This window comes from Aeribacillus sp. FSL K6-2848 (assembly GCF_038004325.1).
GTDB lineage: Bacteria > Bacillota > Bacilli > Bacillales > Aeribacillaceae > Aeribacillus > Aeribacillus composti.
In genome coordinates, this window is record NZ_JBBOQQ010000001.1 from 1,518,872 (window position 1) to 1,576,542 (window position 57,671).

A 57,671-nucleotide genomic window follows, 5' to 3' on the forward strand; every position below is an offset into this window, starting at 1 on the left:
CATCCTGAACGATTAGTCGGATTTGCCGCATTTTTCCCTTGGGAAGATTGTGAACTTGTCGAACTTGCACCGGCTTTGCAAACCGAAAAAGAAAATGTTGAGAAAGCTAAGCAGTTTTTTGAAGAAGTTGGAAAAGAGGTCGAAGTAGTGGAAGACGGCGTAGGATTAGTATTTCCTAGAATTTTATCATTAATTATTAATGAAGCTGCTTTTGCTTTAACAGAAGGTGTTGCAAGTGCAGAGGACATAGACAAAGCAATGATGAAAGGAACGAATTACCCGATGGGCCCCCTTCGCTGGGCGGATCATATCGGTATTGATGATGTTTATGCTGTTTTAGCCGGACTGTTTAAAGAAACAGGGGAGGACCGCTACCGGCCTGCTCCATTTATCAAAAAGATGGTGTATGCCAAATGGTTCGGAAAGAAAACGGGAAGAGGCTTTTATCAATATGATTAAAAATTCCGGTTGATGATGGTAACTTCGGGAAAAGTTCAAAATGAATCAAAATGCCTGAAAAAACGGTCAAAATGGGGGTAAGAAAATGAAAGAAGCTGTGATTGTTGATGCTGTCCGAACCCCGATCGGCAGGTTCAACGGGGCATTAAGAGAGGTCCGCCCGGACGATTTGGCAGCTCACGTCGTAAGAGAGCTGCTCAAGCGAAATCCGATTGATCCTTCCGATGTGGAGGATGTAATTTTTGGCTGCGCTAATCAAGCCGGAGAAGATAATCGCAATGTGGCAAGAATGGCCGTGCTTCTTGCGGGTTTGCCTGAAACGGTTCCAGGCGTGACCGTCAACCGTTTATGCGGATCGGGTCTGGAAGCAATTAATCAAGCAGCGCTGGCGATTCAAGGCGGATTGGGAGACGTCTATATTGCAGGCGGAACCGAAAGCATGACAAGAGCTCCATATGTCATGATGAAGCCGCAGCTTTCTGGAATGAGGGACACGCCAACATTTTATGATACAACTCTCGGCTGGCGGCTTGTCAATGATAAATTAGCGGAAATGTATCCGCCGATCAGTCTTGGCGAGACGGCTGAAAATGTAGCTGCGCGCTATCAAATTTCGAGGCAGGAGCAAGATGAATTTGCGTTGGAAAGCCATAAAAAAGCCGGAAAAGCGATACAAGAAGGGCGTTTTCAAGATGAAATTGTTCCGGTGACAATAACAGGGAAAAAAGGGGAAGAAACGATAGTAGATGCAGATGAGCATCCGAGGCCTGATACGACTTTGGAAAAGCTGAATAAATTAAAGCCTGCTTTTGTTCAAGACGGAACAGTGACCGCTGGAAATTCCTCTGGAATCAATGACGGCGCTTCCGCACTTTTAATCATGGAGAGATCGATAGCAGAAAGACTTGGCTTTAAGCCGCTGGCACGGATTGTCGGCTCCGCTGTCGCTGGGGTGAATCCATCTTATATGGGGATTGGCCCGATTCCAGCAACGAAAAAAGTGCTGCAAAGAACTGGTTTATCTATCAGCCAACTGGATTTAATCGAGATTAATGAAGCATTCGCATCCCAATCCATTGCCTGCATTAAGGAGCTGGGATTTGATATGGAAAAGGTGAATGTCAACGGTGGAGCAATTGCTTTAGGTCATCCTCTCGGCTGCAGCGGGGCGAGAATTGTTACCACTCTCGTTCATGAAATGAAAAGAAGAGACGTTAGATATGGACTCGCGACGATGTGCATAGGCGTCGGGCAAGGAATCGCCACGATTGTCGAAAAAATATAGAAAGGAATGAAAAATATGAAAAAACACTATCAGCTTTTTATTAATGGACAATATGTAGACAGCTCAAACGGAGAAGTATTCGAAACGCATAATCCTGCAACCGGCGAAGTCATAGCAACGGTAGCCAAAGCAACAAAGAAGGATGTTGACAAAGCGGTGGAGGCAGCCCGTGCTGCATTTGAGTCGGGCAAATGGCCGAGAATGACGGCAGCGAAAAGAGCTCGCCTGTTAAACCGTATAGCGGAAATGATGAGAGAGCGATTTGAAGAATTGGTTCGCGTTGAAGTATTAAACAGCGGAAAGACCGTTGCTGCTGCCAAGGGTCAAATTATGCAGGCGATTGAAGATTTTGAATTTTATGCCGCTGCATGCTTAACTCTCCAAGGTGATGTCAATCAAGTTCCAAACGGCTTTTTTAACTATACTCTTAAAGAGCCAGTCGGGGTATGCGGTCAAATTATTCCTTGGAATTATCCGCTCATGATGGCCGCTTGGAAAGTGGCGCCTGCATTGGCTGCCGGCTGCACTGTTGTCTTGAAGCCTGCTAGCTACACTCCAATTACAGCCTATATGCTTGCGGAAATATGCCATGAAGCAGGTGTTCCGGCAGGAGTCCTGAACGTTATTACAGGCAGCGGGTCTGAAATCGGACCATATATGACGGAGCATCCTGGAATCGACAAAGTTGCGTTTACAGGCGAAACGGAAACCGGAAAGGACATTATGAAGCGCGCTTCTGAAACGTTAAAACGGGTAACTTTGGAATTAGGAGGAAAATCGCCGAACATCGTCTTTGACGATTGTGATCTGGAAGGAGCCGTAAACGGTTCGCTTTATGGAATTTTTTACAACACAGGACAATCTTGTGAAGCAAGATCCCGCTTGTTTGTTCATGAAAACATTTATGATGAATTTATGGAAAAATTTCTCGAAAAAGCTTCCCGTATACGAGTAGGAAATCCGTTTGATGAAGGCGTGCATATGGGGGCCGTCATTTCCAAAAGTCATCAGCAAACAATTGATCATTACGTGAAATTAGCGGTGGAAGAGGGCGGAAAAATTTTATACGGCGGCAAAATACCGGAAGGCGGAGAGTATGAAAAAGGGTATTGGTATTTGCCGACGGTTATCGGGGATGTCACAAATGATATGAGAGTTGCACAAGAGGAAATTTTTGGGCCTGTCGTAGTTGTTATGAAATTCAGCGACGAGCAAGATGTGATCCGACAAGCAAATGATTCCATTTTTGGATTAGGTTCGGCTATATGGACGAACGATCATGGAAAGGCACACCGTGTTGCGGCACAAATAAAGACAGGAATTGTTATGGTGAATTCGCCAATTTCTGCATTTCCTGGAACACCTTTTGGAGGCTATAAGCAATCGGGATTTGGCCGGGAGCTGGCATTGGAAACATTGAATTTGTACACGGAAACGAAAAGCGTCGTTTCTTATATCGGCAGCAAACCATTAAATCTCTTTGGACTCTAATTATATGTATAAAAAAAGATCATTTAAAAAAATATAATTTCTATTGAATTATTAGAATATTTAGTATATTATGTTTATGAAACGATAAAATATTAAACGTATAAATAAAGGAGGAATTGCAATGTCAGATACAGTAGCAATAGAAAAGAAAAATTTAACGGTGGTCAAAAACAGCGGAGTGGCGGAAATCCATCTTCACATCAATAAAACGAATGCCTATGGGCTGGAGTTTTACCAAGAATTCAACGCAGCGATCGATGAGCTTCGCTTCGATCCAAACATAAAAGTGGTCGTGCTGATGAGTGATGTGCCGAAATTTTTCTCGGCAGGAGCGGATATCAATTTCTTAAAAGCAGCGGATCCGCGCTATAAAACACAGTTTTGCCTGTTCTGTAATGAAACGCTGGATAAAATCGCCCGTTCGCCGCAAGTATATATCGCCTGTTTGGAAGGGCATACAGTCGGCGGAGGATTGGAAATGGCGCTAGGCTGCGATCTGCGTTTTATGGGAGATGAAGCAGGAAAAATCGGCTTGCCGGAAGTATCGCTTGGGGTGCTGGCTGGAACGGGAGGAACGCAGCGGCTCGCGCGGTTGATCGGGTATTCGAGAGCGCTGGATATGAACATAACTGGGGAAACACTGACACCGCAGGAAGCGCTGGACATTGGTCTCGTCAACAAAGTGTTCCCGCAGGCGGAAACGAGAGAGCGGACGCTCGAGTATGCGAGAAAGATAGCTGAAAGCGCAAGCTATGCGGTTTCCAACATCAAGCTGTCGATCATGAACGGAAAGGAAATGCCATTGAACGTAGCCATCCGCTACGAAGGAGAGCTGCAAAACTTGTTGTTCCGCTCAGAGGATGCAAAAGAAGGATTAAGTGCATTTTTAGAAAAGAGAAAACCAAATTGGAAAGGGATATAAAAAAGAAGGACGAAGCATATCGGCCATAAACGGCCGGTATTTTTTCATCCAGAAAATAATGCGGAAATTTAAAGACAAGTCATATGCCTTCCTCAAGGAGGAGGCAGTTTTTTTTCTGATCGGCAGAGTCGATTTAAACAGCTTCAGACTTATAAAAAAATAGATTAAAAGGCTCCCTATCTTGAAGAAAAAACTTGTAAAAATGGAATTCCATCCAGCATAATAAAAATAAAAGCAAAATTCAGGAAAAAGACGGGTGTAAGAAAATGAAGCCAAGATCATTAATGTTTACACTATTCGGTGAGTACATTCAGCATTACAGCACAGAAGTTTGGATTGGCAGCTTAATTCAAATGATGTCCCATTTCGGCATTTCTGAATCTTCGATACGGGGAGCCACGTTAAGAATGGTTCAGCAAGGCTTTTTTAAAGTTCGCAAAATTGGCAATAAAAGCTATTATTCTCTTACAAATAAAGGGAAGAGAACGATGATGGACGGGTTTGCCCGCGTTTATTCAATGAGAAATTACAAATGGGATGGGAATTGGAGAATTTTGACCTATTCGGTCCCGGAAGAAAAAAGGGAGCTTCGCAATCAAATTCGAAAAGAGCTGAGCCTCATGGGATTCGGCTTGATTTCGCACGGTACGTGGGCAAGTCCAAACCCTATTGAAGATCGGGTGATGGAGTTTATAAAAGATTACCATCTCGAGCCGTATGTGATTTTATTTACTTCCAGTTCAGTAGTATCCCATGATAATCATGAGTTGATTCATAGAGGATGGAATTTTGACGAAATTGCCAAAGAGTATGAATCATTCATTGATCAATATCGGCAAAAGTATGATGATTTTAAGGAACGCATTTGGAATAATGAATTATCAGATCAAGAATGTTTTATTGAGAGAACGAAGCTTGTTCATGAATATCGCAGCTTTTTCTTTATCGACCCGGGGTTTCCGAACGACCTGCTGCCTGCTGACTGGAGCGGCTTAAAAGCTAGAGAGCTGTTTTTCAATGTACATCAGCTTTTGTCTGTACCTGCTATTCGATATTTTGAAACTTTATTTGAAAAAGCTCCCGATTGTGAATTGGAAGCGAATCGGGACAGAGCGATCAACCCTTTTATGGACATTGTTTAAAATAAAAGCAAGTAGGTGCATAATGGTGGTCAATATTGAACAAATCGGGAAAAATATATATCGCATTCCGGTTCCAATCCCTTTTCCGATGAAATACATCTATTGTTATATGGTGCGCGATGCAGACGGATGGAGCCTTGTTGATGCAGGATTTCATAATACCGAAGCGATTGAAGCTTGGAAGCAAGTATTGAAACAAATGAATGTTCGTTATGAACAGATTCATTCGATTTATTTCACTCATTTTCATCCTGATCACTTCGGGTTGGCAGGGTGGATGCAGGAAAGAACAGGGGCAAAAGCTTATATAAGCAAAGAAGATTTTGCCATGGCGCAGCGTGTTTGGGGAAAAAACAGCAGCCAGGCGGAGCAAATTGGTGAAATGTGCAGAAAAAACGGTACACCGGAAGATCTTGCGGATGAAATTGAAGAAAGTATGAGAAGTTTGGCAAAGCATGTAACGTTTCCGGAATTGACGATTCTAGAGGATGACGAGGTCATTCTAGGCGAAAGAAAATGGGAAGTTATACCGACACCTGGTCACAGCGATGGACACATTTGCTTTTATCAAAGAGAAGAAAGACTGCTGCTTGCAGCCGATCATATTTTGGATAAAATTACTCCGAACATTAGCATATGGCCCGGTTCAAGCAAAAATCCGCTTGGAAACTACATATCTTCGCTTGAAAAAATACAGCAATTGAAGGTAGACCTGGCGCTTCCTGCCCATGGGGCATTGATCGAACGAGTTGACGACAGAATATCAGAAATCATCCAGCATCATCAAAAGCGCTTGGATCAAATATTTCGACTTGCGAAGGATGGCCGTACCGCCTATGACATTGCCCAAGATTTATTCCAGCACAAAAGCTTGAATTCGCATCAATGGCGGTTTGCGATCGCAGAAACTTTGTCGCACTTGGAGTATTTAGTTTTCACAGGGCAAATTAAAAAAGAGAATCGTAACGATATTGTCTTTTATAAACAAAATAAATAATAATGGATAAGTGCATAGCAAAAAGCTATGCGCTTTTTTTGCGGTCGTAAAAACGGCAAGAACGAAAGAAAGGAGAAAAACCTTTTATTTTTTAAATTAACAAAAAAATTTGATTTTTCTATTTTTTCTTGACAAAAGAGGCGGTTGTAAAATAATATTATGTTAAACAGACGAAATAAATAAAAACGTAATATAAAAGAGGTGAAAAAATGGATCAGGCAGCCCTTTTAAAAGAAAAAATTCAAAACGGTTTTATTGTTGAAGGCGTCGGTGACATGAATGAGGAATATTTAAAGGCATTAAAACAGACGTTGATTATTGTCGGAGATACAGAATTGTTAAGTGTGCCGCCGCTCCTTACTGTTTATGATCAAGCGCCCACTTTAAATAACAAAATTACAGCACTCGCCATTATGCAGGATGAAATCGGTCATGCACATATTGCTTTCAGGCTACTGAAAGATTTGGGCGAAGATACAGACGAATTATTGTACAATCGAGCCCCAAATAAATGGAAAAACCCTTATGCCTTTGACTTTGAACTGTCAAATTGGATTGAGCTTGGAGTGTTTAATGCGTTCTTTGACCGCGCCGGCTACACACTGCTTGGGGATGCGTTTGAGCATACATCTTACGGGCCATGGAAACGCGCATTAGTGAAAGTTGATAAAGAAGAATTGTTCCATCTTAGAAATGGTGAAATCATTATGAGAACAGCCATGAATGATCCGAAATTGCAAGAGGAAGTTCAAAAAGCGGTTGATTGGATGTTTTTAATGGCGCTTGAATTTTTTGGTGTAGAAGACCGTTTAAAATCCAGATCCGCACAGCTTGAATACCGCTTAAAAGGAAGAACAAACGATGAGCTCCGTCAAAAATGGCTGTCGACAGCAGTTCCATTCTGTGAATCAATTGGAGTAAAAGTTCCAGCTCATTATGATGAAGAACAAGGAAAATATGTGCTCGATGTCCCATTCCCTTGTAAATTTGATCCAGTCAATAAAAAATGGCTGTTCGACCAGCCGGACACATGGGAAAACGTCATTAAACGATTTAAACAAAGAGGGCCGCAAAATGAAAGGTTTGTAGGAAGAATTCAAAAAGGGGCAAAAGAATTAGAACAGCTGAGAAAAGAGGTGGTATGATGCAAAAACAAGCTGTGGATACGAAAAAATATTGGGAGGCGCTGAAAGAGGTGATGGATCCTGAATTCCCAATAAGCGTTGTCGATATGGGGCTCATTTACGACATTCAAATGAATGACGGGGAAGTGCATGTGACGATGACATACACAGCCGTTTCCTGCGCCTGCATGGATTGGATTGAAAGCGATATAAAAAATCGGCTTCTTGCAGAAGAAGAAGTAAAGGAAGTACACATAAATGTCGTATGGGATCCTCCATGGACGGTCGACCGTCTTAGCCCAGAGGGAAGGGAAAAATTAAAGTATTGGGGTGTAAGTGCAAAATGATCGCAGAAAAAATAACCTATGATATTTTTGCCCGCATTAATCGGGGAGACAACTTAATGCATATAGGCACGGTAGAAGCAGAAAACAGCGAGCTGGCAAAAGTGTATGCAACGTTTACGTACGACGAAGAGGATTGGACCGAAATGGTTGTCGTGGAACGAAACAAGCTGAATTGGGTGAAAAAACCTGATTGGCTATTTTCAGAGAAAGGAGCTGAAGCATTGTGAGCGTAATGGAACAAGGAACGCATTCTTTGATTGAATTGCTGGAGACAATAGCGGATAACAAATATGTGCTTGGCGACCGTTTAGTGGAAGTTGGTGTAAGCGGTCCGAATTTGGAAGCGACCTTGTCTGCTATAGCTATGGCTCAAGGAGAACTGGGGCATGCAAGACTTTTGTACAATTGGTGTTTTGATTTAAAAGGGGTAAAAGGCAAGAAGCCTGACATTCAAGCACAAACAGGAAAAGCTTTTCAAACAGCTGTAAACGTTCAAAACTGGATTTCTCTCATTGCTTCGCTATATGCAATCAATGCCGCAATCGATATCGTCTTTCAAACGGTGTTAAAAACAAGTCATTCCAAGGTTGCTTCACGGATTCAAAAGCTTGTCCGCGAACAACACGATCATATCATCTATGCAGAAAATTGGGCAAAACAACTTCTTCTTGATCAAGGAGCTGTCCCCTACAGATTTCAAGAAGCATTAAGGGAGGCTGCAGAGGAAGCAAAGGCTTGGCTTGCAAAAGTTGAAAAAAGTGAAGAATTGAAAAAGGAAGGTTATTTCCCGGAAACTCCTTCGTTCACGGAAAAATTTGAAAAACGGCTGCAGCAATTAAATGCGGAACAGCTTGTTCAAGCAAAGTGAGTGATGCTCATGTCAGAATCAGGCGTTCTTTTAAAAATTCAAAACAAAGTGGCTATCATTCAATTAAATAACGCAAAACGTGCCAATGCATTAAGCAAATTTTTAGTAAAAGATCTTTCTTATGCGATAAACACGATAAAAGATCATTCGAATGTAAGCGCAGTTATTTTTACGGGAGGTGAAAGCAAAGCGTTTTGTGCAGGGGCGGATTTAAAAGAAAGGCAGTCCATGAGCGAACGAGAAGTGGAAGAATATGTCGCATTGCTCAGGAAAACATTTACAGATATCTCATCTTTGCCAATGCCGACGATTGCGGCTGTAAAAGGATTGGCTCTTGGAGGGGGATGTGAACTTGCTCTTGCCTGTGACATTCGTGTCATGGAAAAAGGGGCGCTCATCGGGTTGACGGAAGTTTCTTGGGGAATAATCCCGGGAGCCGGCGGCACTCAACGGCTGGCGCAATTAGTAGGAATCGGCAGGGCCAAGCAGCTTATTTTTACAGCTGAAAAAATAAATGGCGAAAAAGCGTATGAAATAGGACTTGTCGAGTATATTTGTGAAGCTGGCGAGGCTGAATTGAAAGCGCTTAACATAGCGGAAAAAATCTCGGAAAATTCAATTCATTCTGTCCGTTTAGCGAAGCAGGCTGTCGACAGTTTTGCTCGAGAACTAATGGAAAAGGGTCTGATAGCGGAATGGGATTGTTATCAAAAAACGATTTATCATCCGGATCGTTTAGAAGGATTGGCGGCTTTTCAAGAAAAACGCAAACCTGATTTTTCAAATAATAAATGAACAATGGAAGGAGAATAATGATGACAGTTGAAACAACTGCTAACAAAAATTTAACGGTGGTCAAAAACAACGGAGTGGCGGAAATCCATCTTCACATCAATAAAACGAATGCCTATGGGCTGGAGTTTTATCAAGAATTCAACGCAGCGATCGATGAGCTTCGCTTCGATCCAAACATAAAAGTGGTCGTGCTGATGAGCGATGTGCCGAAATTTTTCTCGGCAGGAGCGGATATCAATTTCTTACAAGCAGCGGATCCGCGCTATAAAACACAGTTTTGCCTGTTCTGTAATGAAACGCTGGATAAAATCGCCCGTTCGCCGCAAGTATATATCGCCTGTTTGGAAGGGCATACAGTCGGCGGAGGATTGGAAATGGCGCTAGGCTGCGATCTGCGTTTTATGGGAGATGAAGCAGGAAAAATCGGCTTGCCGGAAGTATCGCTTGGGGTGCTGGCTGGAACGGGAGGAACGCAGCGGCTCGCGCGGTTGATCGGGTATTCGAGAGCGCTGGATATGAACATAACTGGGGAAACGCTGACACCGCAGGAAGCGCTGGACATTGGTCTCGTCAACAAAGTGTTCCCGCAGGCGGAAACGAGAGAGCGGACGCTCGAGTATGCGAGAAAGATAGCTGAAAGCGCAAGCTATGCGGTTTCCAACATCAAGCTGTCGATCATGAACGGAAAGGAAATGCCATTGAACGTAGCCATCCGCTACGAAGGAGAGCTGCAAAACTTGTTGTTCCGCTCCGAGGATGCAAAAGAAGGATTAAGTGCATTTTTAGAAAAGAGAAAACCAAATTGGAAAGGGATATAAACGTTAGCTTTTCATATATATTGTGAAGCCTCCTGAATATATATCTTCTTCAGGCGGCTTCAATGCCGCTTCATCTATTCAAAAAATTGATATATAGGATGGTGAAAAAATGGATCTCCGCGGATTAGGTTTGCTTTACAATGCGGCAGTGCGGTTCATTGATGAAAGTGTAGAGAAAGGTTTGGGCGATAAAATAGCCATTTGTTATCGCGATGAGCGCATACACTATAATGAATTGCAGGAGAAAGTCAATCAGACAGGCAACATGCTCCGTGAGCTCGGTTATAAATTGGAAGACCGCCTTTTAATGGTTTGCCACGATACACCCGAATTTATTTATTCATTTTTTGGCGCCATAAAAATTGGTGCTGTCCCCATTCCGGTCAACACCATGATGAAGCCATCCGATTATGAATATTTTTTAAACAACAGCCGGGCAAAGGGCTTAATCATCCATGAAGATATTTGGGAAAAGATTGAAGTTTACAAAGAACGGTTTTGCTTTTTGAAGGATATCATTATCATTCCGGACAGTGAAAGCGAACAATCAGGCACACATTTAAATTTCCTCCAACTGATGAATAGGGCAAGCAAAAAGCTTGATGCAGCCATGACGAACAAGGACGATCAGGCCTTTTGGCTGTTCAGCTCCGGAAGCACCGGTAATCCAAAGGGCGTCATCCATTTGCAGCATGATATGGAATATGCTTTCAGCACATATGCGAAAAAAATATTGCATATAAGTGAAGAAGACCGATGCTTGTCCGCATCTAAACTGTTTTTCGCCTATGGCCTTGGCGGAGGAATGTACTTTCCTTTAGGAGCAGGAGCTTCAACTGTATTAGTGAAAGAACGCGCAACTCCGGAAGCAATGTTTCAGGCGATTGAAACGTACAAACCGACCATTTTCTTTGGGGTTCCGACTTTATATGGAGCGATGATTGATTATGTGTCGCGAACGGGAAAACAATTCGATTTGAGCTCGCTCAGAGTTTGTGTATCAGCTGGAGAAGCGCTTCCGAAAGCATTTTACCGCAAATGGAAAGAAATGTACAATGTCGATATTTTAGACGGAATTGGTTCAACAGAGGCTCTCCACATATTTTTATCCAATCGGATTGGAGATGTAAAGGCAGGAAGCTCTGGAAAAGTCGTTCCTGGTTATGAAGCAAAAATTGTCGACGAAATGGGCAGGGAATTGCCTCCAAATGAAATGGGAGATTTGTTGATTCGCGGAGACAGCATCGCACATGGATATTGGAACCTTCATGAGCAAAACAAGAAAAAATTTGTCGGAGAATGGCTTCATACAGGTGACAAATATTATAAAGACGAAGAAGGATATTTTTGGTATTGCGGGCGCTCCGACGATATGCTGAAGGTTGGCGGGATTTGGGTATCGCCTGTAGAAGTCGAAAATTGCCTTCTTCAACATGAAAATGTACTGGAAGCTGCAGTTGTCAGCGTGCAAAATGAAAATAATCTTGTCATTCCAAAAGCATATGTTGTTTTAAAAGATAGAACGCCCTCCAAAGAAATGGAAGATGAATTAAAAAACTTCGTGAAGCAGCAGCTGGCTCACTACAAATACCCGCGAATTATAGAATTTATTGACGAACTTCCGAAAACAGCAACAGGAAAAATTCAGCGTTTTAAACTTCGGGAATTATTAAAATCGAATTCAGCTCAATAGTTTAAGACATAGCATTGAAAGGAGTACGTACATTTGAAAAGAAACGAATTTCAGCTCAGGGTGAACTTTGGAGATACGGATGCAGCCGGCATTGTATACTATCCGAATTATTTTAAATGGTTTGATATTGCAGGGCATCAATTTTTTAGAAGTATCGGCCTTGCTCCGGCTAAACTCATCAAAGAATACAGCATCATTCTTCCGCTGCTTGATGTCCGCTGTACGTTTGAGCAGCCGTTATATTATGACGACATTATCACTATTAAAACAGAAGTAATGGAAGTGAACCGGAAAACAATAAAACTGAAGCATGAAGTATATCGTGAAGATACAAGAACCGGGCACGGATATGAGCTCAGGGGGTGGGTGAAAGAAGAAAACGGAAAAAAATTTGCAGTGCCCATACCTGAAGAGGTGAAAAAATTGCTTCAAGAAGACGGGTTTGGTGAACAGGCTCAGATCAATCCATGGCTCAGCGCATAAATGAACATTGAAAAAATGTAATGGAGGAGAGTAGCGTGGATCTTAACGTATCCATTCATGATGTGTTTGAAAAAGCATATAAGCGCTATCCTGATAAAGAATTCATTTACGATGGCTATAAACGTTTAACTTACAAAGATATCAAACAAATGTCCGATTCCATCGCCTCCGCTTTCCACCAGCTCGGTATAGGGAAAGGAGACCGCATCATTGCATGCCTGCCGAACTGGCATGAGTTTCTTGCCATATATTTTGCAATTGCAAAAATAGGCGCCATATTAGTTCCATGCAATACGCGATATCGTGTTGAAGAATTGTCTTATATAGTGGCCAATTCTGGTGCAAAAGCAATTTTTGTGGTAGAAGAGCATGGCCATTTCCATACGGTAAAATCTTTAATGGAAAGTAATGAAAGCGCTTTGGAAATGGTGTTTACGGTGCGGTTTCAAGAAGATGGTCACCATTCCTTTGAAGATTTGCTGAAAATAGGACAGTCGAAGCTGCCGCCGGAAGTGTCCATCGATCCGAAAGAAGATGTGTTTTCCATTTTATATACTTCAGGAACAACAGGACTTCCGAAAGGTGCCATGCTCACGCATTTAAATTTTGTCCATAATGCCGCATGTACAGTGGAGGCGCTTCAATGCGACGAAAATGACGTATTTTTAGTGGTCGTTCCTGTCTTTCACGTGTTTGGCATGGTTCCAAGCATACTGGCAGCTGTGACTGCCTGTGCCAAAATGGTGTTTATGGAGCAATTTAAAGCGGAAGCTGTATTAAAAATGATTGAACAAGAAAAGATTACGATACACCATGGAGTTCCGACAATGTTTATATTGGAATTAAATCACCCTCAATTCAAATCCTATGACTTATCTTCGTTAAGAACAGGTATTATTGCGGCAGCACCATGCCCTGTCGAAGTCGTGAAAAAAATTAGAAATGAGATGGGATGCAATATAACTATTTCCTATGGTCAAACGGAAACATCTCCAGTTGTGACAATTACAAGCTTTACAGACAGTGACATCATTCGTTCAGAAACGGTCGGCAGAACGATTCCAGGAGTTGAAATTAAAGTTGTTGATGTGAATCGCCAAACTTTACCGACTGGAGAAATTGGCGAACTTGCTGTGCGCGGGTTAAATGTCATGAAAGGCTACTTTAACATGCCTGAAAAAACGAAAGAAGCCATTGATCAAGATGGCTGGCTTTATACAGGTGACTTAGTGACGCTTGATGAACAAGGTTATGTCCGCATCGTTGGACGGAAGAAGGAAATGATCATCCGCGGCGGCTACAACATTTATCCTCGAGAAATTGAAGAAATTCTTTATAAGCATCCGAATGTAGTAGAAGTAGCCATTATCGGGCTGCCTGACACTGTTTTAGGAGAGATTTCATGTGCGGCGGTAAAATTAAAAGACGGAGCTTTGGAAACGGAAGAATCGATGAAAAATTATTTAAAAGGAAAAATTGCTGACTACAAAATACCGGATAAAGTTGTTTTTGTCGATGAGCTGCCGATGACGCCGAGCGGAAAAATTAAAAAAGTAGAACTTCAGCAAAAATTAAAAGAAGATTTGCAAACAGAATTGCGATAATTTCATGCAAGGAAGATCAAACGGTAGACATATGTTTGATCTTCCTTCATCATAAAGTTAATCAACCTTCTGGAAAATTTGACATCCGATTGATGACCTACGGCTTCTTCATAACATTTTTTAAAAGAGTAGGAGTGAAACTGTTGAGACAAAAAGCGTCAAGATCGGAATTAATTGAAGTGGCTCAAGGACGGAGGCCCGCAGATTTAATTATCAAAAATGGTACGGTGATCAACGTCTATTCAGGAGAATTGTTGAAGCAAAATGTCGCTGTTTATCAAGACTCCATTGCATATGTCGGCGAACGGGATGTCCTTTCCGATGAACATACAAAAATTATTGATGCAGAAGGGATGTATGTTTCACCAGGTTTTATTGAACCGCATGCACATCCGTGGGTCATCTACAATCCTGTTAGTATGACTAGGAAAGTTCTTCCCCTTGGAACAACGACAACGGTAAATGACAATTTGTTTTTTTATTTGCATATGGGAGCTGCTGGATTTAAAAAAATGGTCAAAGACTTGAAAGACCTTCCGGGCAATTTTCTTTGGCTTGTCCGGCTTGTCTCGCAAGCGGATTTCAAAGGAGAAAGGGAATGGTTTAATCAAAAGGATGTGCAAGAGCTTTTAGAATTAGAAGAAGTTGTCGGAACAGCGGAGGTCACAAGATGGCCGCTTTTATATCAGGCTGATTCCTTTTTGCTTGATACAATTGAAGTGGCAAAACAGAAAGGGAAAGTCGTGGACGGTCATACAGCAGGCTGTTCATATGAAAAATTGATTTCCATTGCTGCGAGCGGAGTCAGCGCTTGTCATGAAGCAATAACGGCAAAAGAGGCGCTGGACAGGCTGCGGTTGGGAATGTGGACGACTTTACGCAACAGCTCGCTTCGCCCTGATTTCCCTGAAGTTATAAAAATGATTACAGAAGGGAAAGTCAGTACACATCGAATTACGATGACAACCGACGGTCCGCACCCTGGGTTTATCGAAAAAGAAGGCTTTGTCGATGGATTGATCAGAAGAGCTGTAGAATTAGGAGTGCCGGTCATAAACGCGTTGCAAATGGCTACGATCAATGCAGCCGTTTATTTGCGCTTAGATGATTATATCGGCGGGATTGCTCCAGGAAAATTGGCAGACATTTTACTTCTTCCAGATTTGAAATATTTTCGGCCGGATGTCGTCATTTCAAGAGGTGAAGTCGTAGCCGAGCAAGGAAATTTACTTGTGTCAACACCGAAACTAAATTGGAATCAATATGTTGTCCGGGAGCCATTTGCGTTTTCGAAGCAACTTTTGGACGATTTAAACTTGTACCGTTACCCATATTCAAGTACTGAACAAACTGTTCCGGTCGCTTATTTTAAAAGCAATGTCATTACGCAGCGAAAAGATGTTAAGCTTCCAGAAGCAGGGGGATTCGCAGATATTTCCGGTGAAGAAGGCTTATTGTATGCGTCGTTAATTGACCGGAACGGAAAGTGGGTGTCGAAAGCGATATTAGAACGATTTGCCGTTCATCTAGATGGGATGGCGTCAACTTACAATACTACAACAGAATTGCTTGTGATCGGAAGAAATCCAAAAGCGATGGCCCAGGCGGCTAAAAGAGTGCATGAACTAGGAGGAGGAATCGTCATTGTTGATGGCGAGGACATTGTGGTTGAAATACCTCTTCCATTTACCGGCATGATGACGGACGATTCATCATTTGATCAAGCTGTTCGATATCATGATGAGCTGTTAGCAGCCGTGCAGCAAAGAGGATTCCCATTCCATGACATTTTATATACGCTATTGTTTTTAACTTGTGATTTCTTGCCCGGTCTTCGTCTTATTCCATTTGGTTTGTATGATGTTAAGAAAAATGAAATGCTGCTTAAAGCGGAACCAATAAAAGATCAAATCGCGAAGTAAAACTAGAAAAAGAGAGCTGAGCCGTTTCCTTCAGGGGGCAGTCCAAAAAGTCAGGGTTAACTGACTTTTTGGAGCCCCTTTTTTAGGAACTTATCGGACAGGCCATTTTTCCAATCTATCCTTCAGAAGTCTTATGAAGGACTTTTCTTATGCTCACTTTCTGAATTCGGATCTTCAAAAGTTTTTCAGCATATACAATTGCTTCTTGTTGGACCTCATTGCCTCTATGAAGGCCATTTACAAATTTTATTCGATTATTTTTGTCCTTCACAGCAGTATTTCTCCAAAATCCTTCATTTTAGGAACTCAACGGAGAGCCCCTTCTTACAATTAGTCAAGAGTTTTTCGTAACTATTTGTTTCAGTGGATTTATTTAGGAGGCAGTGGTACCCCTTCCTCCTAAATAAATTTACGCATGCCTAATAGATCTAACGATTTTTGTTTTTTTCACTAGATCAAATATGTTATATTTTTCCTGAACAATTGCGAAGTTGCTGATGCGATTTCGTAATTGTACGTTAAAATGTGTGTATTAAGATGGAAGAGACACTTCAATAACTTATTCACACAAGCGATGGACGCAACTTTATGACATTTGTTATAAGGTTGCGTTTTTAATTTGTCGTAATATTCTACAAAATGATTGTTTCCAATGCGTCGTTGGCGTTAACGATTCCTTTTTCTTATCCACGATCTCATGGATTCAACATATTAAACCTGATTCTTATAAGGTCCGTGAAGTAGGCCAGTTATTTCAATGCGAACCTATCGTTCTTTAGGCTGTCACGACCTTTTCTCCACTTCTACAAATCTTAATATGTTTTTTTCGGGTTTCACATTGTTGAAGCCTCATTTGAGAGCAACAAGGATAAATACATGCTGAATCTCCTACTATTTGTTTTTTTATATAGTAAACTCCTTTTCTGGTGCACTTTAATCAATCGGGAAGCAGGCTGGATGGACGAAAATGGACAAGAAACATTCTGGGAATGTCGGTACAGTTTGGAAAAGATGTACTTATCGTTTGTTCCAACATTTGAAAATCGGCAGGAAGAATCGTTTAAAAAATAGCAGATGCGGAAAACTCAGTTCATCATTATCTTACGGTTCGTTTCAAAAGAAAAAATTTCCTGGGAAAAGCTTGAAAACTATAATCCAATTTTTCGGTTGAAGGCGGTGCTTCTCATCGTCTGTCCATTGGTTGGCGAACAAATAAAAGTTTTGAACATCTGCCAGTTACAAACAGACAGAAAATAGTTTAGAAGAGATGTACTCACTGTTTTAAATAGCACAATCATATAAATCAAACTTTGAAAAAGGACAACTGTCTTTCACAGCGTAAAAAGCTGTGCCTTTTTGACGCAAAAAAATTTTTCCAGAAAGTATTGTCATTTTTTTCATAATAAAGTATGATTTATCTGTATTAAGAATTATAATACAGTTAATACAGATGTGGGGGCTGCGGGAAAATGCTTGATATAGATTTTCGAAGCCGAAAACCGATCTATGAACAGCTTGTCGATCAAATAAAAGAGATGATTGTAAGCGGAGTGCTGAAAGGGGGAGAACAACTTCCCTCCGTCAGAGTGCTTGCACAGCAATTGACGGTGAATCCAAATACAATTCAAAAAGCTTACCGTGAGCTGGAGAGGATCGGATATATTTACTCGATTCAGGGAAAAGGAAATTTTGTTTCGGAGAAGATTGAGGCATCTAATCAGGAAGAGCTGAAAATGGTTAAAGAAAATTTGCAAAAATTAGCACAACAAGCATTATTTTTAGGGATGCAATCTGATGAGCTCCTGCAGATCATGGAGGAAATTATCAAAGATCATCAAGGGGGAAAAAGAGATGATTGAAGTCAAAAAGGTATATAAAACATTTCAAAATGCGACTGTGTTATCTAACATCGATTTACAAATTGAAAAAGGATCCATCTTCGGGCTTCTAGGTTCAAACGGCGCTGGAAAAACGACGCTGTTGAAGCTGATCGCAGGTTTGTATAAACAAGATAGGGGAGACATTTTAATTGATAAAAAACCTGTATTTGAAAATGAAGACATTAAGCAAAGATTCATATTCCTTACAGATATTCCTTATTTTTTCCCTCATTATACGATCAAACAGATGGCGAATTTTTATGAAAACATATATCCATCCTTCAGCAGAGAACGATTTCAAACATTGCAGGATGTATTTGATCTAGATCTTAAGCAAAAAATTTATCGCCTGTCAAAAGGAGTTCAGCGTCAAGTGGCATTTTGGCTCGCTTTTTCCGCAATGCCTGAACTGCTCATTTTAGACGAGCCGTTTGACGGTTTAGATCCGGTCATGAGGAAAAAAATGAAAAATATAATCATCCAAGATGTGGCAGTGAGAGAAATGACTGTGATCGTCTCTTCCCACAACTTGCAGGAAGTAGAGGATATAAGCGACCATATCGGCATTTTGCATAAAGGTGAACTGCTAATAAAACGGAATTTGGATGACCTAAAGTCGAATATACACAAAGTGCAAATTGCCTTTCAAGGAAGCGTTCCTTCGGAAATGCTGCAGCAGCTTCAAATTGTCTATCAGGAACAAAGAGGCAGCGTGCATTTATTCATTGTAAAAGGAAATGCTGATGAATTTTCCAGCTATATAAAAAGCTTTAAGCCTCTTTTATTCGATTTGCTCCCGCTTACATTGGAGGAAATTTTTATTTATGAAATGGGGGAAAAAGGATATGCAATCGAAAACATCCTTATTTAAAAAAGAGCTGTTAATTCAAAATTTCCGTTCTGTCGGTTGGGTAGGACTTACGTTTTTGATCGGTCTAATTCTATCAGTACCGATGGAAATTGCGGTGTTGTTTTCCGGGAGAGAGAATTATAATGAAGAGAACATATATGAAAGTTTGTTTTCCATTGCACAAGAACTTCAATTACTCATGTTAATCGTGATACCTGTGCTTATGTCCATTTTTTTGTTTCGGTTCCTGCATGTAAAGCAATCCAGCGATTTTCTTCATAGTCTTCCGATAAATCGGAAAATGCTTTTTTGGCATCATTGGCTGACGGGTGTTGTGTTTTTAATCGTACCTGTCATGATTACTTCTCTAATATTGGCCGTTTTAATACAGGTGTTTGATTTGTCGAGTTATTTTCGTGATTTGAACCTTGTTAGATGGTTTTGTACTTATTTAGCATATACGTTATTATTGTTTTCTATCGGCACCTTCTCTGCCATGCTGACAGGAATTAGCACGATTCAAGCTGTATTGACATTGATTATTTTATTGTTTCCTTTCGGGGTTTATCAACTTATAGTGTACAATTTGCAATACATTTTGTTTGGATTTCCGAGCGGCTATTATTTGAATAATAATCTTTGGATCGAATTTTTTTCACCGCTTACGAGGCTGATTTCTCTCGAATTCCAGCCTTTCTCTTGGTGGGAAATCGCCGTTTATTTATTGCTAGCAGCCTTGTTTTGCTGTATTTCCTTGCTTCTGTACACACGGCGGCCAGTCGAATATGTGTCACAAGCCGTTATTTACTGGAAGCTTAAACCAGTTTTTAAATATGGCGCCACTTTTTGTACGATGCTGCTCGGTGGGATGTATTTTGGCATTATTGACTATAGCGGAAGCTTATTATGGATTTGTACCGGATATGTAGTTGGTACACTCATCGGTTATTTTATAGCTGAAATGATCTTGCAGCAGACGTGGCGAATCAAGCCTAATTTCAAAGGATTGTTTATTTATTCTATTACAGTGATACTTGTATTCATTTTGACCGGTTCTGGTGCGGGAGGATATGAGAAAAAGGTTCCGAGAGTTGCAGAAATACAATCGGTATTTTTCAGCAATTATTGGTATTACGAGGACGAGATGATTAAAAAGTTTATCTACCAGGAACCGGAAATAATCGAAGCAATTCAAAAGCTGCATACAGAAATCGTTGCCGAAAATAGATCCAAAGATGTTTCCGAACCTGAATCGTTGTTTATCGTCTATTATTTAAAAAATGGAAGCAAATCGATCCGCCAATATGAAGTTGATCGGAAATCGTTCGAACGATATTTGAAGGAGATTTATGAATCGAAGGAATATAAAAAAGCAAACTATGAAGTTTTTGACATAAACGATCAAGATGTTGAACAAATAGTATTTCATTCTAACTATTCAAACTACTATGTTGAAAAAGTGGATATTGCCAATAATTCTGATCAACTTGCAAAAGCATTAAAAGCATTAAAAAATGACATCGCGAATCTTACATATGAAGATATGATCGATGAAAGAAAAGACTGGGGAGAAATTGAAATCACTTTAAAAAATAATAAGCAATTATTCATTCCATGGAAAAAAAGCTTTAAAGAGTTCGATGAGTGGATGAAGAATAACGGAACGGTTAAAAACGCAAGAGTGACAGCTGATGATGTCCAATATGTACTCATAACGGAGAATAACATCAATCACGATTTGGATTATAAAAATATGCTGAAAGAAATTGAACAAGATCCGCAAACGGTCAAAATTGTAGATAAACAGTTGATTGAGCAATGCTTGCAAGATGAAACAGAATCGACTTCAGGAAAAAATATTATGTTCATTGTTTATAAAAATGGAAATTATGAGGTTGGCAGCTTTGTTCATCCAGAAATAGCTGAATCGATCAAGAAACAGGCAAAAAAATAAAAAAGGATTGGAGAATTATGAATGATATAATATCCGCTCAAGAGAGCTTTCAAGACATCTATTGTATGTTTTATAAAAAAGTGTACCGGATTGCTTTTTCCATAACGAAAGATGTACATTTGGCAGAAGACGTATTGCAGGAAACATTTTTGAAATTTTATCAAAAGGCTGAACAAATTGAGGATATGGAAAAAATCTCTGGTTGGCTCAGTACAGTAGCAGCGAGAACTGCGATTGATTTTCTTCGGAAGGAACAGAAAACGCCGTGCCCCCTAGACGAATTATTGATCAGTCAAGGGGGCAATGTGGAACAAACAGCAGAATATGAATGGCTGAAAGAGACCATTTCTCAAGAAATTCGGAAACTAAAACCGAAATACCGTGAAATTTTAGAATTGAAATTGTATTATGATTTAAAAGAACAGGAACTAGCTCAACAGCTAAAGCTTTCGAAAGGAACAGTTAAAACTAGGCTTCACAGGGCAAGACGCACGCTGAAAGTGTCGCTGAAAGATGCGATGTAAAGTTCGGGTGCTCTTGCCCCTTTTTTACGTCTTTTCCCAGATTTTTAAAATCAGGGGAGAAGCTTATGAATTTTTCGCTTTTCGATATTGATACTGTTTCCATTGGAACCGGATAAAGCAGCCGATGCAAAATCCTAAAATCGCAATGAAAGCCGCTGAAAAAACTAAAATCGAAAAAATATATCCTAAAACATCAATATGAAAAGAAAATCCGATAAATGCTAGCAGCAAGCAAGTGCAGGCAATGATTTGATTGAATTGCTGATCAGATCTATCTTCTAAATGATAGGACGAATGCGGTTTTCGCAAAAACGTTTTAGCGGCCGCCATAATCGGATTGACGCCAAAAATAAGTCCAATCAAACCAGCAATAAGCGGAATAAGAAGAAAAAGCGGCTCGTTTGTGATCCAAGTGATCAAAACAGACAAAACAATTGTCCATTGATTCGTTCTAACTAGAGGACGAGGGATGCCGTCCATGGAAATCCCACCTTTCCATATATGTTTTATGATATTTATATCATAAATGTGCAGGCATTGCATCTTTTTTGATTTTGATCAAGCCTCCATTCATATAATTATGTTACAATGGTTGGTAGATATTATGGAAATTAGGGGGATATGAAAATGTCAATCGGTTATGTAAATGGTCGCTTTGTTGACCTCAATGAACCGGTGATCCCGATTGATGAAAGAGGACACCAGTTTGGAGACGGAGTGTATGAGGTGATCCGCGTTTATAACAAAAAGCCGTTTATGCTGCGCGAGCATTTAGAGCGGTTACAGACAAGTGCTGAAGCGATTAAATTAAAACTCGATCAAACATTGGAGCAATATGAACAGCTGATAAAAGAAGCAATTGAAAAATCAGCATTAACAGATTGCGACGTCTATTTGCAAATTACGCGCGGAGTGGCCGTTCGAAATCATTTGTTTCCAGATGTTTCTGTTTCAACAACGATGACCGTAAGACCTGCAAAGCAATTGCCCCATCATTTGCGGGAGAACGGCGTATCTGCTATATTCCATGACGATGAGCGGTGGGCCAATTGCTATATTAAATCGCTTAACTTATTGCCGAATATTTTAGCTAAACAAACCGCCCATGAAAAAGGAAGCTATGAAGCGATTTTAGTCCGTGATGAATATGTGACGGAAGGATCGAGCTCCAACGTATTCATCGTCAAAAACGGAACAATTTATACGACGCCGCTATCAAAGCATATATTGTCAGGAATTACAAGAATGGCGGTAAAATCGATCATTGAAACAGAAGGTTTAACATTAGTAGAAGAAAAGTTTACGAAAGAGGATGTACTTGAAAGCGATGAAGTCTTCATTACGAGCACAACTTCTGAAATTTTACCAATCGTAACCATAGACGGGCAAAAAATTGGCACGGGAAAACCGGGTGAGATCGCGACAACACTTTATCAAAAATTCCAAGAAAACATCGCAAACGAATAACGAGCCTATTGATCGTATAAGCCTGCAAGAAATCTTTCCTGCCAGGCTTTTTTTTATCATAAAAAACAGGGGGAAAACATGAATATTATTGATCTTCATTGTGATGCGCTGATGAAGCTGGCGAATGCTAAAGGAAAGCTGAAGTTTGCTAACGCCTCGTATTTGGATACGAATAAACAAAGATTGATCAAAGGTAAAATTAAGGTTCAATGCTTTGCCGTCTTTATCGATCAAAAAATAAAAACTGAATACAAATTCCAAGCGGCGCTTGAACAAATCGATCTGTTTTTTACAGAAGTGCTTGGAAACAATCCGGAAATGAAGCAAATAAAGGATTGGTCTGATTTTTATAAGCTTGAGGAACATGAAATTGGGGCGATGCTGACTCTCGAAGGTGTTGATGCGATTGGAGGAGATCTCTACAAACTTCGACTTCTTTATCAGCTGGGAGTTCGATCGGTTGGATTGACATGGAATTATGCCAATCTGGCAGCTGATGGAGCACTTGAAGAACGAGGCGCTGGTGTAACAGCATTTGGAAAGGAAATCATAAAAGCAAACAATGAGCATCGAGTTTTCACTGATGTCTCCCATTTATGCGAGCGTGCGTTTTGGGATGTAATCGAGCTTGCGGATTATCCGATTGCGACCCATTCAAACGCCCGCGCCTTATGTGATCATCAGCGCAATTTAACCGATGAACAGGCAAGGGCAATGTTTCAAAAAGGCGGTACCATTCACATCGTGTACGCCCCCCAATTTTTAACAACTAATGATCAGGCAGCAATCAAAGATGTAATCAAACATATCGACCATTTTTGCATGCTAGGTGGAGTGAAACAAATCGGACTTGGCTCTGATTTTGACGGAATTGAGCAAAAAGTAATAGGATTGGAAGATGCGGCAAAAACACAAAACTTGATCAATGAACTGCTGAAATATTATAATGAGGACGAAGTGAAAGGATTTGCGTATCAAAATTTTCTCAATCATTTACCGAAATAGGTGCAAAAGCAAACTGTTAAGATTGCTTTTTTTTTTGAGTTTAAATCCCCAAAAACATACTTGACTTATCGGAATTATAAACATTATAATAAAAAAAACGAACGATTAAAGGTGGTTAATTTTATGGAAAAAATGTACTATATTCCGAGCCAACAGGCATCGTTAGCTGCCACATTGCATATACCGAACGCTCCATCTAAAAACGAAAAATTTCCGGTTGTTGTTATTTGTCACGGTTTTGTAGGAAGCCGAATAGGTGTCAACCGATTGTTCGTCAAAGCAGCCAACCATTTTGCTTCGCTCGGCTTTGCCGTTTTGCGGTTTGATTACGAAGGCTGCGGCGAAAGCAGCGGTATTTACGGAACTTATGGCCTCGACCGCTTTATTGAACAAACGATTCATGTTATCGATTTTGTTGAAAAGCTTCCTTTCATTGACAAACATGAATTATATTTGCTTGGCCATAGTTTAGGAGGAGCAGTGGCGACACTCACAGCTGTACGGGATGACCGCGTGAAAAATTTGGCGATTTGGGGAGCGGTCGGTCGGCCATTTGAAGATATAGCGGCCATAGTTGGAAAGGAAGGTTTAGAAGAAGCAGAATCAAGCCAATATGTTGATTATGAAGGCTATTCCTTAACGAAAACATTTTTCCGCTCGCTTGAACAGTACACACCTTTACAAGAGGCTAAATCGTTTACAGGTGACGTATTCGTTGCCCACGGAACAGAAGATGAAGTCATTTCTCCTTCTTATGCTTGCCTGTATGAAAAAAGCTTCAAAAAAAGGGCTAACAGCGTTGAAAAATCACTCATTATCGGCGGAAACCATACATTTTCGTCTATTTGTCATTCAACCGAATTGTTTCAACAAACAGGAGAATGGCTTGAACGGCAAAGAAAGTTAAACGATGATCGAAAAAAAAAGATTATTTAATGAAAGAGTTTCTAAACGAAAAAGAAGGTTGACCGGACAGCTCGGTCAACCTTCTTTTTTTAATAATAAGGAGAAATCAAGATGTATACAAGAACACCAGTAAATGAGACGTATAGCCAAATCGGCATCGCCCAGCGAACAATTTTCCGGTGTTTTTCTACCTGTCTTGACATTCCCCAGAAAAAGGCAAACAATGCAAGCGGAACAATGACGGCTGCTAATATACTATGGGAAGTAAGAATAAATAAATAAAATGTTTTCATAAATCCTTCACCGCCATAACGGGTCGGTTCAGATTGCAAAAAATGATAGGTTAAATAAGAAATACAAAATAAGGTGGTCGTTGTAAACGCTGCGATGATAAAGTTCCGGTGTACTTTGATATTTTTCTTTTTAATTGCATAAAGAGCAGCGAGCAGAAAGACGAACGTAAAGCTGTTAAAAATCGCATTAAGTCTTGGGAAAATCGTCAAATCAAAATGGACTTCGCCTCGATATCCGAGTGGAGAGAAAAATAACAGTAAAATAACGGCATTTATAATAACTGAGAGTGTCACAACAATGCCGGTGTAATTTTTTTTGTTGTGAGGCTGTTCATAGTTTTGAATGGAGTCCATTTTTTTCCTCCTAACATAAATTTTCTCATTGTATATTTTATCATTTTAAAATGGATTTAAAAGTGACAAAGTGGTGAAAATCGAAATTTTGACAAATCTCTACTTAAATTCTAGAAAAATTTTGATAAAATGGAAATAAAGAAAAAATAGTTCTTTTGGAGGGGATGAGGATGTACAAAAAAATATTAGTTCCTATGGATGGATCTGCCCATTCTACACGCGCGCTTGAGCATGCTGTAAAACTTGCCAAAACAGTTGGGTCTGAAAAAATCACGATTTTGCATGTCAATAATTTAAGATTTACAGAGCAGTATTATTTTGTTGATATTTCCAAATTAATTGATGAAGAGAACGAAGCGATTTTAAAACCAGCGATTGAATTCCTTACTGAAAGCAACGTCCCGCATGAAACACATATTTTCCAAGGAGAGCCAGCAACAATTATTACGGATTATGCAAAAGAACATGACTATTCCATCATTGTAATGGGGAGTGCAGGGAAAGGCGCGCTTAAAGCAACGTTGTTGGGAAGCGTCAGCCGAAAAGTAGCTCAAGAGGCTCACTGTCCAGTCTTAATCATTAAATAAAAATAAGAAATTTGTCCATTTTAGTTTACATACGAGCTAAAATGGGCTTTTTTTGTTTGCTATAAAGTGAAAGGGAGAAATTGTTCAAAGCTTTTGATCATTACTGGATAGGATGAAATGAAGAGGGGATGGGCACTGCAGAGAATAACAATATGCCTTAAATTACAGCAGAAGCTGTTTTGGGAATACTTTACAATTGCTGTGGCAAGAAAGGCGGTTTGCGGCATGCACTGCCCATGAATAACAGCAATATAAACGTATTTGTGCATTAAATGAAAAACGTAGAGCAGCGACGTCTGGTTTATAAGCAATCAACTTTCTGCAAGGAAAAGCAAATCAATTGCTCTATTGTGTACATCAATCGGCACCAGCTGTTACGACTTGACAAAAGAAAGGGACCCAAAATGCTGACCTTTTTGGATCCCTGCTTTTATGGTCAAAAATGAGTACAAACGTTAAAATACTGGAACATCTTTTTATGGGAATCGCTTTAAAATCCCTTTTCCTTTTCACACATTTCCACTGCAAAGCTTCTTTAGCAGGACAGATCATTTTTTTCATTAAAATAGGCATCAAACGTTTCAGCTTTCAAAATTTCTGTTGAACGTTTCCATAGATTTGGGAAGCGGATCGCATTCAACACTATAAGAATAGGCATTGTATGCATTTAATATTTCGGTCGCCAACTGCATGTGACGAGGATTTCATTTTTTTGATATCTCTGATACAGTTACAAACTCATAACCTTGTTGTTTTAAATATGGCAAGATTAGCTTCAATGCCTCTACTGTGGATGAATGAATATCGTGCATTAAAATGATGGAACCGTTTTTTGTCTTGGCTTGAACGATTTTAAGTACTTTTTTTGGGTCATCCGTTTTCCAATCTAATGTATCTACAGTCCATAGAATGATAGGCTTTTCAATAGCTGATCTGACCTTTTGATTAACAGCCCCATATGGAGGGCGGACGCAATTCGCTTTTAAGCCCGATGCCTTGAAAATTTCTTGATCGGTCATATTTATTTCTTCAAGTATTTTCTCTTTTTTTAAAGTTGTAAAATCTTTATGGCTAAAGCTGTGGTTGCAAATTTCATGTCCTTCCGAACCTATTCTTTTTACAATATTAGGATAAAAATTAACTCTTTGACCAATCACAAAAAAAGTGGCTTTTGCATGATACGATTTTAATAAATCCAAAATTTCTGTTGTATATTTTGGGTGAGGTCCGTCATCAAATGTTAGAGCAACTATTTTTTTGCTTTTGATCGGCTCGTCTTTTTGGATGGGAGGTTTTTTCGGCAATGGTTCTGCTTTTTTTGGTTTGTTTTCTTCCATCCGTAATCGCTTCCGCCACTCCTCTGTCAATAACTCTTTTCCTTTCGTCAAAGGAATGGAAATTTCAGGACTTTCAGCACCTTCTGTTACTTCATTGCTATGAAACTTGAAAACAATGAATTTGTTTGTCAAATAAATATTGGAAAAATCGTTATATGGGTGATTGAGCCACTTGTTAAGCTTCTTTTTGCTAAAGCTTTTTTTATATTTTTTTGATTGAAGAAACTGGTCCGTCAATTGAACATGCAGCTTTTCTTTTGTTTTTTCATCGATTTCTAGAATGTCTTGGCTGTTTATAAAACGTTCTGCTGCCAAATCGACTATGAAGATTTTAAAGTCTTTACTTTCTTTTTCCCCATCTGAATGGCTTTCCGAAGTAAAAACAAAAGAATAGACGCTGTCTGTGACCGGATAGAGGCGAAAAGTCAGAGAAAAATTCGACGGATCTTTAAACAAGCGCCATTTTTGGGATTGAATTTGTTCGTGAAACCGTCTTTTCTCTTCTTTGACATAAGACTGGATGGATGCATTCAGTTTGCTGCTTTGAAATCTCGGATAGTGTATGGCGGAATGGAATTCTTTTTTATCCTCAATATCTGAAATTAAGTCAACTCCATCATATTGCGATTTTTCTATTTGTTTGCTTCCATTTGCTGGGACAGACTGTACCCTTAATGTTTTGTAATAAAAAGACATTAAAAAAATGAAAATGATCGAAATGAAAACGATGCCGCTTATTTTCCATACAAACGATTTCACTAATGTTCACTGCCTTCTTTAAATAAATGCCGTATGTAAAATGTCAACGAATATAGAGTACTATCAGGATGAAAAGATGTCAAAGCCGTTTTCCATTTTTAATAAATTTTTTTAAAATTGGCTTTTATATCCATACATTTCTGCGATCCTTATGAAATTCGAAATATCATCATAAATATATTGTTTCAGTCCGTTTTCTTGAGCTTGATTCATATACTTGATGATTCTTTATCTTCTTGTCATTTCATTCATTGCTTCGGTTTGGATATGCGCTTCACCAATCTTTTTTGAAAGCTTCGTAAAGAGGTATGGATCTAGTGTAAATGTTAGTTGTCGTTCGAAACCTTTATCTCAACCTGTTTCGTGACGATCTAGCGGTGAATAAAGAAGCCGAGAGAATGCGTAAAATATTTATCAAATATTCAAGATGTTGAATGGTCGAGTTGCTGCTATCAGAGCCGTTGTAATGTTCATTTCATAAATAAATTTTTTGTTGTTAAACGAAAGCTTCCCTATTTTTTTCAAGTAAATGATGATTTATTCCATTAAAGTTTCAAACTAATATATTTAGACGCTCTTTCTTTAATATATGGTTCAGTCTGCTAAAAAAATTCACCTGAATTTGCATAATATGGATTATGACTAAGTTTCGTTTGTAATGCCAATCGCCAAAGGAGTGTCATATACTGACTTTAATGTTTTTCTTACTCCGGCGAACTTATGTAGCAGTTTTGTGGAACATTGCACATTGGGTTGTCGGAAGCCGCATAGCGAATTTTAATAGCGTTTTTTACTGTATGCTTAAAATAGATCAACAGGGGAATAAGCGGTTTTACTTCGGGATCTCCAGCCTACAAAGGTTTTATATTCAGCTGGAGAAGGGAGATCATATATGGATTTTTTAATTTTCAGAATTGGTAAGCAAGTTTCTTTACATTTGTTTTCGATTGCGTTTACAATGAAATTATAAACATTTTTGGCAAAGGAGGAGTTAAGATGTACGATGTGATTATTGTTGGTGCCGGTCCTGCAGGGGCAAGTGCTGCACTGTTTACAGCGAAGGCTGGAAAGAAAACATTAGTTTTAGATCACGATAAGTCAATGACGAAAAGGGCATGGATCGAAAACCACTATGGTGTTTTGGAAATTACAGGTCCTGATTTAATTGATATTGGGAAAAAGCAAGCTGAAAAGTTTGGGGCAGAAATAAAAAACGAGCAAGTGGAAACAGTTGAAACAAAACAGGATGGACTTATCGTCAAAACCGATGGCGGTTCGTATGAAGCGAAGCATGTTATTTTGGCGACAGGAGTATTGACGGATTTAGCCGAGAAAATCGGATTAAAAACAAAAGACGGAACAGAGCCTCGCATCAAAACAATATTCGATGTGGATTCAAATGGAAAAACAAATATTGACGGAATTTGGGCAGCAGGTACAGCTGCTGGCGTAAGCGTACATACAATTATTACCGCCGGTGACGGTGCAAAAGTGGCCATCAATGTCATCAGCGAGCTGAATGGCGAACGGTACGTCGATCATGATTTATTGAAAAATTAACTTCAAAAAAGACAGGACATTCATTTGTCTTGTCTTTTTTTATGTGCGCCCGGCATGGGTGTAATCTCTAGGGTGAAAGTCCCGAGCCACGAAGGCAGAAGTAGTGGTTAGCCTAACGCAAGGGTGTCCGTGGTGACGCGGAATCTGAAGGAAGCGAGCGGCAAACTTTGGGTCTCTCGGAACACGAACTTCATATGAGGCTAGGTATCACTGGGTGAGTTTGCACAACAAAACGAAGTGCTTTCTGCCGAAGGTGATACAGAGTACATGAAGCAGATAGATGGAAGGAAAGATTACACTCTTACCCGGGGAGGTCTGGCTGGCACGCCAAGTAACCTTGGTAACCTATCGAGTAATCGATAGCTGAACAGTCAGAAGTCAGCAGAGGTCATAGTACTCTTTCGAACTCGAGACGAAAGAGGAAGGACTGAACAATTAGGGAGAACGAAACACTAGGCGTTCATCTTCTGTGTGGAAGCAGACAATCCGACAGGACTTACTTGAAGGAGGAAGTGGTGAGTCCCACGGGGGACTTCAAGAGGGGGGAGCAGAAAATGGCACAAATAGAAGAATTCGTTCACGTGGAGAGGATATCTATGTTGATGGACATGATTTTGTCACGGGAGAATCTCCTGGCGTTTTATTTTATATGAAGAAAAGTTCGGAAAAAGTGACAAAGTTTTGACGAATCTGCAAATAAAATCTTTTGTCGCTTTATGATCACCATTGCCATTCGCTGAAGCAAGAGCAATTCATTAAAAAGCGTTTGAATTTTCCATTGGACCGCTTAAAAAATAGGAAATCAGCTATACATAGGTTTTGTGCATTTGTCTATAGCTTCCGCCGCATTTTTACATATGATGAAATAGATCGCATGAAGGGAGGGATTTGATTGCCTCTGCAATTAATGAAATTGGTTGTCACTGCGTCCACAACAACGAATGTCGTTCCTCAAGATCAAAGATTTTTCTACGTCACGACTGCAGAGACTGCTCCGGGAAGTATGCTCACCATTGATGCAGCCGACTTTTTTCAAGATGATGGTTCAGCTGTTACAGAATTGCCTGCATTATCAGCGGACAACAGTTATTATAATGTTTATGTCAACGGAGTGCTTCAAATGGGCGGACTAAGTACGTATACGCCGGGAGCAACGACGGTCGGCTCGCTTTCAATCAATGTGCCTGCAGGTGGAGATTCAATTTTAGCAGACACGCCAATTGTGCTGGAAGTAGTCAATTATTCACCTCAATCGACAACTGTTGTGTCAGCTTAACAAAATCAGGATCCGAAAAGTCTTCTTTCGGATCCTGATTTTTTTCTCCCATGCAGGAATACCTATTTCCTCAATTATAAATAGATGGAAATAAATTCTAAAATAATAGGAACACCCTTTTGCGGGACATCGCTTGATTTCAATATCAACATTCCTTTTTTCACTTCATAAATTTTCGGCGGCTGCAAGACACCGTTAATGAAAAGCCGGATATAGGATACATCTTTAGGATCCAAAATCCCTTTATTCGTAAATTCTTTGATTTGATCGGCGTCCGTATAAACGGTCTTTTTTCCATCAGCTAAAGCATAATAGTAAAATGTTTCAGCTTTTAAAGGCTTTTGTTTCATATGAAGCCGAACGTTCATGTGGAGGCGGGAGGCGGAACGGACCCAATCATATAAAACGGGAACATCGATTGTGTGATTTTCCTTCATATTTGTATCACCTCGTAAACTGTTTGTTTTATCATATGTTCGTTCAAGAAAAGGTGAGCTAGCAAAAGAAAATGTTTTTGTTGAATTAACCATTTCTGACCGTCGATTTAAAAAAGGTTTGTATTCCTTACAGTTTTACGTAAAGTATTCGATGATGGCGTTAGGAAAATAATAGTGAATATATTGTTCCATCATCTCTTTCAGCTCCCTTTCCTCTTCTGTTTGATAAACATATTTGCCAATTCCATACCGCCCCCACTTGTATTTTCTTTTTTTCTCATCCATTTCCAGTTTCGTTTTTGGATACCTTGCTTCGATAACTTTTTTGGCAGGTTTCGTGAATCGGTGTTGAATCAATTCAAATGTTAAGTTATCGTCTTCGATTACGTCACCCAGTTTTTTGAATAATTTTCTATATCCTTCTTTCCATCCATCATGCCGATATAGCGGAGCAACAACAAAACCGATAGGATATCCTGCTTTTGCGACTTTCAAAGCGGCGCTGATTCTTTCATCCAATCTTGATGTTCCCGGCTCCAGATGACGAATGACCCAATCGCTGTTGATGCTGAATCGGAAGCGGGTGTTGCCGTTATGTTTGGCATCCAATAAATGGTCTACGTAATGATATTTCGTTGTAAACCGCAATCTCCCCAGCTTTGTTTCTCCAATAAATTCGATCGCTTTTTTGAGTGAATGTGTTAAATGATCTATCCCGACGATATCAGACGTACACGAAGCTTCAAATCTGGTTATTTCTGGAACTCTCTCTTCTATATACTGTTTAGCTTGCTGAAAAATTTCCTCTAAATTTACATAAACGCGAATGTAGGGTTTGCTTCCTAACGTTGTTTGCAAATAGCAGTAATGGCAATGCCCCATGCACCCGGTTGCCAGTGGAATGGCGTATTCGGCAGAAGGCTTGCTCGTATCAAATTTCAATGTTTTTCGAACCCCGATGACTAAAGTCGACTTCGCATTGCGGTATTTCTGGAGAGGTGTTTCTCCGGGGATATTACGCACTTGATTGTGGGAAGTTGTATAGCGAATGTCGATTCCCATTTTTTCGAATTTTTCTTTCCATTCCACTCCAAGCGGGTATTCAAGGGCTCTTGGTTCAATGTATACGAGTTGTGGAATAAACGGCTTCATGATCAATCACCTCTATGTTATTATGCCGATATTCCTTCCGTTTTACTGATTTTCACGAGATTTTATCCCGTCCTCTTTTCAAACTGCTTGCGGAAATAATAAAATGTTGAGAGGGCGATTCATACAAAAGCGGTTCCCCTGCAAGGAAAAGGCAGATGAAGATCTTTACAATTCGTTTTAATTACGCTTACGATGGAAATACAATAGTTATCCTAAAAGGGGGAATTGCAACATGTATGATGTAGTCATTGTCGGGGCTGGTCCTGCGGGTGCAAGCGCCGCTTTGTTCACGGCAAAAGCCGGTAAAAAAACGCTTGTGTTGGACAACGATAAATCCGTGACGAAACGAGCTTGGATTGAAAACCATTATGGGTTATGGAAATTTCTGGACCTGATTTAATTGAAACAGGGAAAAAACAAGCGGAAAAATTCGGTGCGGAGATTGTGGCAGAAAATGTGGAGACAATTGAAAAACAAGCGGAAGAGCTTGTATTCAAGACGGAAAAAGGATCCTATGAAACGAAACACGTCATATTAGCTACAGGAGTACTGACTGATTTAGCTGACAAAGTCGGGCTAAAGACAAAAGACGGGACTGAACCCCGCATTAAAACAATATTTGATGTCGATGCACTAGGGAAGACAAACGTTGACGGAATTTGGGCTGCGGGTACAGTTGCAGGTGTCAGCGTTCATACGATCATCACTGACGGCGACGGCTTCAAAGTTGCGATCAATGTTATTAGTGAGCTGAACGGCGAGCGTTACGTCGACCATGATGTTTTGGAAAAATGAATAAAAAGGAATGAGGACAAGGCATCAAGCGACTTTGTCCTTTTTTATTTCATTGCAAAAGCGAACTTACCTACCAAAGCGATTCTTCTTTCTCAACAAAAGAACAAACAAATGGATACAACAGCCAACCAGCGAAGGAAAGCAGCAAAAATAAGGCAATTGTGTACTGGAAAGGGAGCCCGAATGCTTGCAGCAAAAGCGGAGGCGACACAACTGCCATTCCGTTGATGTTCCATACCAAGCACACTCCCGGTTTGGGTATCCATAAGAACTGTTTCATATCGGTGACCCTTTCGGACAGCGATCTCATCAAGGCTAAGGATTAATTCATTGTTTTCTAAAACACTTTCAAGAGTTTCTAAATGCTCCTTCTCTTTTTCTTTAGCAACGGAATAAAATATTCTTTCAACAGTTGTATAAGGTATTTTTTCCTTTCGACTCACTTCTTGGATAGTAGAGCCAATGCACATTTCGTACAGATATTCTCTGTACCGATTGGTCTGATGCTTATTAGGACGGATACATTCAAATGTTTGTGAAAATCCCTCATTACAGTTGTGACAACGGTATCTATACACTCTGACAAATAAGAAAAGGGGCTTACCTAATACGGACAAGTCACGAACCTTTCTTGTCCGCCAGTCATGGGCATGACTAGAAAAAAAACCGCAGTAAGAACAGCGTTCTTCTGTAGTATTTTTCTCAACATGTAACAAACTGCAATCTTCAAGAAACACTTGTTTAACAACTTCAAATTCTGGCAAATCTAGTGATACGGAAAACACTTTAGAACCTCCTGTTATGTTAAGTCACGCTAACATTATTGCCAGGAATTCGTGAGTGTTTTCCTTATTTTTTGGGTTAAATCACAAAATGTGGTGATGAATCTGAAAAATTAATTATTCCAGAGACCATCACTGAACAGGAAAAAGATTTTCTGGCAAGATTAGTAGAAGCGGAAGCGAAAGGGGAGCCTTATAAAGGAAAAGTTGCTGTTGCTACGGTTGTGTTGAACAGAGTGGAAAGCAGCCTCTATCCGGACACAATTACAGAGGTTATTTATCAACCCGGACAATTTACAACTGTGCAAAACGGGGAAATTTACAAGCCGGCCAGTAAAGAATCTAAAAAGGCCGTTCATGAGGCCTTGGCTTTCCAAGGGTTGGGAAGAGGATCCCTTTATTTTTACAACCCTGAAAAAACTGATGATCAATGGGTGCGCTCCAAGTCAATAACGACTGTGATCGGTAATCACATTTTTGCAAAATAAAAGAAAGCCGCCGCAAATGGCGGCTTTTGTCATTCCAAATCACTAAATGAATGTTGCGGATGAATGAAATTGCATGGCGAATGGAGGACTGAGGCGTTACAAATGTTTGCATTTTCTTTTTCTGAGGCACCTTTTGGTATGGAGCAGATCACCTTGCTTGTCCATCGACAAAATAAATCGAATTTTGGCTTAAAATGACATGATAATCATGAATTCATTAAACAGCCAACAAAACATGCAAAAACGATTGTCTTTGCGGTTCGAAATATTGCCATGGACATTTCACAACCAACAAGTATCAAATCACTTTCCAAAGGAAAATATATAACTGGGAGGTGACAAACATGGCGCAGGACGTTTTGTGTGAGGTAAATAACTGCAAATATTGGGCGGAAGGGAATAAATGTGCAGCTGATGCCATTTATGTCGTAAGTCATTCAGGAAAAACGGCAAAAAATCAAAAGGAAACTGATTGCAAGACGTTTGAACCAGAAACATTTTAATAAAATAGAGAGCCGGAAGTTGGCTCTCTTTGTATTTTTGATAATCTTTTCATTTTTATACAACATCTTTTTGGAATTCAGATTATATTTGTTTGCTTATGGCTGATTGAGCAGCGTTCAATTGTTGAATTGCAAACTGCAAAATGGATAGGTAAATGGATAAAATCATTTCTCCGTAACGGCTGCCGGGAACGGCCCACTTCCCATTTAAATCTTTCCAGGTCGGGGCAGAACCTCGTTCCACATAAATAAATCTGGGATCGACAAGGGGGAACCCGGCTGGAAGAGGCTTCGTTGTGGCGTATGCATATAAATGTTGAAGATGGGCCAGAACCCCTTCTCTCGGAGTAGAAAAGCTTGCTCCTGTAACATTTGGACCGGTAGCTCCGATTCCGGCAAAATTGTTTTGATTGCGATTGACTACTCCCGTAAAACGGAAATAGTTCGTTTCATGAATTGCTTGTGCAAATGCGATGTCGCCGCGAATTCCGTAGGATTTGCTTAATTGTTCATACAAATCGCCCAGCTGAGGTGCGCTAGGATTTGTTTTTCCTACATATAAATCCAAGATTGTTCCCGATACGAGCGTTTCTCCTAAAATAGGGATATCCCTTGAATCGGGAGAAGGGGTTTTCGGTTGAAGTGTTGATGAACGAGATGAATCTGTCTTTTGGCCTGATTGTGCCGTTCCTTGTTCTGCAGGAGTTAATATAAATGCATCCTTGTATCCTAATTGAACAAGCCTTGCCAACTGGTCTTTTGCATTTTGCAAATTTTTAAATGCCCCTGTTTGAACGCGGAAATAACTTGTTCCGTCCACCATCGCAGCGGAAAGGAAACTATCAACATTTTTTCCTTTCAGTTCATTTATCAGCTTTTCTGCATTTTCTCGGTTTTTAAAGGAACCGGCAATGACTTTGTACATCCTGCTGCCTGCAGCTGGCGATGGCTGCGGAGTTGGGGTGGTGCGTGTCGACTTTTTGGGCAAATTAAGCGCTTTTCCGATTCCATCGGCTAAGCTTGCTGCATAGTCGCTCATAAAGTCAGACGATGTTAAAAGTTTGATGTCATTCGAATGGTCAATAAACAATGTTTCCAAAAGAACCGCAGGCATTTTTGTTTCTCTTAACACGTGAAAATTGGCGCTTTTTTTGCCCCGATCCTTTACGCTATATTTCGGACCGATAACGCTCATAATTTGATCATGGATGACGGACCGGTATTGGATCGTTCTTGGAGAGGCCCCTCCGTTATAAACATAGCTTTCAAAACCTGTTCCTCCGCCGGCATTAATATGAATGGAACAGAAAAAATCAACATTCTCTCGGTTAGCCATGGATGATCTTTCTGACAAACCGACTGTTCGATCGTCTGTGCGCGTCATGAGAACGTTGACTTGGTAATGTTCAAGTAAATGTTGTCTTGCCAAGAGGGCAATAGTCAACGTAAAATCTTCTTCCTCATAATTTCTATAGGTTGCGCCGGGATCGCTTCCTCCGTGGCCAGGGTCTAAAAGAACGGTTGTCACTGCAATATCCTCCTTCGTTTTCAAACATCCAATTCGCTTGTCTACAAATATTTTATTCAAGTAATGGAAAGGAAGTTCAAAAAAATTTTATTTTTAGCGAAAACTGTATCGAAATCCAAAACATTTAGGTCAATTTGTCGATTTTTTTCATTTTCTTCCTACCAGAATTCAATCAAATCATGTATAATACATTTCGTCATAACATTATACCGAAAAGCAAACAGGTGCCGGCACATAGCTGCCAGCTTAAAAGGGAAGTTTGGTGAAAATCCAACGCGGTCCCGCCACTGTGAATGGGAGCAACCTGGGAAAACCACTGTTTCAACGGGAAGGTCCAGGAAGCGATGACCATGAGCCAGGAGACCTGCCTGTTTGAGCACACCTAAAACCCTACGCGGATAGGGAGGTGTTTGAAAACAATACATATGTACGTTTTCAGACATCTTCTTATCGAATTCAAGAAGATGTTTTTTATTGGAGGAGGAAAATGATGAAAAAATTATCTGCACTATTTTTAGCCTTATTACTTCTATTTGGAATTGCGGCTGGATGCGGCCAACAAAATACATCAGAGCCGTCTGAAAACAAAAGCAATCAAAAGACGGAAGAGACGGCTTCACAATTTCCGGTGAAGGTCAAGGACGGTTTAGGAAATGAGGTGACGGTAAGCGAAAAACCGGAGCGGATTGTTTCGCTAATTCCAAGCAATACTGAAATTGCCTATGCTTTAGGGTTGGGTGAACAAATTGTCGGTGTAAGTGATAATGACAACTATCCGGAAGATGTTCAAAACAAAGAAAAGGTTGGCGGGATGGAATTTAATGTTGAAAAAATTATTTCTTTAAAACCGGATCTTGTTTTAGCGCATGCTTCCAGCGCCCATAACTCGCAGGAAGGGCTGAAGCAGCTGAAAGATGCGGGAATAAATGTTTTTGTAGTCGAAGATGCCCAATCATTTGATAAAGTGTATGACTCCATCCAAACAATCGGCAAAATTACAGGGACAAGTGACAAAGCCGAAGATATTGTGGCTGAGATGAAAACGAAACTGGCGGATATTCAAGAAAAAGGAAAAACGATTCCGGATGATCAAAAAGTGTCTGTTTTTGTCGAAGTGAATCCCGCACCACAAATCTATACGACGGGAAAAGGAACGTTTATGGATGAAATGCTAACGATCATTGGAGCAAAAAATGCAGCGGGCGATCAAGAAGGCTGGCCGCAAATGACGGAAGAAGCCGTTGTAAAACTGAACCCAGACGTCATTGTGACGACATACGGCTATTACGTCGATAAAGCTGTTGACCAGGTGTTGGCACGCAAAGGATGGGAAAATGTATCAGCGGTGAAAAATAAACGGGTTTACGATGTGCATTCCGACTTGGTGAGCCGCCCAGGCCCAAGATTGGTTGAAGGAGTAGAAGAACTTGCGAAAGCAATTTATCCGGATGTCTACAAAAAATAAACATGTGGTCGCCTATACGGCGACCGCTTGTTTTCTTATTTTTTCCGTCTTTTTAGGAATTTCTATCGGAACGTTTCACATCACGTTTAAGGATATTTTCCAAATAATTTTCAATCAACTGTTCTATACCGGTTTGGCGCCGGACATTGATGAAAGCATGAAAAGCATTGTGCTTGATATTCGACTTCCTCGTGTCGTTTTAGCCGGACTTGTCGGAGCCTCGCTTGCAATGGCGGGGGCTTGTTATCAAGGGCTTTTGCAAAACCCTTTGGCAGATCCTTATACGCTCGGTGTTTCATCAGGTTCTTCTTTAGGTGCTGTACTTGTTCTTTTTTTCGGCATTCAAATTCCTTTTTTCGGCTCATTCACTTTGCCGGTTGTCAGCATTTTTACGGGTTTTTTAACGATTTTGGCTGTGATTTTGTTCGCCAATTTCATTGAAAAAACGATGAGGATTGAAACGATTGTGCTGACCGGAATTATTTTAAGTTCCTTTTTAAGTGCTTTCATTTCATTAATGATTGCCCTGACAGGCGAAGAATTGCGACAAATTGTCAACTGGTTGTTAGGAAGCGTTGCGATGCGCGGCTGGGGATACGTATTGATGCTTTTGCCGTTTTTTTTAATCGGGTCCATTTTGATTTTTGTAAACGGAACAGAATTAAACGCTCTGTCCTTTGGCGAAGAGAAGGCGAAGCAGCTTGGGGTCCATGTAAAAAGGAGAAAGCTGTTTATTTTAGCATCATCCTCTTGTTTAGCCGGTGCGGCCGTTGCCATCAGCGGAACGATTGGGTTTGTCGGTCTTGTCATCCCGCATGTAAACAGGCTGCTTTGGGGAAGTGATTATCGCCATCTTCTCCCTCTGTCCGCCATTTTTGGCGCCGCTTTTTTAATTTTGGCGGATCTCGTTTCAAGAACGATCGTGTCGCCGACAGAACTTCCGATCGGTGTGATCACGGCTTTAATCGGCGCTCCCAGCTTTGCCTTTATTTTAATGAAACAAAGAATGGAAAGAAGAGGGTAACATGCTGCAAGTCAAGAACATTTCGGGAGGCTATCAAGAGCGAAAGATTATCGAAAACCTTTCCTTCTCAGTAAAAAAAGGGGAAATATTTGGCATTTTGGGGCCAAACGGGAGTGGAAAGACGACACTATTAAAAATGATCAGCGGGATTCTTCCGGTTAAAAGCGGCACGATCGAGCTTGCCGGCAAACCTCTTTCTGCTTATTCTCCGAAAAAATTGGCGCAAAACATCGCTTCATTGCCGCAAATCCCAACGCAAATGTTTGATTATACCGTTTGGGAGACAGTGGCGCTCGGCCGTTATCCTTTTCAAACGGGTTTCTTCAAGCGGTTGACGGGAGAAGATGAACAAATCATCCAAAAGACCATGGAGCAGACGAATATTTCCCACTTAAAAAATAAAGCGATCAATGAATTAAGCGGCGGGGAAAAACAGAGGGTTTTTTTAGCGCAGGCTCTTGCACAAAACCCCGTTTTGCTTTTATTAGATGAACCCACGAACCATCTTGATATTTCCCATCAAAAAATCATGCTTGATCAGTTGAAAAATTGGACACAATCAAATGGATTAACGGTTGTCTCAATTTTTCATGATTTGAATTTAGCAAGCCTTTATTGTGACAAACTGCTGTTATTAAAAGATGGAAAAGCGGTTGCCGTTGATAATCCATCTGTCGTGATGAACGAAAAAACGATTGAACAGGTGTATGGTGTTTCGATTGTCAAACAATCACATCCGGAGCTTGCCCGCCCGCAAATGCTGCTTATACCCGAACAGAAACAGGAAGAAACATATAAAGTGACAAAAAGGGACATTGTTCAGACGAAGGAACTCATCTATTTAAAAGCGGCATCGCCGCTCAAAACCCTTTCATCTGCCATTATTGGCGGAGGATTTGGCTGGCACAGCACTTTTGTCAACCGTCATGTCGATAAAAGCTACAATTGTCAAGACAGCCGTTCGGAAATGGCCGATTTTCTGCAGAAAAACGGGTTTGATCAACATGCAACAGTCGCCATGATGACCGCGGCTTGTTTGGAAGATGGGGTAGTCAGCGAGCTTGAAGCAGAAGGAGTCTCCGTTGTCATTGTTGTGACAGCAGGACTTTCCAATGCAGTGGATGCAGCAAATAGTATAAAACGGAATGGCATAGCTTCAGGGACGATCAATACATGGATTTTGATAAACGGACGGTTATCTGATCAAGCATTTATTGAAAGTGTGATGACGGCAACAGAAGCCAAAACGAAGGCGCTGGCTGATGAAAAAGTGTTGGATCCTGTCTCCAATACGATTGCAACAGGTACTTCCACAGACAGCATATTGGTGGCTGCCACGCAAAAGGGCATTTTTCATCAGCACGCTGGCACGATCACAACACTTGGAAGATTGGTCGGCAGGGGGGTATATGAGAGTACAATTCAAGCGATTCAGCTAAATAAAAAAAGAAGGGGAAGGACATGACAGAACATGTAATTGCGATCATGCTGGCGTTTGTAATCGATCAAGTCATCGGGGATCCGAAAAATGCCCCCCATCCCGTCCGCTTGTTTGGCTGGTCTATTGCGTTTTGCGAACGGCGCCTCAACAAAGGGCGCTTTAAGAAAGAAAAAGGTATGGCGATGATCATGCTGGTCGGTTTATTTTTTATGCTGGCCGCTTTTTCAATTGTGTCATTTTTCTCTAGGCTTCACCCAGCAGCGGGCATTTTTGCGGAAGCGGTGATCATTTCTTTTATGATAGCGGAAAAAAGTTTGCGGGAAGCAGCTTTGGCAGTTTATGAACCGCTTTGCCAAAAAAATCTCGTTTCGGCAAGAGAAAAGCTGTCATGGATTGTCGGCCGCGATACGGCAGATTTGCCAGAATCGGAAATCGTTCGGGGAACGGTGGAAACGGTAGCGGAAAATACGAGCGATGGCATTACCGCACCGCTTTTTTGGGCGCTGTTCGGCGGAGCTCCTTTTGCGGTTTTGTACAGGGTCGTCAATACTGCGGATTCGATGGTAGGCTATCAAAACGAGAAGTTCGCTGAATTCGGGTTTGCTTCCGCCAAGCTGGACGATTTGTTGAATTACCTTCCGAGCCGTCTGACAGCTTTCATCATGGTACTTGTCAATCATCCGGCAAAAGGGATTCAAAAGCGGGAATGCTTTTCCATTCTGAAAAGGGATGCGCGCAAACACCCCAGCCCCAACAGCGGATTTCTTGAAAGCGCCATGGCTGCTTTGCTGGGTGTATCATTAGGGGGAATCAACCGTTATCAAGGGAAAATTTCTAATCGCCCTAAATTGGGAGACGGGGTTTATTCGCTAGAAGCAAAACATATTCCGGAGGCCATTGATATTATGAAGAAAACAGACAGGTTTTTCTTGCTATTTTTCATGATCGGAGGTGTATGCTTCGATGCTGCCATCACATGGAGCCAATCCATCTTATCTTTATAAATCATTGAACATCCGGATGCCGGAAAACATCATCGATTTCAGCGTCAACATCAATCCTTTCGGCCCGCCTGAATGCATCCGCAAAAATTGGCATCGCTTTTTTTCATTTGTTTCCGATTATCCAGACCCTGATATAAGGGAATTGCGAGCGGTAATTGCCGGAAAGGAAAATGTTTCGCCTGAAAATATATTAATTGGAAACGGTGCCGCAGAACTTATTTTTATCATTGCAGCCGCCTTGCTGCAAAATGAAGACGTTTTGATCGTGGAACCGGCATTTTCAGAATACCGAAAAGCATGCGAACCGTTCTCAAAGAGGATTTCATCCTATGTTTTAAAAGAGGAAGAGAATTGGGAGTTGAACGTTGAGGAGCTAAAAACGGCTCTTTCCGGGAAAAAAGCGGTTTTCCTCTGCCACCCCAACAATCCGACAGGCAAAGTATTTAACCGGGAAGCATTATTGGAAATCATTCAAGATGCCAAAAAGAAGCATGCGTTTGTCGTTCTGGACGAAGCATTCTATGATTTCGCCTTGGAAAACGTATCAATTCTGAATTGTTTATCATCTTTTTCCAATGTGATCATTTTGCGTTCTTTGACCAAAATGTATGCCATTGCAGGTTTAAGACTCGGCTTTTTGTTTGCCGATGAGACGGTCATCCAGAGACTAAAAAAATTTCAGGTGCATTGGAGCGTCAACGCCATTGGACAGAGGGCGGGAATAGAAGCATTAAAGGACGAAGACTATGTTAAAAAAACAAAAAGAATGATCTCTCAAGAACGGAAGCGAATGTTTGAACATCTCCATGAACTTGGTTTTGTGGTGGCGGACAGCTCTGTCAATTTTTATTTGTTAAGAGAGCAGCCAAAAAAAGATATGCTGCCTTTGATCCGCTTTTTATTGGAAAGAGGTATAGTACCTAGACATACATACAATTTCAACGGGCTGTCCGGCAAATACATTCGTTTGGCGGTTAAGAGAAAAGAAGAAAACGACCGGCTTCTTTCAGCGCTTAAGGAGTGGAAGGACAAGTGTTAATCTTTGTGACCGGCGGGGTGAGAAGCGGGAAAAGTTCGTGGGCAGAACATTATTTGACGGCTAAAAAGAATCAGGCCAACCGCCTTGTTTATATTGCAACCTCTTTTCCATCAGACGAAGAAATGACAAAACGAATATTGCAACACCAGCTAAAAAGAGCCCAAGGCAAAGAAAAATGGCTGGCAATTGAACAGACAAATGATGTCGGCAAGTTATCGAAAAAACTGCAAAAAAATGATTTTGTGCTGCTAGACTGTTTAACAACGTTGTTGACGAACGAACTTTTTTTTCATGAACAACATGGTGAACGATGGCAGGCCGCTTCTTTTCGCCAATATGTGTTGGAAAAAATCATCCGTGATCTATCTGAGCTGCAAAAAAGCTGCGAGCTATTTTGCATCGTCTCCAATGAGGTCAACTGGGAATTTCCAGCGCGGTCAAATGCAGTGTTCCAATATGTTCGCCTTCTCGGCCATCTCCATCAACAAATCGTTGAACGTGCGGATTTGGTGGTCAGAATGGAATTCGGCATTCCAGTTGCTATGAAGGGAGAACTACAATGAAAGGGATCATGATTCAGGGAACGGCTTCTGATGTTGGCAAAAGTTTCATTGCAACGGCATTTTGTGCTATTTTTCACAAACTTGGCTACAAGGTTGCTCCGTTTAAATCACAAAATATGTCAAACAACTCATATGTCACATTGGATGGAAGGGAGATCGGCAGGGCTCAAGGAATTCAGGCAGAAGCCGCCGGCACGGCGGCCTCCGTCTATATGAACCCGATTTTATTGAAACCGAAAAGCGATTGCACTTCGGAAATCGTCTTGCTTGGCAAAAGCTATGAAACATTAGGCGGTCAAGCTTACCGCGAAAAATTTTATCTAAAAGGGCTGGAAGCGATTCAGCTTTCACTGGAAAAGCTGTCGGAACAATATGATTTTCTCGTGATGGAAGGGGCAGGAAGTCCTGTTGAAATCAACTTGAAAGACAGGGAACTTGTCAACATGAAAGTGGCCGAACTGGCCGACGTTCCGGTGATACTGGTGGCAGATATCGATCGGGGCGGCGTGTTTGCCAGCATTATCGGGACGCTTGAACTTTTTTCCGAAGAAGAACGTAGCCGGGTAAAGGGGATTATCATCAACAAATTCCGAGGAGATCTCAGCTTGTTTCAACCCGGTGTGCAATGGCTGGAGGAACGGACGGGCATCAAAGTATTAGGGGTGGTCCCTTATGTTTCCGGACATATGATCGAAGGCGAAGATTCTTTGTCGCTCACCAAACGATTTGCCAACCAAAACAGGAGAGAAATTGACATTGCGGTGGTAAAGCTCCCCTATATATCCAATTACACGGACGTTGAGCCGTTTTTATTTGAAGAAGATGTTTCCATCCGACTTGTGTCCGGCCCGGATGAATTCGGCGAACCGGATGCCCTCGTGATTCCGGGAACGAGAAGCACGATTCACGATCTGCAACAATTGAAAAATAGCGGCTTGGCTCAAAAGATTAAAGCATACAACCAAACGGGCGGAACGATCATCGGCATTTGCGGCGGTTATCAAATGCTTTCAAGATACTTGTATGATAAAGCCGGATCGGATACAGGGGTGAAAGGACGTTATGAAGAAGGATTCAACATCCTCCCAGTGGGCACAACTTTTTATTATGAGAAAAAAACGGTGCGGAACAAAGGAATTATTCATCCGCAATCAGGTTTTCCCCAGTTTTTCGTGGAAGGGTATGAAATTCATTTAGGCGTAACCGAACCGATTGTTCCGCAAGCAGTGCGGCCTTTTATCAAGCTTTCGGACGGGACGGATGGTGCGGTGATCGACTCTGGAAGGGTGATTGGCACATATTTCCACCATATTTTTTTCAATGACGAATTCCGCACGGAATGGCTCAACAGGATTCGAGAACGGAAAGGACTTGAAAAAAAGCAAGTAAAATGGTTGAAAAAGGAAAAAACAAAAAAGTATGAACAGATTGCCCGACATGTCCAAAACCATATTCATATGGATGATTTGCTCAACATCATTCAATCGTGGGGGGAATGAAATGAGAACGGCCAGACAAATAATGGAGGGTTTTTTTCTTGCGCTCCAGTTTTTCACAATCATTCCGGTTCAAAAGGAGTTTGCAATAGATGAGAAACGGCTCAAATTTGCGGTGTTAAGTATGCCGATGATCGGGGCTTTCATCGGTTTGACAGGCAGTTTGATCATCTATATGGCAAAATTTTGGACACCATTGTCCAATTGGGCTTGCGCTCTTTTTCTTTTATTCTATTTTGTGGCGATAACGGGCGGTATTCATCTTGACGGTTTTACAGATACAGCGGATGCCTATTTTTCTTATCGCGACAAGGAAAAAAGGCTGAAGATTATGGAAGATCCCAGAGTGGGAACGTTTGGGGTGTTGGCGCTGCTGTTTTTGTCAGCTTTTCGCTTTTTGTTTATGGCGGAAATCATCGGTGCAATCGACAATTTTTGGTTTGCTGTGTTCATTCCGTTTTTTTCCCGTCTCATCGTTTGCGCCCTAATGATTGATGGTCCGGGAATGGCGAAACGGGAAGGGCTTGGGTACTTGTTTGCTAAAACGCTTGCCAAAAAAGATTTCGCCGTTCTGATCGGTTATTTGTTATGTTTTTTCATCGCCGTCCCCATGATCCCGGGTTTACCAGCCGTTTATCTTTTGATGGCCTTATCGTCTATTTTCCTTTATTTGTACGCCCGCCGGTTTTTCCTTCAATCGTTCGGCGGCTTAACAGGAGATTCCTTTGGAGCAGTGATTGAAGGGAGTGAGACAGTTTTATGGATGGTAACGTGGTTGTTACTCTTATACGTCATGGGTTGACAGAAGCAAATAGACAAAAACGCTATATCGGCTGGACGGATGAAGCACTGTGTGAAGAAGGAAAAAAAGCTTTGGAAAAAAGCCATTATCCAAAAGCTCCTGATCTGGTAATAGCAAGCGATTTGCAACGCGCCGCAGAAACGGCCGGCATCATTTACCCAAAACAAAAATTCGTTGCCTTAAAAGAACTCAGGGAAATGAATTTCGGCGATTGGGAACAGAAAACCTATTCCGAACTGAAAGGAGATGCCCGCTATCAAAGCTGGCTTCGCGATATGCTGCATCTTGAAGTGCCAAACGGAGAATCGTATCCAACCTTTTCAGAAAGGGTCAAAAGAGGCTGGGAAAAGACGGTCACCTATTTTTTTGATGAAACCATTTCCCACATTGCAATGATCACTCATGGCGGCGTCATTCGCGAGATCCTTTATCGGTATGGACCCGAAGGATCATCATATTGGCAATGGCGCTTGGATCATGGAGCGTATTGTTCATTGACAGGAAAGCGAACAGATGTAAGGAGGGGAAAGCGGTGCATGTTGTTGTCGGCGGAGCGTTCAACGGAAAAAGAAAATGGGTGAAAGAGCATTACCGGCTGCAATCCGGCGCTTGCAAATGGTTTTGCGGCTATGTAAAGAAAACCAAAGTGTCTGAAATTTATGAGACGGAGCATTTTCAAAAAATAACGGTCATTGAAGGAATTGAACAATATATTTTTCATCTGATCGATCAATCGTCGGACTGGCAAAAAAAGTGGGAAAAGATGATTTTCAACTGGCATGAGTGGGAAGTAAAAAAGAGAGGAACAGTCATTATTATTGCCAATGATATTACAAAAGGCGTTGTTCCAATTGACCCATTGGAACGCAAGTGGCGGGATGCATGCGGGAGCTGCCTCCAACAATTGATTGCGAAAGCAGGACGCGTTGATATCATTTGGTATGGAATCAGTGAAAGATTAAAATAAAAGTACGGTTAAACTTCTTTCATTCGTTATATTAATGGGAAGATTGCGCAATTAAAAAGAAAGAGGGAACAGAATGAAACAATATGCGTATTTGATAATGTTTATTGCACTTTCCGTTGTCGGAGCATTTATTAAAATCCCCGCGTATATTTCGAGTGTTGCCCTTGATTCATTTCCAGCCCTTGTGGCCGCTGTCGTATTAGGGCCGGTTGCGGGAGCAGTTGCGGCTTTCTTTGGTCATATCATGTCAAGCTATCTCGCTGGTTCTCCGTTAGGAGCGTTTCATGCAATGATTGCAGTCGAAATGTTTTTGCTCGTTTGGGCATTTGGGGTGATTTACAGAAAAAACAAATACGCAGCAGCCGTTTTCTTTTTTATCGCCAATGGTTTTTTAGCTGCCGTTCCTTTTTCCTTTCTGATCGGGAAAGGCTTTTATTTCGGGTTGCTGCCGGGATTGGTCATCGGTACAGCCATCAATTTAATGATTGGTCATATCGTAACCATAAAACTTGTTCCTATTTTAGAAAAACAAAAAGGGGTTCACCGCCATGAGAGACGTTATCATGATTCCGATATCAAATGATGAAGATCTTGTGATTGCCGCTGACAATTCCGGCGGTGTGGGACAAAAATTGTTCGATTACGTCAAAGTTGATTATGAAACGGTCGCTTATTATGGTTTAAGAGTAGCTTTATCCGAATGTTTAACAGTGGGGGCAAAGCCGCTTGCTATCGTCATGCAAAACCTCATCGGTGAAGAAGAATGGTCTCATTTGCAAAAAGGCTGTCAAACCCTTTTCTCGGAACTTAAGTGCGAACCGATTCCCATAACCGGAAGCACAGAAAGCAATTTCAAGATGGTTCAGTCCGCTTTTGCGATCATGGTCATCGGGAAGGTGAGAAGAGCAGACATCAAGGTTCGGAAAACGCCAAGCCATGCGAAATTTGCCTGCATCGGAAAACCGCTGTGCGGAGGCGAAGTAATCGAAAAAAAACATGAAATCGGGCCTCTGCCAATCATAAAAAAACTATTGGAATTGCCGTATGTATTTGAAATCGTTCCGATCGGCTCAAAAGGAGTTCAATATGAATGGAAAAAGCTTTGTGAAGAAAACAAGTTAGATTATTGCCAAATCACTTCAACAGAAATTGATATAACAAAATCGGCCGGACCTGCCACATGTTTTTTAATCTCGTTTCATCCAGACCGAACCGAAGACATTGCCAAAGCGGCAGGCGGGCATTTTTTCCAACTTAATACAAAATGAGGGTTCGAAAATCATGAGCCCAAACTATTAACTTGTTTCCTGTATTTTGCCAAAAGGAGAAAGTGACTTTCATTTTGCTAACCAATTTTTTTACAAAATGAAATTTATTTTTGAAACAGTTCCTAAATAGGCCTTGAACTAAAAATCAAACTGTGAAAGTAAGTTAGACATAAATGAAAAGTTTTTTGCTTGTTTTCCAAAACTAAAACGTTGACTGTACGGTTAATTTTTTGTAAATTAAAAATAATTCTATAAGCAGGGGTGAATGTATTGGGAAGTATTATAGAATTGGAGAGTTAGCCGAGAGAACGAACGTTTCAAAACGAACGATCGATTATTATACGAAGATCGGCTTATTGCACCCAAGGCGCTCTGATTCCAATTATCGCCTGTATGATGAAGAAGCGGTTGAAGCGATTGAATTGGTGAAGCGGTATAAAAAAATGAACTGTCCGCTTTATGAAATTAAAGATATCATTGATATGTTGCAATCAAAAACACTATCAAATCAAAGCTTGGAAATGCATGTCGACCATATTGCCCAACTTATGCAAAATCTTGAAAAAGAAATAAAAGACATGCAGCAATTGATGGATCATATGAACAGGGAACAGCGCACCATCATAATGGAAAAATTGTCTAAGCAAAGTGCCAATTTGGTGAAGGCGCTGCTGGCAACTTATTATTAATCATATTCCCTTTTAAGAAAATACTAAATAAAAGTAAGATTACAGGAGGTGTATTCCTTACTGTTTAGAAGCGGTAAGGGAGATATTTGGAAATTTTCAATTTGCTTATAGTGGCTTTTTTAATCGCCCTCTCAGGTTTTTTTGTGGCATCGGAATTCGCTATTGTCAAAGTCCGAACTTCAAGAATCGATCAGCTTATTTCGGAAGGAAATAAACAAGCGATTGCAGCCAAGAAGGTTATATCCAATTTAGATGAATATTTGTCAGCTTGTCAGCTTGGAATTACCATCACCTCTTTAGGATTGGGCTGGATTGGTGAATCTACGATTGAGCATTTATTGCACCCTGTGTTTGTTTATTTTCAGCTTCCAGCCTCGGTTACAACCATTTTATCTTTTGTAATCGCCTTTTCCGTTGTGACGTTTTTGCATGTTGTTGTCGGCGAATTGGCGCCGAAAACATTCGCCATACAAAAAGCGGAACATATCACGCTACTTTTTGCCCGTCCGCTCATTTTGTTCGACAAAGTCATGAAACCGTTTATTAAGATTTTAAACGGCGCTGCGAGGCTTTTGACGGGTTTGTTTGGCCTCAAGCCGGCACAAGAGCATGAAATTGCCCATTCGGAAGAAGAATTGCGCATTATTTTGTCTGAAAGCTATAAAAGCGGGGAAATCAACCAGTCGGAATATAAATATGTCAACAACATTTTTGAGTTTGACAACCGTATTGCAAAAGAAATCATGGTTCCAAGAACAGAAATTGTTGCTTTTGATAAAGACATGAAATTAAAAGACTGCATTGAGATTGTCATGGAGGAGCATTATACGCGCTATCCCGTATTTAACGGCGATAAAGATAATATGATCGGAATCGTAAACATGAAGGAGGTGCTCACCGACTATGTCAAAGGAATCCAAGGAGAAAAAACGGTGGGCGAATATGTGCGGCCAGTCATTCATGTCATTGAAACGATTCCGATCCATGACCTGTTGGTTAAGATGCAAATGGAACGCATTCATATGGCCATTTTAATTGACGAATACGGCGGGACGGCAGGTCTAGTGACAGTCGAAGATATTTTGGAAGAAATTGTCGGGGAAATTCGCGATGAATTCGATGCGGATGAAACTCCGCAAATTAAGAAAATTACTGATTCGAAAACGGTTGTCGATGGAAAAGTTTTGATAGAAGAAGTCAATGATATTTTTGGCCTCCAGATTAAAGAGTCCGATGTTGATACTATCGGCGGATGGATTTTAACCCAAAAGATGGATGCGAAAGTCGGAGATGAAATTGATTTTGACCAATATTCGTTTAAAATTTTAGACATGGACGGGTTTCATGTCAAAACGGTTGAAATTGCTGAAAGAGAATCATGAAATTAACGAAGATGTTACTAAAGATTTTCTTTTTTGAAGGACAATAAAAAAACAATAAGATCAATTTAAGATCCACCGCTATCATTGCGGCAGAGATTCTTTACTTTTCTTTTATATATAAAAGAAAATCTTGTTTTTGCAGAAGAGATTTTCAGAAACAAGCTCTTCCATACAAGCCATTTGTTCTTTATTCGTCATTAACATGGTTATCAACTTCAACTTAAGCGATGAATAAATAAAGATTCTAACTAACGGTAAAGGCTGTCGGGAAACACTCCGACAGCCTGATTTTCACTTCACCAACTTTTTGAAAACGTCATGTTTTGCTTTGACATTTACAAAAAAGAATGGAGAGTAGACGGCTTTCTCTTACATAGTGATTACGGGTTCATCAAGTCAATATAACTGCAAAATGAACCCAAGATTATTTTAGAAAAATATGGAAAACTCCTCCGGAGAATTTAAGGAAAAGTGTTTCAATCTGTACTTTTTTCGATCAGGGTTCCTGTACGACAAATATGTCAACTTGACAACCATCAACGGTTTAATACCGCTTCAATCGCTTTTTAGTCTTGCTACTTCACAAGGGTCACTTCAAATTGGCTCGGTATAAAACTCGCCATGAATCCTATCAAACCTCCATTTCAGCCAAGCCCCTGTTTCAGGTTCAATGGAAGAAAGACGGAGCCATCCGTTTTTCACTTTTTGACGGAAAAAGGGATTGTCCCGGAGCAGCCGCTCGATATAAAAACTCGGTGCTTCAATGATCAAGAGTAAACGAAGGGGGGAATGGAACAGCTCCCCGTCGGAAGAAGCAACCGACTGCCACGGAAGACCGGAAAGCAAGTCGCTCCCATTCCCTTGCATCACCCCGAATCCACCTGTAACCGTCTGCGTCGTTTTGCTGCCGCTTCCGTAATAATGCGGTGCAACGGTTGATGCGTAATATTGCAAATTGATCCATTGCCCGACCGTAGCAGGACCGGAGATGATATTTTCAAGTGCTTCGCCGGATTGGTCTTTTCGCCAGTCATAGCTGTGTAAAAACACTTTCCCGTCTAAATGGCAATGTTTTGTAAGCGTCCTGCGGCCGATAATAAAGGCTGCGTTTCCAGCCAATCCCCATTCAGGACGGATTTCGCTCCAATCGACGGAACGGCGGCTCGCCTCAGTCACCGGATTTTTCGACTTGCCGGTGCAAGGGAGATTCGCCAGCCGTTCGGCGTTTGCTTTCCGTTTCACTTCTTCTAGCTTTCCTTTTAGTAAACGGAGTGACTGCTCTGCCTTTTTCGATAAGGTTGGCAAATCGAGTAAGTAGAGTTCGTCGACCGTTGTGATATGTTCCGCTGCCACAAATACGGTTTCATCTGGAATGAAGATCCCTTCCTTCACCAGTCCTTCTCTTACTTCCTGCAAGTTACATAGGCTTGCAAACACGCGGGCATTAAAAGCTCCGGCTGTTCCGCCGCACGCCCCGCAATCAAGGGAGGAGGCATACGGGTTATTCGTTGTCATACTTTCGTGACCGCAGACAACGACAAGGGGGGCAAAAGACGATGTTAACCCGATATTTGTTAACAATTGTTTTACGTACTGAACTTGTTCTTCTGTTGTAAACCCGATGGGCAAACCGGATGATGAACAAGACACTTCATGATGCAATGACAAGTTTGTCGGCGGCTTCCGTTCAGCTGTTTTTTCAGCTTGCTGGAGAAAATGGCCCGCCCATCTAGGGGCAATGCTTCTGGCGATTGTATGCAAACCAAGCCATGGGCCGCTCATTTCTGGAAGCAATAAACTCGCTAATGCATCTTTTTTCATTTTTTTAAAGGTGCCCCCGATGAACTGAAATACATTGAGCCGGCGACGGTATTTTGCAGCATCATCTTGTGCAGATTCGTAAATTTCATGCTTCGGCTCAATGATCGCAGGACAAGAAGGATGGGTATGGTCGCTGTCAAGTTCACGCGTTCGGATCGGCAAACCGAAAAATCCTGCGCAACCGTACGTTTCAAATGGACCGGATTCCTCTAAATGACGGCGAAAAGGCTCGGAACGGACATCAATGCAGAAAAGAAACTGGACGGCGGCCTGCTCTTTTTGTCCAATGTATGGACGGGATGCAATTTTTTCTTGCAGCCGGGATTCGTACGTCTCTTCCCACGCCTCGAGCCAAAGGTGATAACGATTGATCCGCCAAAACCGGTCGGCAAACAATAAACAGGATGTCATTTCATCCTTCGACAATTGCCTCCACTCATCCACAGATATTCCTCCCCAATGGATCCATGCGGCCAAAAGGGGAAGTAAACTTGAAACGTCAGCCTTTTTCTCCTGTTCCAGCGGCAAGTAAGGGGAGACAAATGCCCATTCTAACGAAAGACGAATGGCCAAATAATCAACTAACAGTTGGAGGCCTTCTCCACTTTGCTGCGAACGCCACTTTAACATGCCGGCCCATCCCGGCAATGCAAGAAGATGCGATTCTAAATAGTCTTTCGCCTTTTCATCGTCTATATCAAGCAGCGACAGCGAAAACAACAGTGCTGTTTCCGCATCTTCCGGCCAGTCAGCTAGGCGTTTTCTCTCATTTTTTGAAAGAGCCGGATCGTTTTGGATAAGTTTTTGCCAAGCAGGATAAAATCCCTGTTCCCGGAAGGGCATTGCCCATGCAGCTTGATTATCATCCAAATATAGTTTGCACCATTTGATCATTTGTTGATCAAGCCGTTCGTCTAGCTTGTAAATGCGGGTACAAATCGGCTTCACCACCGCTGCGTTTGTGGAACCGATCCACTCGGCTATTTCCTCCGCCAGCTCGTTCAGTTCTGATGAATCTAACCATTCATGTGGTACGGTTTCGTTCCACAAAAGTGCATGGCACAACTGTTCCGCTTTGTGGCGATGAACGGGTAGAGACTGCTCGGAAAGCCAGTTCTCCAGCTGTTTTTCAACGAAGGAGGGATTGATCTCGCCTCTAGCGAGAGCTTTGCGTACAACCGCCATTGTCGGATACAGGTGAACATGCTGGGTTTGTTGAAAATGCTCGGCTACTTCGGTAAACGGCATATGTTCAAGTTCCATCCACGGATGCCGTGCAATGAACGTTGAAATCGGCCAAAGGGGAGCAATTGCATCGCATGCCTGTTCCACGAGCTGAAGAATAGAGCGGGACACATCTTTCTTATTTCGTTTACTTTGCTCTTCAGGACGTTCAAGTGAAATCACTGTTTTACTCATGGGTCATCTCCTCCTTCATATATGCATGCAAATAAAGGGGATGCCGTTCAACCGCAGACAGACTGGGCTCGCCAAAATGAACAAGCCGCATATAAAATCGGGCAGCAATACCGGAAGAACGTTGTTTAAAGAGCTGTGCCAACGCCAATGCGGAAACAATAAACAAAATGAAAGTAAGCCATTCAAGGACAAGCGGAGGTGCAAAGTGAGAAGCCTCTGCTTTATGCAGCATGGCCATTAGTCCGCTGCGCACTTCTTCTGAAATAAATGCCAGTATCGCTGCTAGTGCCAACCCAAGCCATCGACCTTCTCGGAAAAGCGCAAATCTGCTCCATGCAATCGTCATGGACGAACCAAGGAGCAAAGCGCTCAATAGGCGCGCCGGCTCTTCCGGCGAAACGGCCCAGAAGCCGAATCCAAGTGCCAAGCCAAGCATCGTGCCGACAAACCTATGTCCTTTTTTGTGCACCAATGTTCGTGCCGAATGTCCCGGACGGGGAACAGCCGATCCGGACTGTAAAAATAAAGTCGCTTTAAATAAGCCGTGCAAAATAAGATGAATGACTGCCGCCTCGTAAGCGCCTAATGCACATTGAATAAGCATCATACCCATTTGTGCCATCGTTGAGGCGACTAGTTGCCGTTTATAATCTACTTGAACGAAACTGACGCCGGTACCGATCATGACGGAAATAAACGCGATTAGAAGAAGGAGAGCGTGTGTGACTGTGTCCGTAAACAACGGTGAGAAATGCCAAAGCAAAAGTCCTCCGGCATTGACAAGACCGGCGTGCATCACAGCCGAAACCGGCGTCGGCGTTACCGCAGATTCAAGCAGCCAACGGTGGAAAGGCCATTGCCCGGCAGGAATGATGGCCGCCAAAATAAGCAGCAAGCTTATTCCGGCTGTCTCCCACCATTTAAGATGAGACAACTTATCCGTTGATAAAGCGCCCGATAACTTCCACTCCCCAGTCGCATGAAACAGCCAGACAGACACTGCACATACCGCAAGGGAAGAAACAAAAAACATTGTTCCCATTTGCACCGCTTCAGCTTTTGCCGGCCGCCATTCTTTTTTTAAAGCCGTCAAAAAGACAAGACCGAAAAGAGGCATCGCCCAGCAAATGCTAAACAGGCGTAGATCATCAGTCATCCAAGTGCTGGCGGAAGAGCCGGTTGTCCATGTCAAGAATAGAAAATATAGCCGGTAGACTCGATCCCCATGCAAATATCGAATGGAAAACCGCTGGATGATAAAGCCGAGTGTTGAAATATAGACCGCCATCATCCAGCTAATCGTGTCGAGCCGCCATGGTCCGGCTTTTATTTCCGCGCCAGAATAAATCCACCCGAAGAATGCCGAAGCAATCGGCAAAAGAAGCAGGCCGACGTGAACATGTACATACCAGTCGGGCACACGAGGATGCAGATAAATCAATGCGCTTATGAGCACAATCATCAATGCTGCCAGCCATCCGAAAACCAACATTTCTTGCAAATTTCGTTCCTCCTCTGGTGTGACCTTTTTGAAAGAAAAAAACCGGCTATGTCATTCTAAGCAAAACAGCCTTTTTTAAGAAAATGACTGTCTTTTGCCTAAAAATGACGATAGCCGGTTTACCTTAAACCAATTTCGATTGGCTTAGATCTCCCGTTTCAGTTTTCCCATTGTCGGTTTACCTTCAACGAACCTACTAATAGATTCCGTAGGTTTTTTGAAGGTCTGCCGACTTTGGCAATTCTCTCGTATTTTTTCAAAAAAAGTTGTTTTCATTATACATCATCGTTTTCAAGATTGCACGTATTTTTTTAGAGATTTATAGAAAAAGCGTTTACGTTTATTTAAGGAGTTTCTTTTCCAAATTTTGAAACAATTTAAACACCATAATTCGCTCCCCGGTTTGAGTACTAAGGTCCGTATGGAAACTTTTTACTTGCTCTTCTGTAATTTGAAAAATCATCTCTTTCAGCTCATCAACCCCGGATTCGACTAAACTGGAGCGGATTTGTTTCACAGACAACATCCCTTCTTTAGACTCACAGAGGGCATATTCCGCTGGGGTTAGAATACCTTGCAGCGATACAATAATCATATCCCGCAAAATATCCGTTTTGACGGACACAGATCCGCGTCCAAGAAAATCTTTTTCCCATTTTGTTAATGCTTTGCTGATTTCAGCCTCGATACTGCCTTTCGATTGATTCATGATGTTTCACCTCTCTAACAGGTACATGACAAGGAATTAAAGTTCGAAAATGATAAAACGACTGATACATTCGTATTCCCTTTTTTGATCAATAATCATTATTATAATCATTATCGGCTTTGGCTGCTAGAAAAAAATCATTCTTTGTTTGAATCAATCATTTTGAAATGGCAATTCCATCATCAATTTAGGAATCCAAAAGAGATTGTAAAGCATGGATAAGAACACCGTTTACCCGAGGCCCAGTCGTCACTCATCTTTTAAGGTTTCTAGAGCGTAAAAGGGAGCGCGTCCCCAGTTGTCGAAAAAAGCAGTAGCCATTAACCATCGAACGATAACAATTTTCAACATCCGAGATGTAACCTGTTCAGCGTTTTATCATTGACAAAGATACAGGTTTTCGCTGCAAAAAATATCGGAAAATGTTCCAACCAAACAAAGCTGTACGGCGAGATGTATTCTTTGAGCGCTAAAACAGCGTATTTCAACCATAAAGGATCTGGTGAAACGATTGAAACATGATCTAATTTTTCTTCTTGGGTGATATACTAGAAGATATGAAAGACTTGATTCTTCTTCAAGTCATAGAAGAAGGTTGTTGATGAGGAAAACGCACCGTGAACGCAACTAATTAAAAACCGAGAGTTTAGCTGTAATGATCATTTAGGCACTGAAAAAACTATTGCAACAATCAGCATGAAAAGAGATAATAAGATTTATATGGAATTTTATAAAATATTGCTAAAATTATTGGTAGGGGATGTAGTAAATATGAAAGTTGTAAAGTTTGGTGGAACGTCCGTTGCATCTGGGCAACAAATTCAAAAAGTGTTCGATATCGTCACATCTGATCCGAAAAGAAAAATTGTCGTTGTTTCGGCTCCTGGCAAAAGATTTAAAGAAGATGTGAAAGTGACCGACTTATTAATAAAGTGCGGGGAAGAATATTTGAACAATGGCAGCGTAAAGGAAACATATGAAGCTGTTGTGAACAGATATGTTGAAATTGCTAAAGAATTAGGATTATCTAATGATATTATTGATCGAATTTCTGCTGATTTGCAAGAAATTTTACATGGGGACAAATCAAATCCTGCCCGTTTTATGGATGCGGTGAAGGCCAGCGGTGAAGATAATAATGCAAAACTGATCACTGCGTATTTTCAATCGCGCGGAGTTGAAGCCCATTATGTGAATCCTAAAGAAGCAGGGCTTATTGTGAGCGATGAACCAGGCAATGCACAAGTGCTGCCGGAAGCCTATGAAAATTTAAAAAAGCTTCGTGATCGCTCAGGAATTCTGATTTTTCCTGGATTTTTCGGCTATTCAAAAGACGGAAAGCTCGTCACCTTTTCACGTGGCGGTTCCGATATAACCGGTTCTATTTTGGCCAACGGGGTCGGAGCGGAAATATATGAAAACTTTACGGACGTAGATGCGGTCTATTCCGTAAATCCAAATTTTGTTGAAAATCCAAAAGAAATTCGGGAGCTTACATATAAAGAAATGCGTGAGTTATCTTACGCTGGCTTTGCAGTATTTCATGACGAAGCACTTATTCCGGCATTCCGTGCAGGAATCCCGGTAAATATTAAAAACACCAATAATCCATCGGCTCCTGGTACAAAAATTGTACATGAACGAACAGATTCTAACGGCCCTGTCGTGGGCATCGCCAGTGATACCGGTTTTTGCAGCATTTATGTCAATAAATATTTAATGAACAGAGAAATCGGTTTTGGCCGAAGATTGCTGCAAATTTTAGAAGATTTTGGGCTGTCATATGAACATACACCTTCTGGAATTGATGACATTTCTGTCATTTTGCGCCAGGACCAGTTTGATTCGGAAACAGAACGGAAAGTTGTAGAGCGGATCAAAAAGGAACTGGAAGTCGATAATATAGAAGTTGCTTATGATTTAGCGGTAATCATGATTGTTGGCGAAGGAATGCGGAAAAATGTCGGAACGATGGCCAGAGCTGCAACAGCGCTTGCAAACAGCGGTGTGAACCTTGAAATGATCAATCAAGGGTCATCAGAAGTGAGCATGATGTTTGGCGTAAAAGGAACGGATGAAAAGAAAGCCGTAAAAGCGTTATATGAAGAGTTTTTTGGGACTAAATAACTTAATCAAAATTGTCCACGCCTGCAGACAAAATGTATTTTCTGTCTGCAGGCTGTTTTTTTGTTGGAACAGATAAGATATTTATGGAGATCCGGTACTTTTTTTCTGATGAATGAGTGGCTTTTTCTTTGAAAATAGCAAGTTCATTCTCCATTTCAAAAACGAGCGATTTTACTTTTTGCTTTCTAAAAGGGCAGTCTATTTATTGAAAAACATATGGCGACTTTACATATGCGATTTCAAGCGGATTAAAAAAGATTTTGCAGAAAAAGTTATGGTAAACGGTCGTATGCCTCTTAAAAAGCTAGTCGTCTGAAGCATTGATGATGAAACTGGGTCGATTTTACTATTCTTTAAAAATGATGAATTTTGCACCGATATAAATAAAAACATCCATGAGTAATTTTACTCCCCACCCATGCATGAAAATCCATCATTCCTTCCCATAATGGATATGAACGCAAACAGTTTTGAAAGACGTTCTCTTTAATGGTGGTTCGACCCTGTAATAAAAACTGTTTGAGTCCATTTGGTGTTCCACCCATTGTCAGCCCTTTTCGTGTGAAA

The 57,671-nt window shown here is 41.1% G+C and carries 52 protein-coding genes, 3 pseudogenes and 1 riboswitch (1 of these 56 cut by a window edge); of the genes and pseudogenes, 44 read left to right on the top strand and 11 right to left on the bottom strand.

Annotated elements, in window-relative coordinates; all coding sequences use genetic code 11:
• From NSS70_RS07485 to NSS70_RS07560, 16 genes are all read left to right on the top strand, one after another.
• On the top strand, positions 1 to 459 hold the 3' portion of the coding sequence (locus tag NSS70_RS07485; RefSeq protein WP_066251107.1) for a 3-hydroxyacyl-CoA dehydrogenase family protein. The gene continues 267 nt to the left of window position 1, outside the view; the window shows 459 of its 726 coding nt (coding positions 268-726); its start codon lies beyond the left edge, outside the window; its stop codon occupies positions 457 to 459.
• Between the two features lie 85 nt (positions 460 to 544).
• Positions 545 to 1,744: a thiolase family protein gene (locus tag NSS70_RS07490; protein ID WP_063389429.1), complete on the top strand. Its 1,200-nt coding sequence runs from the start codon at positions 545 to 547 to the stop codon at positions 1,742 to 1,744.
• Between the two features lie 15 nt (positions 1,745 to 1,759).
• On the top strand, positions 1,760 to 3,235 hold the full coding sequence (locus NSS70_RS07495) for an aldehyde dehydrogenase family protein (RefSeq protein WP_445206620.1): 1,476 nt from the start codon (positions 1,760 to 1,762) through the stop codon (positions 3,233 to 3,235).
• Positions 3,236 to 3,356: 121 nt separating this feature from the next.
• On the top strand, positions 3,357 to 4,157 hold the full coding sequence (locus NSS70_RS07500; RefSeq protein ID WP_339199470.1) for an enoyl-CoA hydratase/isomerase family protein: 801 nt from the start codon (positions 3,357 to 3,359) through the stop codon (positions 4,155 to 4,157).
• Between the two features lie 266 nt (positions 4,158 to 4,423).
• A complete protein-coding gene (locus NSS70_RS07505) occupies positions 4,424 to 5,299 on the top strand; it encodes a PaaX family transcriptional regulator (RefSeq protein ID WP_066251023.1) in 876 nt (291 codons plus the stop codon).
• Between the two features lie 22 nt (positions 5,300 to 5,321).
• On the top strand, positions 5,322 to 6,296 hold the full coding sequence (locus tag NSS70_RS07510; protein WP_340806801.1) for an MBL fold metallo-hydrolase: 975 nt from the start codon (positions 5,322 to 5,324) through the stop codon (positions 6,294 to 6,296).
• Between the two features lie 209 nt (positions 6,297 to 6,505).
• On the top strand, positions 6,506 to 7,441 hold the full coding sequence (locus NSS70_RS07515) for a Phenylacetic acid catabolic protein (RefSeq protein ID WP_066251026.1): 936 nt from the start codon (positions 6,506 to 6,508) through the stop codon (positions 7,439 to 7,441).
• Positions 7,441 to 7,767 (top strand): metal-sulfur cluster assembly factor, encoded by a 327-nt coding sequence (locus tag NSS70_RS07520; protein ID WP_144598248.1) that lies wholly within the window; start codon positions 7,441 to 7,443, stop codon positions 7,765 to 7,767. Before NSS70_RS07515 ends, NSS70_RS07520 begins: the two co-directional genes overlap by 1 nt.
• Positions 7,764 to 7,994, top strand: a complete 231-nt coding sequence (locus NSS70_RS07525) for a hypothetical protein (RefSeq protein ID WP_063388948.1) — start codon at positions 7,764 to 7,766, stop codon at positions 7,992 to 7,994. Before NSS70_RS07520 ends, NSS70_RS07525 begins: the two co-directional genes overlap by 4 nt.
• A complete protein-coding gene (locus tag NSS70_RS07530; RefSeq protein WP_395994395.1) occupies positions 7,991 to 8,635 on the top strand; it encodes a Phenylacetic acid catabolic protein in 645 nt (214 codons plus the stop codon). Before NSS70_RS07525 ends, NSS70_RS07530 begins: the two co-directional genes overlap by 4 nt.
• 9 nt (positions 8,636 to 8,644) lie before the next feature.
• Entirely contained in the window at positions 8,645 to 9,430 is a 786-nt protein-coding gene (locus NSS70_RS07535) for an enoyl-CoA hydratase-related protein (RefSeq protein WP_340881200.1), read from the top strand.
• A gap of 17 nt (positions 9,431 to 9,447) precedes the next feature.
• Positions 9,448 to 10,248, top strand: coding sequence for an enoyl-CoA hydratase/isomerase family protein (locus tag NSS70_RS07540; protein WP_340881201.1), 801 nt, complete (start codon positions 9,448 to 9,450; stop codon positions 10,246 to 10,248).
• Between the two features lie 109 nt (positions 10,249 to 10,357).
• Positions 10,358 to 11,941 (top strand): benzoate-CoA ligase family protein, encoded by a 1,584-nt coding sequence (locus NSS70_RS07545; protein WP_094245477.1) that lies wholly within the window; start codon positions 10,358 to 10,360, stop codon positions 11,939 to 11,941.
• Positions 11,942 to 11,974: 33 nt separating this feature from the next.
• Positions 11,975 to 12,424: an acyl-CoA thioesterase gene (locus NSS70_RS07550; RefSeq protein ID WP_063389426.1), complete on the top strand. Its 450-nt coding sequence runs from the start codon at positions 11,975 to 11,977 to the stop codon at positions 12,422 to 12,424.
• 35 nt (positions 12,425 to 12,459) lie between these two features.
• On the top strand, positions 12,460 to 14,028 hold the full coding sequence (locus tag NSS70_RS07555; RefSeq protein ID WP_339211263.1) for a long-chain-fatty-acid--CoA ligase: 1,569 nt from the start codon (positions 12,460 to 12,462) through the stop codon (positions 14,026 to 14,028).
• A 143-nt stretch (positions 14,029 to 14,171) separates the two neighbouring features.
• A complete protein-coding gene (locus tag NSS70_RS07560; protein ID WP_340806795.1) occupies positions 14,172 to 15,950 on the top strand; it encodes an adenine deaminase C-terminal domain-containing protein in 1,779 nt (592 codons plus the stop codon).
• Between the two features lie 450 nt (positions 15,951 to 16,400).
• Here the strand turns inward: NSS70_RS07560 and NSS70_RS07565 are convergent.
• Positions 16,401 to 16,616: pseudogene (locus NSS70_RS07565) on the bottom strand (hypothetical protein); the annotation flags it as partial.
• An 803-nt stretch (positions 16,617 to 17,419) separates the two neighbouring features.
• Here NSS70_RS07565 and NSS70_RS07570 point away from each other — a divergent pair.
• The 4 genes from NSS70_RS07570 to NSS70_RS07585 are packed head-to-tail and all read left to right on the top strand — an operon-like array spanning position 17,420 to position 21,158.
• Positions 17,420 to 17,809 (top strand): GntR family transcriptional regulator, encoded by a 390-nt coding sequence (locus tag NSS70_RS07570; RefSeq protein ID WP_063389422.1) that lies wholly within the window; start codon positions 17,420 to 17,422, stop codon positions 17,807 to 17,809.
• Positions 17,802 to 18,701, top strand: coding sequence for an ABC transporter ATP-binding protein (locus tag NSS70_RS07575; protein ID WP_340881202.1), 900 nt, complete (start codon positions 17,802 to 17,804; stop codon positions 18,699 to 18,701). Before NSS70_RS07570 ends, NSS70_RS07575 begins: the two co-directional genes overlap by 8 nt.
• The gene (locus NSS70_RS07580; protein ID WP_340881203.1) at positions 18,676 to 20,634 is read left to right on the top strand and encodes a DUF6449 domain-containing protein; all 1,959 of its coding nucleotides are present in this window, start codon (positions 18,676 to 18,678) and stop codon (positions 20,632 to 20,634) included. The genes NSS70_RS07575 and NSS70_RS07580 overlap by 26 nt, the downstream gene beginning before the upstream one ends.
• A 17-nt stretch (positions 20,635 to 20,651) precedes the next feature.
• On the top strand, positions 20,652 to 21,158 hold the full coding sequence (locus NSS70_RS07585) for an RNA polymerase sigma factor (RefSeq protein WP_339199485.1): 507 nt from the start codon (positions 20,652 to 20,654) through the stop codon (positions 21,156 to 21,158).
• Positions 21,159 to 21,221: 63 nt separating this feature from the next.
• On the opposite strand, the gene NSS70_RS07590 is transcribed toward NSS70_RS07585, so the two are convergent.
• Positions 21,222 to 21,638 (bottom strand): DUF4395 domain-containing protein, encoded by a 417-nt coding sequence (locus NSS70_RS07590; RefSeq protein WP_063389418.1) that lies wholly within the window; start codon positions 21,636 to 21,638, stop codon positions 21,222 to 21,224.
• 147 nt (positions 21,639 to 21,785) lie between these two features.
• On the opposite strand from NSS70_RS07590, the gene dat reads away from it, so the two are divergent.
• The 3 genes from dat (at position 21,786) to NSS70_RS07605 (ending at position 24,566) form a co-directional block, all read left to right on the top strand.
• Entirely contained in the window at positions 21,786 to 22,625 is an 840-nt protein-coding gene (gene dat / locus NSS70_RS07595; RefSeq protein WP_339229249.1) for a D-amino-acid transaminase, read from the top strand.
• Between the two features lie 78 nt (positions 22,626 to 22,703).
• Positions 22,704 to 23,630 carry a dipeptidase gene (locus NSS70_RS07600; RefSeq protein WP_066251054.1) on the top strand — a complete coding sequence of 309 codons (927 nt, stop codon included), beginning with the start codon at positions 22,704 to 22,706 and terminating at the stop codon, positions 23,628 to 23,630.
• Between the two features lie 111 nt (positions 23,631 to 23,741).
• A complete protein-coding gene (locus tag NSS70_RS07605; protein ID WP_340881206.1) occupies positions 23,742 to 24,566 on the top strand; it encodes an alpha/beta hydrolase in 825 nt (274 codons plus the stop codon).
• Positions 24,567 to 24,625: 59 nt separating this feature from the next.
• On the opposite strand, the gene NSS70_RS07610 is transcribed toward NSS70_RS07605, so the two are convergent.
• The gene (locus NSS70_RS07610) at positions 24,626 to 25,183 is read right to left on the bottom strand and encodes a DUF420 domain-containing protein (protein WP_063389414.1); all 558 of its coding nucleotides are present in this window, start codon (positions 25,181 to 25,183) and stop codon (positions 24,626 to 24,628) included.
• A 170-nt stretch (positions 25,184 to 25,353) separates the two neighbouring features.
• On the opposite strand from NSS70_RS07610, the gene NSS70_RS07615 reads away from it, so the two are divergent.
• Complete coding sequence (locus NSS70_RS07615; protein ID WP_063389413.1) at positions 25,354 to 25,770, top strand: universal stress protein; 417 nt, start codon at positions 25,354 to 25,356, stop codon at positions 25,768 to 25,770.
• A gap of 704 nt (positions 25,771 to 26,474) precedes the next feature.
• On the opposite strand, the gene NSS70_RS07620 is transcribed toward NSS70_RS07615, so the two are convergent.
• On the bottom strand, positions 26,475 to 27,866 hold the full coding sequence (locus tag NSS70_RS07620; protein WP_117017210.1) for a polysaccharide deacetylase family protein: 1,392 nt from the start codon (positions 27,864 to 27,866) through the stop codon (positions 26,475 to 26,477).
• Between the two features lie 996 nt (positions 27,867 to 28,862).
• On the opposite strand from NSS70_RS07620, the gene NSS70_RS07625 reads away from it, so the two are divergent.
• Positions 28,863 to 29,426: an FAD-dependent oxidoreductase gene (locus NSS70_RS07625; RefSeq protein ID WP_339199508.1), complete on the top strand. Its 564-nt coding sequence runs from the start codon at positions 28,863 to 28,865 to the stop codon at positions 29,424 to 29,426.
• 892 nt (positions 29,427 to 30,318) lie between these two features.
• Positions 30,319 to 30,702 (top strand): DUF4183 domain-containing protein, encoded by a 384-nt coding sequence (locus NSS70_RS07630; protein ID WP_340881209.1) that lies wholly within the window; start codon positions 30,319 to 30,321, stop codon positions 30,700 to 30,702.
• A 74-nt stretch (positions 30,703 to 30,776) separates the two neighbouring features.
• Here the strand turns inward: NSS70_RS07630 and NSS70_RS07635 are convergent, their stop codons facing one another.
• Both NSS70_RS07635 and splB read right to left on the bottom strand, forming a co-directional pair.
• Positions 30,777 to 31,139, bottom strand: a complete 363-nt coding sequence (locus NSS70_RS07635; RefSeq protein WP_340881210.1) for a DUF4183 domain-containing protein — start codon at positions 31,137 to 31,139, stop codon at positions 30,777 to 30,779.
• A 135-nt stretch (positions 31,140 to 31,274) separates the two neighbouring features.
• Positions 31,275 to 32,291 carry a spore photoproduct lyase gene (gene splB / locus NSS70_RS07640; RefSeq protein ID WP_339199512.1) on the bottom strand — a complete coding sequence of 339 codons (1,017 nt, stop codon included), beginning with the start codon at positions 32,289 to 32,291 and terminating at the stop codon, positions 31,275 to 31,277.
• Positions 32,292 to 32,523: 232 nt separating this feature from the next.
• Here splB and NSS70_RS07645 point away from each other — a divergent pair.
• A pseudogene (locus NSS70_RS07645) lies at positions 32,524 to 33,086 on the top strand (FAD-dependent oxidoreductase).
• 92 nt (positions 33,087 to 33,178) lie between these two features.
• Here the strand turns inward: NSS70_RS07645 and NSS70_RS07650 are convergent.
• Positions 33,179 to 33,871 (bottom strand): transposase family protein, encoded by a 693-nt coding sequence (locus NSS70_RS07650; protein WP_340881214.1) that lies wholly within the window; start codon positions 33,869 to 33,871, stop codon positions 33,179 to 33,181.
• A gap of 104 nt (positions 33,872 to 33,975) precedes the next feature.
• On the opposite strand from NSS70_RS07650, the pseudogene NSS70_RS07655 reads away from it, so the two are divergent.
• Positions 33,976 to 34,356, top strand: a pseudogene (locus NSS70_RS07655) (cell wall hydrolase); the annotation flags it as partial.
• 344 nt (positions 34,357 to 34,700) lie between these two features.
• The gene (locus tag NSS70_RS07660) at positions 34,701 to 34,859 is read left to right on the top strand and encodes a DUF1540 domain-containing protein (protein ID WP_339199517.1); all 159 of its coding nucleotides are present in this window, start codon (positions 34,701 to 34,703) and stop codon (positions 34,857 to 34,859) included.
• Positions 34,860 to 34,941: 82 nt separating this feature from the next.
• Here the strand turns inward: NSS70_RS07660 and NSS70_RS07665 are convergent, their stop codons facing one another.
• Positions 34,942 to 36,387 (bottom strand): N-acetylmuramoyl-L-alanine amidase, encoded by a 1,446-nt coding sequence (locus tag NSS70_RS07665; RefSeq protein WP_339199520.1) that lies wholly within the window; start codon positions 36,385 to 36,387, stop codon positions 34,942 to 34,944.
• A 205-nt stretch (positions 36,388 to 36,592) separates the two neighbouring features.
• A riboswitch (cobalamin riboswitch) is annotated at positions 36,593 to 36,773 on the top strand.
• 104 nt (positions 36,774 to 36,877) lie between these two features.
• On the opposite strand from NSS70_RS07665, the gene NSS70_RS07670 reads away from it, so the two are divergent.
• The 14 genes from NSS70_RS07670 (at position 36,878) to NSS70_RS07735 (ending at position 49,527) form a co-directional block, all read left to right on the top strand.
• A complete protein-coding gene (locus tag NSS70_RS07670) occupies positions 36,878 to 37,852 on the top strand; it encodes an ABC transporter substrate-binding protein (RefSeq protein ID WP_339195713.1) in 975 nt (324 codons plus the stop codon).
• Positions 37,815 to 38,876 carry a FecCD family ABC transporter permease gene (locus NSS70_RS07675; protein ID WP_339194959.1) on the top strand — a complete coding sequence of 354 codons (1,062 nt, stop codon included), beginning with the start codon at positions 37,815 to 37,817 and terminating at the stop codon, positions 38,874 to 38,876. Before NSS70_RS07670 ends, NSS70_RS07675 begins: the two co-directional genes overlap by 38 nt.
• Before the next feature lies 1 nt (position 38,877).
• Positions 38,878 to 40,341, top strand: coding sequence for an adenosylcobinamide amidohydrolase (locus NSS70_RS07680; RefSeq protein WP_063389405.1), 1,464 nt, complete (start codon positions 38,878 to 38,880; stop codon positions 40,339 to 40,341).
• Positions 40,338 to 41,321, top strand: a complete 984-nt coding sequence (gene cbiB, locus NSS70_RS07685; RefSeq protein WP_339199523.1) for an adenosylcobinamide-phosphate synthase CbiB — start codon at positions 40,338 to 40,340, stop codon at positions 41,319 to 41,321. Before NSS70_RS07680 ends, cbiB begins: the two co-directional genes overlap by 4 nt.
• Positions 41,281 to 42,360: a threonine-phosphate decarboxylase CobD gene (cobD, locus tag NSS70_RS07690; protein WP_339199526.1), complete on the top strand. Its 1,080-nt coding sequence runs from the start codon at positions 41,281 to 41,283 to the stop codon at positions 42,358 to 42,360. Before cbiB ends, cobD begins: the two co-directional genes overlap by 41 nt.
• Positions 42,354 to 42,923, top strand: a complete 570-nt coding sequence (locus NSS70_RS07695; protein WP_339199528.1) for a bifunctional adenosylcobinamide kinase/adenosylcobinamide-phosphate guanylyltransferase — start codon at positions 42,354 to 42,356, stop codon at positions 42,921 to 42,923. The genes cobD and NSS70_RS07695 overlap by 7 nt, the downstream gene beginning before the upstream one ends.
• Positions 42,920 to 44,422 carry a cobyric acid synthase gene (locus NSS70_RS07700; protein WP_340881217.1) on the top strand — a complete coding sequence of 501 codons (1,503 nt, stop codon included), beginning with the start codon at positions 42,920 to 42,922 and terminating at the stop codon, positions 44,420 to 44,422. The genes NSS70_RS07695 and NSS70_RS07700 overlap by 4 nt, the downstream gene beginning before the upstream one ends.
• Before the next feature lies 1 nt (position 44,423).
• Positions 44,424 to 45,221, top strand: a complete 798-nt coding sequence (cobS, locus tag NSS70_RS07705) for an adenosylcobinamide-GDP ribazoletransferase (protein ID WP_340881218.1) — start codon at positions 44,424 to 44,426, stop codon at positions 45,219 to 45,221.
• Positions 45,179 to 45,802: a histidine phosphatase family protein gene (locus tag NSS70_RS07710; protein ID WP_339194974.1), complete on the top strand. Its 624-nt coding sequence runs from the start codon at positions 45,179 to 45,181 to the stop codon at positions 45,800 to 45,802. The genes cobS and NSS70_RS07710 overlap by 43 nt, the downstream gene beginning before the upstream one ends.
• On the top strand, positions 45,754 to 46,188 hold the full coding sequence (locus tag NSS70_RS07715) for a bifunctional adenosylcobinamide kinase/adenosylcobinamide-phosphate guanylyltransferase (RefSeq protein WP_311067123.1): 435 nt from the start codon (positions 45,754 to 45,756) through the stop codon (positions 46,186 to 46,188). Before NSS70_RS07710 ends, NSS70_RS07715 begins: the two co-directional genes overlap by 49 nt.
• Before the next feature lie 73 nt (positions 46,189 to 46,261).
• Positions 46,262 to 46,771 (top strand): ECF transporter S component, encoded by a 510-nt coding sequence (locus NSS70_RS07720; RefSeq protein WP_311067124.1) that lies wholly within the window; start codon positions 46,262 to 46,264, stop codon positions 46,769 to 46,771.
• Positions 46,737 to 47,456 (top strand): AIR synthase related protein, encoded by a 720-nt coding sequence (locus NSS70_RS07725; RefSeq protein WP_063389397.1) that lies wholly within the window; start codon positions 46,737 to 46,739, stop codon positions 47,454 to 47,456. The genes NSS70_RS07720 and NSS70_RS07725 overlap by 35 nt, the downstream gene beginning before the upstream one ends.
• Before the next feature lie 287 nt (positions 47,457 to 47,743).
• Positions 47,744 to 48,145: a MerR family transcriptional regulator gene (locus tag NSS70_RS07730; RefSeq protein WP_340734413.1), complete on the top strand. Its 402-nt coding sequence runs from the start codon at positions 47,744 to 47,746 to the stop codon at positions 48,143 to 48,145.
• An 86-nt stretch (positions 48,146 to 48,231) separates the two neighbouring features.
• On the top strand, positions 48,232 to 49,527 hold the full coding sequence (locus tag NSS70_RS07735; RefSeq protein ID WP_311067126.1) for a hemolysin family protein: 1,296 nt from the start codon (positions 48,232 to 48,234) through the stop codon (positions 49,525 to 49,527).
• A gap of 594 nt (positions 49,528 to 50,121) precedes the next feature.
• Here NSS70_RS07735 and NSS70_RS07740 read toward each other — a convergent pair.
• From NSS70_RS07740 to NSS70_RS07750, 3 genes are all read right to left on the bottom strand, one after another.
• Positions 50,122 to 52,767, bottom strand: a complete 2,646-nt coding sequence (locus NSS70_RS07740; RefSeq protein ID WP_339211265.1) for a DUF2309 domain-containing protein — start codon at positions 52,765 to 52,767, stop codon at positions 50,122 to 50,124.
• The gene (locus NSS70_RS07745; protein WP_339199980.1) at positions 52,760 to 54,259 is read right to left on the bottom strand and encodes an NADH dehydrogenase subunit 5; all 1,500 of its coding nucleotides are present in this window, start codon (positions 54,257 to 54,259) and stop codon (positions 52,760 to 52,762) included. Before NSS70_RS07745 ends, NSS70_RS07740 begins: the two co-directional genes overlap by 8 nt.
• Before the next feature lie 349 nt (positions 54,260 to 54,608).
• Positions 54,609 to 54,977 (bottom strand): DUF2294 domain-containing protein, encoded by a 369-nt coding sequence (locus tag NSS70_RS07750; protein WP_311067132.1) that lies wholly within the window; start codon positions 54,975 to 54,977, stop codon positions 54,609 to 54,611.
• Positions 54,978 to 55,748: 771 nt separating this feature from the next.
• Here NSS70_RS07750 and NSS70_RS07755 point away from each other — a divergent pair.
• Positions 55,749 to 57,104, top strand: coding sequence for an aspartate kinase (locus NSS70_RS07755; protein WP_339199543.1), 1,356 nt, complete (start codon positions 55,749 to 55,751; stop codon positions 57,102 to 57,104).
• Positions 57,105 to 57,671 lie beyond the last annotated feature (567 nt).

What these genes read in the sequence shown, in the direction of transcription:
- dat (WP_339229249.1), top strand. Translation starts at nt 21,786, where the DNA reads ATGTCAATCGGTTATGTAAATGGTCGCTTTGTTGACCTCAATGAACCG.
- NSS70_RS07725 (WP_063389397.1), top strand. Translation starts at nt 46,737, where the DNA reads ATGAGAGACGTTATCATGATTCCGATATCAAATGATGAAGATCTTGTG.
- NSS70_RS07710 (WP_339194974.1), top strand. Translation starts at nt 45,179, where the DNA reads ATGGATGGTAACGTGGTTGTTACTCTTATACGTCATGGGTTGACAGAA.
- NSS70_RS07580 (WP_340881203.1), top strand. Translation starts at nt 18,676, where the DNA reads ATGCAATCGAAAACATCCTTATTTAAAAAAGAGCTGTTAATTCAAAAT.
- NSS70_RS07540 (WP_340881201.1), top strand. Translation starts at nt 9,448, where the DNA reads ATGATGACAGTTGAAACAACTGCTAACAAAAATTTAACGGTGGTCAAA.
- splB (WP_339199512.1), bottom strand. Translation starts at nt 32,291, where the DNA reads ATGAAGCCGTTTATTCCACAACTCGTATACATTGAACCAAGAGCCCTT.
- NSS70_RS07495 (WP_445206620.1), top strand. Translation starts at nt 1,760, where the DNA reads ATGAAAAAACACTATCAGCTTTTTATTAATGGACAATATGTAGACAGC.
- NSS70_RS07750 (WP_311067132.1), bottom strand. Translation starts at nt 54,977, where the DNA reads ATGAATCAATCGAAAGGCAGTATCGAGGCTGAAATCAGCAAAGCATTA.
- NSS70_RS07500 (WP_339199470.1), top strand. Translation starts at nt 3,357, where the DNA reads ATGTCAGATACAGTAGCAATAGAAAAGAAAAATTTAACGGTGGTCAAA.
- NSS70_RS07660 (WP_339199517.1), top strand. Translation starts at nt 34,701, where the DNA reads ATGGCGCAGGACGTTTTGTGTGAGGTAAATAACTGCAAATATTGGGCG.
- NSS70_RS07505 (WP_066251023.1), top strand. Translation starts at nt 4,424, where the DNA reads ATGAAGCCAAGATCATTAATGTTTACACTATTCGGTGAGTACATTCAG.
- NSS70_RS07755 (WP_339199543.1), top strand. Translation starts at nt 55,749, where the DNA reads ATGAAAGTTGTAAAGTTTGGTGGAACGTCCGTTGCATCTGGGCAACAA.
- NSS70_RS07700 (WP_340881217.1), top strand. Translation starts at nt 42,920, where the DNA reads ATGAAAGGGATCATGATTCAGGGAACGGCTTCTGATGTTGGCAAAAGT.
- NSS70_RS07600 (WP_066251054.1), top strand. Translation starts at nt 22,704, where the DNA reads ATGAATATTATTGATCTTCATTGTGATGCGCTGATGAAGCTGGCGAAT.
- NSS70_RS07635 (WP_340881210.1), bottom strand. Translation starts at nt 31,139, where the DNA reads ATGAAGGAAAATCACACAATCGATGTTCCCGTTTTATATGATTGGGTC.
- NSS70_RS07745 (WP_339199980.1), bottom strand. Translation starts at nt 54,259, where the DNA reads ATGTTGGTTTTCGGATGGCTGGCAGCATTGATGATTGTGCTCATAAGC.
- NSS70_RS07510 (WP_340806801.1), top strand. Translation starts at nt 5,322, where the DNA reads ATGGTGGTCAATATTGAACAAATCGGGAAAAATATATATCGCATTCCG.
- NSS70_RS07575 (WP_340881202.1), top strand. Translation starts at nt 17,802, where the DNA reads ATGATTGAAGTCAAAAAGGTATATAAAACATTTCAAAATGCGACTGTG.
- NSS70_RS07545 (WP_094245477.1), top strand. Translation starts at nt 10,358, where the DNA reads ATGGATCTCCGCGGATTAGGTTTGCTTTACAATGCGGCAGTGCGGTTC.
- cobS (WP_340881218.1), top strand. Translation starts at nt 44,424, where the DNA reads ATGAGAACGGCCAGACAAATAATGGAGGGTTTTTTTCTTGCGCTCCAG.
- NSS70_RS07720 (WP_311067124.1), top strand. Translation starts at nt 46,262, where the DNA reads ATGAAACAATATGCGTATTTGATAATGTTTATTGCACTTTCCGTTGTC.
- NSS70_RS07680 (WP_063389405.1), top strand. Translation starts at nt 38,878, where the DNA reads ATGCTGCAAGTCAAGAACATTTCGGGAGGCTATCAAGAGCGAAAGATT.
- cobD (WP_339199526.1), top strand. Translation starts at nt 41,281, where the DNA reads ATGCTGCCATCACATGGAGCCAATCCATCTTATCTTTATAAATCATTG.
- NSS70_RS07615 (WP_063389413.1), top strand. Translation starts at nt 25,354, where the DNA reads ATGTACAAAAAAATATTAGTTCCTATGGATGGATCTGCCCATTCTACA.
- NSS70_RS07570 (WP_063389422.1), top strand. Translation starts at nt 17,420, where the DNA reads ATGCTTGATATAGATTTTCGAAGCCGAAAACCGATCTATGAACAGCTT.
- NSS70_RS07670 (WP_339195713.1), top strand. Translation starts at nt 36,878, where the DNA reads ATGAAAAAATTATCTGCACTATTTTTAGCCTTATTACTTCTATTTGGA.
- NSS70_RS07515 (WP_066251026.1), top strand. Translation starts at nt 6,506, where the DNA reads ATGGATCAGGCAGCCCTTTTAAAAGAAAAAATTCAAAACGGTTTTATT.
- NSS70_RS07535 (WP_340881200.1), top strand. Translation starts at nt 8,645, where the DNA reads ATGTCAGAATCAGGCGTTCTTTTAAAAATTCAAAACAAAGTGGCTATC.
- NSS70_RS07590 (WP_063389418.1), bottom strand. Translation starts at nt 21,638, where the DNA reads ATGGACGGCATCCCTCGTCCTCTAGTTAGAACGAATCAATGGACAATT.
- NSS70_RS07585 (WP_339199485.1), top strand. Translation starts at nt 20,652, where the DNA reads ATGAATGATATAATATCCGCTCAAGAGAGCTTTCAAGACATCTATTGT.
- NSS70_RS07525 (WP_063388948.1), top strand. Translation starts at nt 7,764, where the DNA reads ATGATCGCAGAAAAAATAACCTATGATATTTTTGCCCGCATTAATCGG.
- cbiB (WP_339199523.1), top strand. Translation starts at nt 40,338, where the DNA reads ATGACAGAACATGTAATTGCGATCATGCTGGCGTTTGTAATCGATCAA.
- NSS70_RS07490 (WP_063389429.1), top strand. Translation starts at nt 545, where the DNA reads ATGAAAGAAGCTGTGATTGTTGATGCTGTCCGAACCCCGATCGGCAGG.
- NSS70_RS07625 (WP_339199508.1), top strand. Translation starts at nt 28,863, where the DNA reads ATGTACGATGTGATTATTGTTGGTGCCGGTCCTGCAGGGGCAAGTGCT.
- NSS70_RS07610 (WP_063389414.1), bottom strand. Translation starts at nt 25,183, where the DNA reads ATGGACTCCATTCAAAACTATGAACAGCCTCACAACAAAAAAAATTAC.
- NSS70_RS07740 (WP_339211265.1), bottom strand. Translation starts at nt 52,767, where the DNA reads ATGAGTAAAACAGTGATTTCACTTGAACGTCCTGAAGAGCAAAGTAAA.
- NSS70_RS07520 (WP_144598248.1), top strand. Translation starts at nt 7,441, where the DNA reads ATGCAAAAACAAGCTGTGGATACGAAAAAATATTGGGAGGCGCTGAAA.